Raw genomic sequence first — 55,697 nt, 5'->3', positions numbered from 1 at the left:
ACTGTCCGAAAAAATTCGACCATAACCAAAGACACCAAAAACTGGCATCAAAAAACATCCACCCCTAAACGGGAAAAGAGGCAGACAAAAAAACAACAAACAAAAACCACCAAACACACTATTGAGTTCTCAAACAACACACCCGCACGGCCGCGCCACTAGCCCGCGGCATTTAAGCCGCGTACTCGTAGTGCGGACGTTCAGGAGCCCACCGAAGTGGGACTTCCCTCTGGGAGTCGCCGCGCTCTTCGGGCTTGGCCCGTGTCGCAGCGACGAGTCCATAAGTTACGTGAGGGAAAAGTAGGAGTCAAATGGCCTGATAGAACGGGTTTTTCGGATCGACACCCGTCACGCGCACCGGAGTGCGTTGACTGCTACCGGTTGCTTCAACGCTCCACGCGCCCAAGTTGTTCCCGTGACGCTCGGGCGCTCAGGCGACCCGTTCGATGCCGGCGATGTTGCGCTTGCCGCGCCGCAACACCAGCCACCGCTCGTGCAAGAAGTCGGCCGGCTGAGGAACCCAGTCCTCGGTGTCGATTCGGGCGTTGTTGACGTAGACGCCGCCCTCGGCGACGGTGCGCCTGGCCGCGCCCTTGCTCGGCGACAGCCCGCTGGCCACCAGCAGGTCGACGATGGTGTCGGGCCCGCCGGGCTTCAATTCGGCGACGGCGGCCTCGCGTAGCGCCGCACCCAGCGTCGGCTCGTCGAGTTCGCCAAGTTCGCCGCGGCCGAACAGCGCCTGGCTGGCGTGTTCGACGGACCGCGTCGCGGCCTCGCCGTGCACCAAAGTGGTCAGCTCGCGCGCCAGTCGCCGCTGGGCCGCGCGCTCATGGGCGCGCTCCGCGGTCGCCTGTTCCAACTCGGCCAACTCCTCGGGCGAGAGGAACGTGAACCAGCGCAGGTAGCGGATGACGTCCGCGTCGGCGGTGTTGATGAAGTACTGGTACCAGGCGTACGGACTGGTCATCTCCGGGTCGAGCCACAGGCTGCCGCCACCGGTCGACTTCCCGAACTTCTTCCCCTCCGAGTCGGTCACCAGCGGTGTGGTCAGGGCGTGCACCGCGGCGCCGTCCTTCTGACGCACCAGCCTGACCCCGGCGATGATGTTGCCCCACTGATCGGAACCGCCGATCTGCAGCGAGCAGTCGTATCGACGGTGCAGCTCAACGTAGTCGTTGGCCTGCAGCAGCATGTAGCTGAACTCGGTGTAGGAAATGCCCTCGCCTTCGAGCCGACGCCGGACGGTGTCGCGGTCGAGCATGACGTTGACCGAGAAGTACTTGCCGACATCGCGCAGGAACTCGATCGCCGACAGCGGGCCGGTCCACGACAGGTTGTTCTCGATGACGGCCCCGGTCGGCGAGTCGTTGAACTCGACGAACCGCTCGAGCTGCCCGCGGATCCGGTCCGCCCACTCCGCCACGGTGTCGGCGGTGTTCAGCGTGCGCTCCCCGGTGTCGCGCGGGTCGCCGATCATGCCGGTCGCCCCGCCCGCGAGCACGATCGGTCGATGGCCGGCCTGTTGGAAGCGGCGCAGCGTCAACAGCGGGATGAGGTGACCCGCATGCAGGCTGGGTGCGGTCGGGTCGAATCCCGAGTAGACGGTGACGGGCCCGGCCGCCAGGGCCTCGGCCAGCGCATCGCGGTCGGTGGACTGCGCGATCAGTCCACGCCACTCCAATTCGTCGAGGATCGACGTACCCATGCGTGCGATCTTTCCGTACTAGTCGCTTCCTCCGGGAGCCGGTGCCCGTGGGCTGCGCCGATAGGCCGATACCTCGGGCCGCCCGGCCAGCCAGAATCGCCACGGACGGTCGGCCGCCTTGCTCACCCCCACCCGCGGCCCCTCGGTGGCCACATGCCGCTCCCCGAGCGTCAGCTGGACCGGGCTGTCGGGATCGAACAGGTCGATCCCGTTGTCCTCCATGATGATTCCCAACGCCGAGCACAGATTGCCAGGCCCTCGGGCCAGGGCGGCTGGACGGACCGACTCACCGCGGCGGGCGTGTGCGGTGCTCAGCCCGCCCTCGATGGCGGCCGCCCGCAGCAGCACCGCGCCGGCCACGCCGTCGGTCGCGCAGACGACGTTCGCGCACACATGGATGCCGTGGCTGCGATACGTGTACAGCCGCCCGGGTGGACCGAACATCACCCGGTTACGCACGCCCGGACCTCGGTACGAATGTGCGGCAGCGTCCGGCCACGGGCCGTCCGGCGGGCCGCCGTATGCCTCCACCTCGACGATCATCGCGCTGACCCCGCGCCCGGTGAGGTCGGCGCCGAGCAGGAGGCGGGCGGCAGTCAACGGGTCGGCCGACAGGACTTCAGCGGTCATCGCTGGCGATCCTACGAAAGGACCTTGACACGGCCCGCGCCGCGGAGAATATTTCATCACATGATGACTTCATCGAGTGATGAATTTCTTCGCCGAGGCGCCGTCCCCGCCGTCGAAATCGAGAATCTGCGGGTCATCCGCGGTAAGCGCGTGGCCATCGACGACGTCTCGGTGAAGATCGACCCCGGCACGATCACCGGGCTTCTGGGCCCGTCCGGCTGCGGCAAGACCACGCTGATGCGAAGCATCGTCGGCACCCAGATCGTCAGTTCCGGCACGGTGACGGTGCTCGGGAAGCCGGCCGGCTCGGCGGAACTGCGTCACCGAGTCGGCTATGTCACCCAGGACCCGACGATCTACAGCGACCTGCGGGTCATCGACAACGTCCGCTACTTCGCCTCGCTGTACGGCACGGGACCCGACTCCGCTGATGACGCCGTGGCCGCCGTGGGCCTCGCAGACTATCGAACCGCGTTGTGTGCCAACCTATCCGGAGGCCAACGCACACGCGCTTCGCTCGCCTGCGCCCTGGTCTCGCATCCGGACCTGCTGGTGCTTGACGAACCCACCGTCGGGCTCGATCCCGTGCTGCGCGTTGACCTCTGGGAGCAATTCAACCGACTGGCGGAACAAGGCACCACGCTCCTGGTCTCCAGCCACGTCATGGACGAAGCCGACCATTGCGGAGACCTGCTGCTCATGCGCGACGGTCGAATCCTCGCCCACACCACGCCCACGAAACTACGAGAGGACACCGGATGTCAGTCACTGGAGGAAGCGTTTCTCTCCGTCATCACGCACAACATCGGAGCCCCCAAGGCCGAGGCCGGCTGAGTGTCGAGGCGTACCTCGCCACCACCGGACGCATCCTTCGCCAGTTGGCGGCCGACCACCGCAGCGTCGCGATGATTCTCCTCGTACCGAGCCTGATCATCACTCTGCTCTACTTCATGTTCCAGAACGCGCCACATCCGCCCAATGCGCCGTCACCGTTCAACAATGCTTGCCTGATCATGCTCGGCGTGTTCCCCCTCATCGTGATGTTTCTGATCACATCGATAACCATGCAGAGAGAACGGGTTTCGGGCACATTGGAGCGGATCCTGACCACTCCCCTACGTCGGCTGGACCTGCTCGCCGCGTACGGTACCGCCTTCTCGATCGCAGCCGCCGCACAGGCGACGCTCGCATGCCTGGTCTCGTATGCGTTTCTCGGCCTGCACACCGAAGGCAGCCCGGTGTGGGTGTTCGCGATCGCGATCATCAACGCAGTGCTCGGTGTCGGCCTCGGCCTGCTCTGTAGCGCGTTCGCGCGCACTGAGTTTCAGGCCGTGCAGTTCATGCCGGTGGTGATCGCCCCGCAGCTCCTGCTGTGCGGGATCATTGTGCCGCGCGACGTGCTGCCGGACTGGTTGCAGTGGATCAGCAATGTGCTGCCCGCAAGCTACGCTCTGGAGGCGCTGCAACAGGTCGGTGCGTACGCCGAACCGACGTTCACCGTGGTGCGCGACACCGCGGTGGTCATCGGCTTCGCGATCGTCGCTCTCTGCCTGGCGGCGGCCACGCTACGACGAAGGACACCGTGACGACGTTGACCACCAACGCTGAACGCAAGCGACCGGGCCGGCCACCCGGTCCGTCGGACACCCGCGACCGGATTCTGACCAGCGCTCGAGAGTTGTTCGCCCGCAACGGCATCGACAAGACATCAATCCGCGCGATAGCCGCGGCCGCGGGCGTCGACCCCGCGCTGGTCCACCACTACTTCGGCACCAAGACCCAGTTGTTCGCCGCGGCGATCCACATTCCGATCGATCCCATGCAGGTCATCGGTCCGCTCCAGCAGGTCCCGGTCGAAGAGATCGGCCGCACCCTGCCGTCTCTTCTTCTGCCGCTGTGGGATTCGGAAATGGGCAAGGGCTTCATCGCGACGCTGCGCTCGATCATCGCGGGCAACGACACCTCGTTGGTGCGGTCGTTCCTGCAGGAGGTGATCGCGAGGGAAGTCGGTTCGCGTGTCGACGATCCGCCCGGCAGCGGGCCCGTGCGGGTCCAGTTCGTCGCCTCGCAGTTGGTGGGCGTGGTGATGGCGCGCTACATCCTCGAATTGGAGCCGTTCAAATCCCTGCCGGTGGAGCAGATAGCCGAGACCATCGCGCCGAACCTGCAGCGTTACCTCACCGGTGAGCTACCCGGCTTCACCTGACGCACGGTCGAGCATCCGCTGGTGCTCGGCATCGTCGGTGATGTCGACGGCCTCGTCGATCAGCAGCACCGGGATGCCGTCGTCGATGCGATACGCCCGGCGCAGCCGCGGGTTGTAGAGGTATTCGTCGCCGACCAGCAGCAGCGGGCCGCGGTCCTGCGGGCAGACCAGGATGTCGAGCAGCTTCTCGTCGAGTGCCACGGTCGATCAGCCCGCCGGGACCGGCATGGCCGGAGCTTGCGTCACCGGGATCCCGGCGATGGAGCCGCCGCTGGCGGCGGCCTGCTGCGCGGCGCGCGCCTGCAGCTTGCGCTGGTAGGCGATCGTCTCCTTGAGTGCCTCGACGAGCGGCGTCTGATTCGGCCGGCGTTGGAGGGCATCCGCCAGCGCCATCGCGTTCGAGTTCGACGGGCGGAAGCCGAGCTTGCGCAGCTTCACGGCGTCGTCGATCAGCACGGAGACCTGACCACCGCCGTCTCCTTGGCGGTACTCCTCGTGGATCGCCTGGAGGACCTGGTCCGCGTTGATCTTGGGCGCGTCCGGCTGGCCCTTCTTGCAGTCGTCACCGGTGCACGGCGTCTTCGGGCCCTCGGCCTGCGGCTCGGGCGCCTCGGTCTGCGCGCTCGGATCGGCGGGCTGCGCCAGCGCCACCGGGGATGCCACACCGACCAGCAGTCCGGCGGTCAAGGCGCCACCGGCGATGCCGCCCGCGACGACGCGACGCCAGATGTCGCGATGGGTACCGGTTCGCGATGTCATCAATCCTCCAGCTCGGTCGGCGGTGGTCCCAGCCCGGCGACGTACCGCAAGGCGGAGCCTAACAGCGCTCGGCTCCGGCGGCAGGTCGTCGGCTACTGGCCCTCAGCGATCTCGGCACGCACCGCCACGGTCAGCCGCTTGTACCGTTTCGTATCGGGGTCGAGATACCAGGCGTTACGCGACGGCTTCGGGATGCCCTCGGCGCGTAGCGGGCTGACCAGCGGCCGGTACGACGCGCTGAGCGACATGTTCGACACCACGTGAACGATGTCGGGTGGCTCACCGACCGCCAGATCCGCCAAGGCCTCCGACAGATCGGCCGACGGGATGCTGCCGCCGGGCCGCAACTCCAGCGCGGTGACGGCCAGTCGGCGTCCGTTGGCCTCCACCCCGTAGGTCACCGCGAGGTCCACCGATCCCAGGCAGCCCACCGCATCGTTGACGGTCGACGCGTAGACGCATCCCCGATCGGTGTGGATGACCGATCCGCGGCCGTCGACGAGCCAGTAATCGCCGTCGTCGTCGCGGCGGAACAGGTACTCCGTCGACACCCACGTGTCGGCCGGAGCGAACACGCCTCGCTTGATCGGTGCGGTGGGGTCGATCGGGCCGCGCGGACGGGCGAGCAGCAGACCGACCTCGTTGGTCTCGGCGCGACGCACGAAGCCCCGCTCGTCCTCGAGGATCAGGTCCTCGGCCGGGTCGTAGGCCGCCAGTGCCAATTCCCGCCCGCCCGGCAGCGGGCGGCCCTTGCTGCCGATCTTCGCGCCGGACACGTTGGCCAGCACCGCTTGTCCGTCGGTGGTCGCGAAGAACTCGACGACGTGGGCGGGTTCGAAGATCTCCACCACCCGCTTCCACAGCCCGGTCGGCATGCCGGATCCGATGAACAGCCGCACCGGATGGCTGCCGTGCAGCGCGAACGACGGGTCGTCGATGACGTCGCGCAGCATCGCCCACGTGTAGCTGACGACGGTCACGCCGTACTGGCGGATCTCGTTGAGGAACCGGTCGGGTTTCAGGCCGCGGGACAACGCGATTCGCGATCCGCCCACCGCGGCGCCGCCAATCGCGACCAGCAGGCCGGACTGATGGTGCAGCGGCGTCAGGCAGTAGACGGTGTCGCTACGGCTCAGGTTGGCCGCCGACGCGGTGCCGAAGGCCGAGATCGCCCATCGCGCATTGGTGATCTGCCGGGCGACGAGTTGGCCTCCGGCCGAGTTGAATCCGATGAAGGCCAGATCGCGGGCCAAGCCCGGGTTCGGCCGGTACCACCCGGGCAGTTCGACCGCATCCGGGTCGATCTTCTCCATGTCGACGACGTCGCTGTCCTCGGGGACGTCGAGGTCACGGGCCTCGCCGCCGCCGAGCACCAGGACACGCATCTCGAGTCGCCGGGCGGCTTCCAGATTGCTGGGGTCGGCGATGATCTCCGTCACCGATCCGAGGCGGGCGGCGGTGGGCAGGTCAGCGTCGGGCGGCATCAGCACCGCGACCGCACCCAGCCGCGACAGCGCGGCGATCGCAACCAGCGCGCTGGGGCGGGTCTCCATCAGGACACCGACGCGCGCACCCTGGCGAACACCGACGTCGATGAGGCCGCGCACGACATTGTTGATGCGCCGGTCGACGGCTTCGTAGGTGTGCACGCGGCCGTCGAACAGCAGGCAATCGCCGCGGGGGAAGTCGCGGGCCTGCTCGGACATGATGCGGCCGAACGAGATCCGGGTATGCTCGTTGATCTGGCCGAGGCGGGCCAGGCGCGGCAGCGTTCGCGCCGTCTCGACGGCCAGCGCTCGCGCGGATTTGTTGGCGCTGACGACGGCGTCGGCGGCCGAGCGGGCGAACGTCCACGCCATCTCTGTCGCCGCGGCGGTGCCGTGCGCCAGACGTGAGCTGAGCGAGACACCGGTCTCGTTGGGGTCGGAGTACTGCAGCGCCATGGGGTCGACCCCCTCGGGCCGTTCCCCGGTGCCGTCGAGCCATTTGACCCACTGCGCCACGGCCGGCCACGTCTGACTCGAGGCCTTCGACCCCACCACGAGTCCGAAATGTCCTGCGCGGATGAGGAACTCATAGACATCGGCCTTCGGGGCGGCACGTTTGATGCCCCGCACGGACGCGGGCTGGCCGATGTCGTCGACCTCGCCGACCACGGCCAGCACCGGGCATTCGATGTCCGAGAGCGTGACCAGCTCCCCGTGGATGGAGAAGCCGCCGCTCATCATCCGGTTGTGCGCGATGAACTGTTTGAGCAGTTCGGCGATGGCGGGCCCGGACCACGCGATCCAGCCCTCGGAGGCGAGGAACCGGCGCTGCTGCTCGCGCGGCAGCAGGGCCTCGCGGTCGTGCAGCTGACGCAGGAAGTCGATGCGCGACTGCGCGGTCTTGATCGGGTCGAGCATCTGGAAGCCGGTGCGGGCCAGCCAGCCGGGAATGTCGATGCGGCTGAACACGTGATCGGCCATGAAGTCCGCGGCGGCGGGCGCGATGGAGGCGGGCAGGTTCATCGGCAGCGCGGCCAGGGTGTCGACCGGTGAGCCGAACGCGATGATGCTCGCGAGGTCCTTCGACCGCCGGTATGCCGCGACCTGGTAGGCGAACATGCCGCCCTGCGAGTAGCCGGCAAGGTGCACGTCGCGCCCGGTGACCTCTTTGACCGTGTCGATGGCCTCGCTCAACGCGACGACGTGGTCGGCCAGCGTGCGCTCCATGCCCCCTTCGACCTTGTCGGGCGAACCGAAGTCGATGACCCACGGGTCGATGCCGGCCCGGTGCAGGATGCCGACCGCGCCGTCGTCGCGGGTGACGTCCCACATGTCGGCCGACATCATCATCGGATGCACCATCAGCACGGGTGGCCCGGGCGGCTTGGATCCGGGCCGGGTGTCGGGCGGGAAATAGCGCCGCAGGCGGTACATCGGGACGCTCTGGATGATCTGGAACGGCGAGGGAACGGCGCCGGTCTCCAGGCCGCCGTACCGCAGCACCTCAAGCCCGTTCTGGGCGGTGGCCACCAGCCGTCCGACCGGGTTCGTTATCGCCGACAGATCCACCGCACGCTCCCCTTCAAGCCGACGTGAAACCCCCGAAATCGCCGAGGTCATCATGGCACAGCGACCTGCGCGCCAGGGCCGACCTATCATCGGCGGCTGATGGCGAACCTGATCAACGTCGAGCGCGCGACGGTGGGCTACGGCACGCGCACCCTTCTCGACGCGGTCAGCCTGGGCATTGACGAAGGCGATGCGATCGGTGTGGTCGGTCGCAACGGCGAGGGTAAGACCACGCTGCTGCAGATCCTGACGCTCACCCGCGAGCCGGATTCGGGCCGTGTCACCCACACCTCGGGTCTGTCGGTGGGTTACCTGCGCCAGAGCGACGACTTCGCCGCCGAGAGCACCGTGCGCGACGTGATCGTCGGCGGCCGGCCCGACCATGTGTGGGCCGCCGAGCCCGAGACCCGCGACGTGGTCTCGCACCTGCTGGCCGACGTCTCCCTCGACAGTGCGGTCGAGCGGTTGTCGGGCGGCGAGCGACGCCGGGTGGCGCTGGCGGCGGTGCTGATAGTCGGTCACGACGTCCTCGTGCTCGACGAGCCGACCAACCATCTCGATGTCGAGGTGATCGGGTGGCTGGCCATGCACCTGAACCGGCGCAGGGCCAAGGCGCTGGTGGTGGTCAGCCACGACCGCTGGTTCCTCGACGCGGTGTGCACCAGGACGTGGGAGGTGCATGCCGGTAGCGGAAAAGGCAGAGTCGACGGCTACGACGGTGGCTACGCGGCGTATGTGCTCGCGCGGGCCGAGCGAATGCGGCTCGCGGCAGGTGCCGAGGCGCGCAGGCAGAACCTCATGCGCAAGGAACTGGCGTGGTTGCGGCGCGGCCCCCCGGCGCGGACGTCGAAGCCGAAGTTCCGGATTCAGGCGGCCAACGAGCTGATTGCGAACGAACCGCCGCCGCGCGACTCGCTCGTCCTGCAGCGCTTCGCCACGTCGCGGCTCGGCAAGGACGTGTTCGACCTGCACCGCGTGCGGCTCGAGGCCGGCGACACCGTGGTGCTCGACAAGGTCGACTGGTCGATCGGGCCCGGAGCGCGGATCGGGTTGGTCGGCGTGAACGGCACCGGCAAGACGACGGTGCTGAAGCTATTGGCCGGTGAGCTCGCGCCGACGGCCGGCACGATCAAGCGGGGCGCGACGCTGAAGATCGGCTACCTCAGCCAGGCGCTGGCCGAACTCGACGGGGCCGACCGGGTGCTCGACGCCGTCGAGAACCGGCGGCGCATCACGGAGTTGGCGGGTGGCGGCGAGATCAGTGCCGACACCTTGCTGCGGGACTTCGGGTTCACCGGCGACAAGCTGACCGCGCGGGTGTCGGAGCTGTCGGGTGGTGAACGACGCCGGCTGCAGTTTCTGCGGCTGCTGCTCGACGAGCCGAACGTGCTGCTGTTGGACGAACCCACCAACGACCTGGACATCGACACCTTGACCGTCATCGAGGACTACCTGGACGGCTGGCCCGGCACGCTGATCGCCGTGACCCACGATCGGTACTTCCTCGAGCGGGTCTCCGACGTCACCTACGCCCTGACCGGCGGCGGCCGTTGTGAGCTGTTGCCGGGCGGGATCGAGCAGTATCTGGCCGACCGGGCTGCGGCGGCCTCACCGCCGGCTCCTGCGTCGTCGACGGCTGGGCCCCAGGGCGAAACGGCGTCGGCTCGGGAACGGCGCACCGGCAAGGAGATGGCGCGCATCGAGGGACAGTTGGAGAGGCTCGAGACGCGAATCGCCGAACTTCACGAGGCGATGGCCGAGGCCGCAGCGGATCATGTCCGGCTCGGTGAGTTGAACGTCGAGCTTCAGGAGTTGTTGAGCCGCAAGGAATCTCTCGAAGAGGCGTGGTTGGCGGCCGCGGACGGCTGAGTCAGCCCCGCAGCCGGATGCGCAACCGGTCGGCCGTCTCCCGCACGACGCCCAGCTGTTTGGCGACCTGGACCGGTGCGGTGCCTCCGCGGGCGTCGCGGGAGTTCACGGAGCCCTCGACGGTCAGGACCTCGCGCACCTGCGCCGTGAGTTCCGGGTGTATGGCGGCGAGTTCGGCGTCTTCGAGTTCCTCCAGCCCGACACCCCGCGCCTCCGCTGCTCTCACCGCGGCACCGGCCGCTTCGTGCGCGATCCGGAACGGCACTCCCCTGCGTACGAGCCATTCGGCGACGTCGGTGGCCAGGGTGTAGCCCAGCGGTGCCAGCGCGACCATCCGGTCGGTGTCGAAGCGCAGCGTCGCCACCAATCCCGCCATCGCCGGCAACAGCAGTTCCAGTTGTGCGACGGAGTCGAAGACCGGCTCTTTGTCCTCTTGCAGGTCGCGGTTGTAGGCCAGCGGTTGAGCCTTGAGCGTCGCCAGCAGCCCGGTCAGGTTGCCGATCAGCCGGCCGGATTTGCCGCGGGCGAGTTCGGCGATGTCCGGGTTCTTCTTCTGCGGCATGATCGAGCTGCCTGTCGACCAGGCGTCGTGCAGTCTGACGTACCCGAATTCGGTTGTGCTCCAGAGGATGATGTCCTCGGCCAGCCGAGATAGGTCGACGCCGATCATCGAGAACACGAACGCGGCCTCGGCGGCGAAGTCCCGCGAGGCGGTGGCGTCGACGGAGTTGTCGGCGGCCGCGTCGAACCCGAGGTCCTCGGCGATCGCATCCGGGTTGAGTCCCAGCGACGACCCGGCCAGGGCCCCGGATCCGTAGGGCGACACCGCCGCTCGCTTGTCGAAGTCGACCAGCCGGTCGACGTCGCGCAGCAGCGGATGCGCGTGGGCCAGCAGATGGTGCGCCAGGAGGATCGGCTGGGCGGACTGCAGGTGGGTCTTGCCCGGCATGATCGCGGTCGGATGGGCGGCGGCCTGGGTCGCCAAGGCGTCGACGACCTGCAGCGCGCCGTCGGCGACACGCCGCATCGCGTCGCGCAGCCACATCCGAAACAGCGTGGCCACCTGATCGTTTCGCGACCGGCCCGCCCGCAGGCGGCCTCCGAGTTCGGCGCCGACCCGGTCGATCAGGCCGCGTTCGAGCGCTCCGTGTACGTCCTCGTCGGTGACCAGCGGACCGAAGCTACCGTCCGCGACGTCGGCGGCCAGGCTGTCGAGGCCCGCAAGCAGACCGTCGCGCTGTTCGTCGGTGAGCAGGCCGGCGTCGTGCAGCACCTGCGCGTGCGCTTTCGATGCCCGGATGTCGTAGGGCGCCAGCACCCAGTCGAAGTGCGTCGACTTCGAAAGGGCGGCAAGCGCATCGGACGGCCCGTCGGAGAACCTTCCGCCCCACAGCGAACCTTCATTCGTGCTCACGCGACCATCACTTACCCAAGTCCCGGCGGGCGGAGATGCTCGACGACAGGCCGTGGATCTGCACGAAACCGCGGGCCGCGGACTGGTCGAAGGTATCGCCCTCGTCGTAGGTGGCGAGGTTGAAGTCGTAGAGCGACTCGGCGCTGCGGCGGCCGTTGACCGCGATGTGTCCGCCGTGCAACACCATCCGGATCTCCCCGGTCACGTGCTCCTGGGTCTTGGCGACGAACGACTCCAGCGCGGTCTTCAGCGGCGAGTACCACAACCCGTCATAGACCAGCTCGCCCCACTTCTGGTCGGTGTGGCGCTTGAACCGGCCGAGCTCGCGCTCGAGCGTGACGTGTTCGAGTTCGGTGTGCGCGGTGATCAACACCATCGCGCCGGGCGCCTCGTAGATTTCGCGGCTCTTGATGCCGACCAACCGGTCCTCGACCACATCGAGCCTGCCGACACCCTGCTCGCCGGCGCGCCGGTTCAGCTCCTCGATAGCCTGCAGCACGGTCACCGGACGCCCGTCGATCGACACCGGGACACCGCGTTCGAATCCGATGACGACCTCGTCGGGGGTGCTCCAGTTGACCGTCGGATCCTCGGTGTAGTCGTAGACGTCCTTGGTGGGGGCGTTCCACAGATGCTCGAGGAAGCCGGTCTCGACGGCGCGACCCCACACGTTCTGGTCGATCGAGAACGGCGAGCGCTTGGTGACGTTGATCGGGATTGCGTTCTCCTCGGCGAACGCGATGGCCTTCTCCCGCGTCCACGCGTAGTCACGGACCGGGGCGAGCACCTTGAGATCCGGTGCCAGCGAGGCGAATCCGACCTCGAAGCGCACCTGGTCGTTGCCCTTACCGGTGCAGCCGTGTGCGACCGTGCTGCCGCCGTGTTCACGCGCCGCGTCCACCAGGTGCTTGACGATCAGCGGTCGGCTGAGCGCCGACACCAGCGGATAGCGGTCCATGTACAGCGCGTTCGACTGGATCGCGGGCAGGCAGTACTCGTCGGCGAACTCGTCCTTGGCGTCGACGACCACGGCCTCCACGGCGCCGCAGTCGAGTGCGCGCTTGCGGACGACCTCCATGTCCTCGCCGCCCTGCCCGAGGTCGATCGCGACGGCGACCACCTCGCGCCCGGTCTCCTTGCCGATCCAGCTGATCGCCACCGAGGTGTCCAGGCCACCGGAATAGGCCAGGATGACGCGTTCGGACATCAGCAAGTCTCCTTTTGTCTAATGCTTTCGAGTTTCGTTGCCAGTTCGGCGCCGGTCATCGGTTCGCGGGCGACGACCAGGATGGTGTCATCACCGGCCACGGTGCCGACGACGAACGGGAGTGCCGCGCGGTCCATCGCGGCGGCGAGGTAGTGCGCCGCCCCCGGCGGAGTGCGCAGGATGGCGAGGTTGCCGCTGGCGTCGGTCGAGACCAGCAGCTCGGCCAGCAGCCGCGACATCCGTTCGGTCCCACCGGAGACGCCGCGCACCGGGCTGCCGTCCTCGGGGACGATGTACACGCCGACGCCGCCGTCGGCGCCGCGCAGTTTGACCGCGCCCAGTTCTTCCAGGTCGCGCGACAGCGTGGCCTGGGTGACCTCGATGCCCTCCTCAGCCAGCAGCGTGGCCAATTCGGTTTGGCTGTGCACCGACTGCGACGACAGGATCGCCACGATGCGGGCCTGTCGTCCGGCACGTGTCGTCGCTGAAGTCATTGCTCGACTCCTGCTCGCTCCGGTCCTCGCTTCGCTGCGATCCTCACTCGCACTCGTCTTCGCGAAGTCATCGCTCGACTCCTGCTCGCTCCAGCAGCCACACCAGCAGCGCCTTCTGGGCGTGCAGGCGGTTCTCGGCTTCGTCCCACACCGCGCTCTGCGGACCGTCGATCACCTCGTCGGTGATCTCCTCCCCGCGGTGGGCCGGAAGGCAGTGCAGCACAACCGCATCCGCAGCCGCCCGGCCGAGCAGCCCGTCGTTGACCTGGAACGGCCGGAACGGCCCCACCCGGTCCAACCCGTCGTTCTCCTGCCCCATCGACGTCCAGGTGTCGGTGACGAGCACATCGGCACCGTCGGCCGCCGCGTCGGGGTTCTCGGTCACGGTGACGGTCGCACCGGTCTCCGACGCCCGCTTCTTCGCGGCGTCGACGAAGTCCGGATGCGGCTGGAAGCCGGCCGGCCCCGCGATCGTCACATCCAGACCCGCGGTCACGCCGCCCACCATCAGCGAGTGCGCCATGTTGTTGGCGCCGTCGCCGAAATAGGACATCCGCAGCCCCGCCAGCTTGCCCTTGCGTTCGGCGAGCGTCTGCAGGTCGGCGAGCACCTGGCACGGGTGGAACTCATCGGAGAGCGCGTTCACGATCGGCACACTCGCACCCGCCGCCATCGCGGTCAGCCGGTCCTGGGCGAAGGTGCGCCACACGATCGCCTTGACATACCGCGAGAGCACCCGACCGGTGTCCTCCAGCGTCTCGTCGCGCCCCAGCTGTGTGCTGCGGCCGTCGACGACGACGGCGTGGCCGCCGAGTTGGGCGACGCCCAGCTCGAACGAGAACCGAGTCCGGGTGGAGTTCTTGTCGAAGATCACCGCCACCCCGCTCGGGCCCTCCAGCGGGCGCCGGCTGAACGGCTGGGCCTTCAACTCGGCAGCGAGGGTGAGCACCTCGGCCTGCTCCTCGGGGGTCAGGTCGTCGTCGCGCAGAAAGTGCCGGATTCCGGTCATGAGGCGGCGCCCTTGTCGAGGACCGCAGGAAGCGCGGTGAGGAAGTCGTCGATCTGGGCCTCGGTGATGACCAGCGGCGGGGCCAACCGGATCACGTCGGGCGCTGCGGCGTTCACCAGGAACCCGGCATCACGGGCCGCGGCCTCGACGGCCTTGGCGGCCTCGGCGGTCAGCACGACGCCGAGCAGCAGGCCGCGGCCGCGGACGTGATCGACCAACGGATGTCCCAGCGTCTCGATGCCCGCCGACAGCGTCTTGCCGAGCACGTCAGCGCGACCGACGAGGTCGTCGTCGGCCAGCACCCGCAGCACCGCGAGCGCCGCCGCGGTGCACACGGGATTGCCGCCGAAGGTGCTGCCGTGCAGACCGGGCGTCAACAGCTCGGCGGTCGCGCCTGTGGCGATGCACGCGCCGATGGGCAATCCGCCGCCGAGCCCCTTGGCCAGGGTCACGACGTCGGGGGTGATCCCGTCGTGTTGGTGGGCGAAAAACGCTCCGGTCCGCCCCATTCCGGTCTGCACCTCGTCGAGCACCAGCAGCGCGCCGTGCGCCGCGGTGATCTCGCGGGCAGCGACCAGGTAGCCCGCCGGCGGCACCACGACGCCGCCCTCGCCCATGATCGGCTCGAGGAACACCGCTGCGGTCTCGTCGTCGACGGCGGCCCGCAGCGCGTCGACATCGCCGTACGGCACGTGGGTCACGTCGCCGGGCAGCGGCGCGAACGGCGCCTGCTTCGACGGCTGACCGGTGAGCGCGAGCGACCCCATCGTGCGGCCGTGGAAAGCCCCCTGCGCCGCAACCAGTTTCGTGCGTCCGGTCAGTCGGGTGATCTTGAACGCGACCTCGTTGGCCTCGGTGCCGGAGTTGCAGAAGAACACCTTGGCGGGGTGGCCCAGGTGGCCGACGAGCGCTTCGGCCAGCGCGACACCGGGTTCGGTCGCGTACAGGTTCGAGGTGTGGCCCAGCGTGTTGAGCTGGCCGGTGACCGCCTCGATGACCGCCGGATTTCGATGGCCCAAGATGTTGACCGCGATGCCGCCGAGCAGGTCGACGTAGGACTTGCCGTCGACGTCGGTGACCACCGCACCGTCCCCGCTGGCCAACGCCAGCGGCGGGGTGCCGTAGTTGTTCATCATCACGGCCTGCCACCGCTCGAGCAGACTCATGACCGCACCACTTTCGTCCCCGTTCCCTCGTCGGTGAGCAGTTCGACCAGCACGCAGTGCTCCACGCGGCCGTCGATGACGTGTGCGCTCGGCACACCGCCGGCAACCGCACGCAGGCAGGCCTCGATCTTCGGGACCATGCCCGCCTCCAGCGTCGGTAGCATCTGGGTCAGTGCGGCCGAGTCGATCTCGCTGACCAGCGAGCCGCGGTCGGGCCAGTTGGTGTACAGACCCTCGACGTCGGTGAGCATCAGCAGTTTCTCCGCGCCCAGCGCCTCGGCCAGCGCGGCGGCCGCGGTATCGGCGTTGATGTTGTGCACGATTCCGTCGGCGTCGGGCGCGATGGTCGACACCACTGGAATTCGTCCTGCCGCAATGAGATCCAGCAGCGATCCGGCGTTGACCCTCTCGACGTCGCCGACGAGGCCGATGTCGGTGGCCACGCCGTCGACGGTCACGCTGCGCCGCACGGCGGTGAACAACTGGGCGTCCTCGCCGGTGACGCCGACGGCGTACGGGCCGTGGGCGTTGATCAGCCCGACCAGTTCCCGGCCGACCTGACCGAACAACACCATGCGCGCCACGTCGAGCACCTCGGGTGTGGTGACCCGGAAGCCGCCCTTGAAATCACCCGGGATGCCGAGGCGTTTGAGCATCGCGCTGATCTGCGGGCCGCCGCCGTGGACCACGACCGGATGAACACCGCAGTTACGCAGGAAGACCATGTCGGCGGCGAACGCGGCCTTGAGCACCTCGTCGGTCATCGCGTTGCCGCCGTACTTGATGACGACGATCTTGCCGTGCAGTTGTTTGAGCCACGGCAGCGCTTCCGCCAGAACCTTTGCCTTGACCGGGGTTTCGACGCTCATGAGCTGTACGCCGAGTTCTCTTCGACGTATCCGTGCGACAGGTCGGTGGTGCGGATCGAGGCCTGCCCCGAACCGTCGGCGAGATCGATGGTGACATCGATGTCCGCACCGGACAGGTCGACGTCGCGCGAACCCGGCTGCGGCGCCCCGTCTTTCCAGACCGGAAAACTGTTGAACGCCACCGTGACCCGATCCGGGTCGACCTTGAACGGCGCCATTCCGATGGCCGCCAGCACCCGGCCCCAGTTCGGGTCCGACCCGAACAACGCCGTCTTGACCAGGCTGTCACGCGCGACCAGGCGGGCGCCGAGCAGGGCGTCGTCCTCGGACGCCGCACCCTTCACGGTGATGACGATCCGCTTCGTCACGCCCTCGGCGTCGGCCTGCAGCTGCTGGCACAGGTCGTCACACACCCGCAGTATCGCCTCGTCGAGCTCGTCCTGGCTGGGCTTGATCGCGCTGGCGCCCGACGACAGGAGCAGCACGGTGTCGTTGGTCGAACAGCTGCCGTCGACATCGAGGCGGTCGAAGGTGAGCGCGGCGGCCTTGCGTAACGCCTGATCGAGCGCGGCGGAGTCGGCGACGGCGTCGGTGGTGATCACGCACAGCATGGTGGCCAGCGACGGGGCAATCATGCCCGCGCCCTTGGCCATCCCGCCGACGGTCCAATTGCCCGCGTGATGCAAAGCGACCTGTTTGGGCACGGTGTCGGTGGTCATGATGGCCCGCGCGGCTTCCTCACCGCCGGTGAGGCCGCCGGCCAGTTCGTGCACGATCTCGGTGACGCCGGACAGCACCTTGTCCATGGGCAGCCGGTCGCCGATCAGTCCGGTGGAGCAGACCGCGACCTCGATGGCCCCGGTCTCGGTGCCCCAGTCGCTCAACGCGGCCGCGACCGCCTCGGCGGTGGCGTGCGTGTCCTGGAAGCCCTGGGGTCCGGTGCAGGCGTTAGCGCCGCCGGAGTTCAGGATCACCGCGCGCAGGCGCCCGGTGGTGAGTACCTGCCGGCTCCACAGCACCGGTGCCGCCTTGACCTGATTGCGGGTGAACGCGCCCGCGGCGGCGTAGTCGGGACCCTCGTTGAACACCAACGCCAGGTCCAGCGCCCCGGACGCCTTGATGCCGGCGGCGATCCCGGTCGCCCGGAAGCCCTCCGGTGCGGTGACCCCCTGCGTGCGCAGCAGCCGCGTGCCGGCGCTCTGCTCGGCGTCGGGCCCGGTCACGGTGCCACACCCACGATCGAGAGTCCTTCGGTCTCCGGCCAGCCCAGCGCCAGGTTCATCGACTGCACGGCCGCGCCGCCGGTGCCCTTGACGAGGTTGTCGATCGCCGCGATCGACACCAGCGTCTTCGCGTCGTCGTCCACGGCGACCGCCAGCTGCGCGGCGTTGCTGCCGATCACGGCACCGGTCTTGGGCAGTTGGCCCTCCGGCAGCAGATGGATGAACGGCTCGGCGTCATAAGCCTTTTCGTAGGCGGCGCGGATCTCCGACAGCGGAGCGGCGGTGCGCGCGGTGCACGTCGCCAGGATCCCACGCGTCGTCGGGATGAGCACCGGGGTGAACGACACGGTGACGTCCTTGTCGGTCAGCGCGCGCAGCCCCTGGGCGATCTCCGGCGTGTGCCGGTGCTTACCACCGACGTTGTACGCCCGCGCGGACCCGATCACCTCAGCGCCGAGCAGGTCGGTCTTGGCCGCGCGGCCCGCACCCGATGTGCCGCTGACGGCCACCACGGTCACGACCGGCTCGATGAGGTCTGCGGCGACGGCGGGCCACAGCGCCAACAGCGCCGCGGTCGGGTAACAGCCCGGCACCGCGATCCGCTTCGCTTCGCGCAGACGCTCGCGCGCACCCGGGAGCTCCGGCAGCCCGTAGGGCCAGCTTCCGGCGTGCGCCGACCCGTAGAACCGCTCCCACGCCGCGGAGTCGGTGAGCCGGAAGTCGGCGCCGCAGTCGATGATCACGGTGTCGTCCCCGAGCTGCTCGGCCAGCTCCGCGGAGTGTCCGTGCGGCAAGCCGAGGAACACCACGTCGTGACCGCCGAGCACCTCTTTGTCGGTGGGCTCCAGCACCCGGCCGGCCAGCGGGAGCAGGTGCGGATGGTGCTCGGCCAGCGTCGTGCCGGCGCTTGCGGCGGCGGTCAGCGCGCCGATTGTCAGCCGCCCGTCGGCATAGGCGGGATGCCCGAGAAGAAGACGTAGGATCTCACCGCCGGCGTATCCGCTGGCGCCCGCTACCGCGACTGAAACCATGCAGACAATTCTGCATGTTTATGCAGAGCGATGCAAATTCATTACCATGAGCGGCGTTGTTCGGCGCCGACCCGTTCGGCCGCGGCTTCGACCGCCGCTTCGCGCGCGGCGCTGGCCTCGTCCTCGGTGAGGGTGCGGTCGGCGGCGCGGAAACGCAGCGCGAGCGCCAGCGACTTGCGGCCCTCGCCGATCTGCGGGCCGGTGTAGACGTCGAACAACCGCACATCTTCGAGCAACGGACCCGCCCCCGCCCGGACCGCGTCGATCACGGCGGCCGCGGCGACGTCCTCGTCCACGACGAGGCTGATGTCCTGGAACACCGCAGGGAACGGCGACACCCGCGGCGCCGGGAGCCGCTCGACGATCGGTAACGCGTCCAGATCGACTTCGACGGCACAGGTGCGCTTGGGCAGTCCGGCCCGCTCGACGACGGCGGGGTGCAGTTCGCCGGCGTAACCGACGACGGTGCCGCTGTCGCGGTCACCAAGCACCACCTCGGCGCAACGGCCGGGATGCCACGGCAGGTGCTGCGCGGGACGCAGGCTCAGCTCGACACCCGCGGCGCGCGCGATCACCTGGACCGCCTCGAACGCGTCGGCGGGTTGCACCTCGCGACCGGGACCCCACGGGCCCGCGGGCTCACGCAGCCCGGCCAACACCACGCCGACGTGTTGGGGTTGCCGCGGCAGCGACGCGTCCAGCGCCGCGATCTCTTCGTCGCTGGGTCGTCGGTCGGTCGGTATCCGTTCGAGCGCGCGGGTGTCAGGCGTGGGCACGACGACCTGCTGGATGGCGAACAGCCCGACATCGACGGCGCCGCGAGACACGTTGCGGGTCAACGCCTCCAGCAATCCCGGCAGCAGCGTGGTGGCCAGCTGCGGGCGGTCGGAGTCCAGCGGGTTGAGCACGTCGGTCGTCGCCCTGCGGTCGTCGTCGGCGGGCAGTCCCCACTGGTCGAACACGCCCGCAGGCAGGAACGGGGTGGGCAGGATCTCCACATACCCGTTGAGTCCCAACGATTTTCCGATGGCGCGCCGCCGCCTCTGCACGGAGGTCAGGCCGCGTCCGGCCGGGGCCAGCGGCAGCACCGACGGAATCTTCTCCAGGTCCTCGAGCCGCAGCACCTCCTCGACGAGGTCGGCCGGCTGGATGAGGTCGGGCCGCCAACTCGGCGGGGTGACCGTGAGCGTGCCGTCGGCGGAGACGACCCGCGCGCCGATCTGAGTGAGCCGCCGCTCGGCGGTGCCCGGCGCATAGTCGACACCCGCGGTCCGGTCGGGCAGGTCGACCGCCATGGTCACCGGCGACTGCGACCAGTCCTCGCGGGGCGGTTCACCGCGCCAGTCGGTGAGCGTGGGTTCGACCGTGCCGTCGGCGATCTCGGCCAGCAGCGTGGCGCAGCGGTCCAGCGCGGCGACCGAGATCGCCGGGTCGACGCTGCGCTCGTAGCGGCGTCCCGCCTCGCTATACAGGCGCAGCCGCCGCTGGGTGCGTGACACCGCGGCCGGATCCCACACCGCGGCCTCGAGCAGCACGTCGGTGGTGGTGTCGCGCACCTCGGTGGTGCCCGCGCCCATCACGCCGCCGATCGCCGCGGTCGCGACGTCGTCGACGATCAGCACGTCGGCGGGGTCCAGGCGGCGTTCGACGTCGTCGAGGGTCACCACGGTCTCCCCCGGTTCGGCGAACCGCACCCGGAATCCGCCGGTGACGAGGCTTCGGTCGTGGGCGTGCATCGGGTGCCCGAGCTCGAGCATGACGTAGTTGGTGACGTCGACCGCGGGTGAGATGGCCCGGATGCCGGACAACAGCAGCCGTCGCTGCATCCACCACGGTGAGACGGCGTCCGGATCGATGCCGGTCACCGGCCGCAGCCCGAAGCGCCGCACGCCGGTGCCCGGGTCGATCGACACAGGCAGCGCCTCGCCCTCGGCGGGTAGCGGCGCGACGTCGGCCGGATCGGCGTAGTCGAGGTCGTAGGCGGCGGCGATCTCGCGGGCCAGACCGCGCACCGACAGGCAGTAGCCGCGGTCCGGTGTGATCGCCAGGTGGAAGACGACATCGTCGAGGCCCAGCACGTCGGCGGCCGGGGTCCCCGGTTCGGCGGTGCCGGCAGGCAGCACCAGGATGCCCGAATGGTCGGTGCCCAGGTTCATTTCGGCCGTCGAGCAGATCATCCCGTCGGAGATCCGGCCGTAGGTCTTGCGGCTGGCGATCGTGAAGTCGCCCGGCAGTACTGTCCCGGGCAGCGCCACCACGACCAGGTCATCCACGGCGAAATTGGTTGCGCCGCAGACGATGTCACGGGGTTCGGCCTCGCCGACGTCGACCTTCACGGCGCGGATGGGCTTCTTGAACTCGGTGAGTTCCTCGATCGCGGCGACCCGACCCACCGTCAGCGGTCCGGTGACCGGACCGACGGGAATGACCTCCTCGACCTCGTGGCCGATGCGGATCAACGCCTGCTCGAGGTCGGAAGGGCTCACGTCCCAACCCGGTGCGCCGGCCTGCACGACGTCGCGCAGCCAGCTGTACGGTAGCCGCATCAGGCCCCTACCCCGAACGGCAGGGAGAACCGCACGTCACCCTCGACCATGTCGCGCATGTCCGGAATCCCGTTGCGGAACTGCAGCGTTCGTTCCAGACCCATACCGAACGCGAAGCCCGAGTAGGCGTCGGGGTCGATCCCGCAGGCGCGCAGCACGTTCGGGTTGACCATGCCGCAGCCGCCCCACTCCACCCATCCGGGTCCGCCCTTTTTGTTCTCGAACCAGATGTCGACCTCGGCCGACGGCTCGGTGAACGGGAAGAAGTGGGGCCGGAACCGGGTGCGGGCCTGCGGTCCGAATTCGGAGCGGGCGAACGCGTCGAGCGTGCCGCGCAGGTGTGCCATCGTCAGCCCCTTGTCGACGGCCAGCCCCTCGACCTGATGGAAGACCGGGGTGTGGGTGGCGTCGAGTTCGTCGGTGCGGAAGGTGCGCCCGATCGAGATTATGTAGACGGGCGGTTCGCGCTCGAGCAGCGTTCGGATCTGCACCGGCGAGGTGTGCGTGCGCAACACCTGGCGCGACCCCTCCGGCGCGATGTGGAAGGTGTCCTGCTCGCTGCGAGCGGGATGATCCGGCGGGAAGTTGAGCGCGTCGAAGTTGAACTGCTCGGTCTCGACCTCGGGCCCCTCGGCCAACTCCCAGCCCATGGCGACGAACGTGTCGGCGATGCGCTCGCCCAGGATCGTGATCGGGTGGCGCGCGCCGACCGGTTGCCGCGTCGACGGCAGCGTGACGTCAATGCGCTCCGCGACCAGCACCGCGGCGTCGCGCTCCGCGCGCAGCGCCGCCAACCGCTCGTCGTAGGCGCGCTGCGCCTCGCCGCGCGCCACATTGACGCGCTTACCCGCGTCGGCCCGGTCGGCCTTGGCTAGCGACCCAAGCGACTGGCGCGCCAACGCGATCGGCGACCGGTCGCCGAGGTGGTTGGTTTTCGCCCGCGCGAGCGCGTCGAGGTCGGCGGCCGCGTCGAAGGCGCGCCGAGCAGCGCTGACAGCCTCGGTCAGCGCTTCTTCGGACAGGTCTGCGGGCTGGTCAGCCACCCGGCGATCATAGGCGATGCGCCAGTTGGCCCTCGAACGCCCATCGGCGCCGTAGGCGGGCGACGACCAAACCCGATGCGGCGGCGACGAGCCCACACGCCGTCGCGATCGTGGCCGACGGACCGCTGGTCACCAACAGGGCGTAGCCGAACGCGACGGCGACACCCAGCAGCAGCCACCGCACCGTCGTCCAACGTCCCTCGCGGGCGAAGCGGGCGCTCGCCAGCATCCCGAGCGTCAAGGCCGCGACATGCCCGACGTCGCTGAACCCCCGCTCGATGGCGAGGGTGGCGAATCCGATCGCCAGCCACCAGCCGATCCAGGCCGGGCGCCACCGCGCCGGCAGCGCCGCGGTGAGCGAGCCCAGGACTGCGGCGGCCCCGTAGCTCATTCCGACATCCGGCGCGCGGGCCACCGAACCCGGCACCCACGCCTGCGCGACACCGGCGCCCAGAGCGGCCGCCACGAGCAGGGTGGCCCCGACATGTCCGACCGCGAACACCACCAGCAACCGGACGCTGCCCCACTGCAACTCGGCCAACGCCAGCAGGCAGATCAGCCCTGGCAGCCACACGTAGATCGGTCCCGCGTCGACCACGAACGCGCTGCCCACCAAGGTGCCGAGGCGCCCGTGGGACAGGTTGTGCAGGTTCGTGCTGGCATGGCAGACGACCCGGTCCTTGAACTCGGGTCCCTGCCACAACAGCACCGACGTCACCGACGTGAGAATGACCGCGTACGCCAGGGTCACCCGAACCGGCCCGAGACGCCCGATCACCACGAGAATCCACTATTCCCCCGCGGGGTGCTCCTCGTTGTTTCCGCCACCTGGCAAGTGCCTGAGGGTTTTCAGCCGGTACATGACGAAGTCGTTCGGCACCCCGTCCTGTTTGTGCGCGAAGACCTGGCGGCGCAGGCGTTTGGCCTCCACGCCCAGCGACGCGAACTCTTCGGCGGGGATACGGTCGAGCGTGGTCGCCGAGACCACCAATTCCCCGCGGGTCGCGCGGCTCATCACCCGCGCCGCGATGTTGACATCGACGCCCAGCCAATCCGATCCGATGCGCTGCGGGTGGCCGGTGTGCACGCCGACCCGCATGCGTGGGGTAAACCCGTCGATGTCAACGGCTTTGACCGCCTCGCGTGCGGAGATCGCCGCGCGTACGGCCGTCGTCGGGTCGGAGAACACCGCCATCAGGCCGTCGCCCATGCGCTTGACGATCTGTCCGCCCGCCTCCAGCAGCGGCGGCTCGGCGACCTGCGACACGCGACGGAGCAGCTTCAACGTCGCATCGTCGCCGGAGTTCAACGCCCACGCCGAGAAGCCGACGAGGTCGGTGAAGACGAGCGTCGCCTCGCGGTTGGCCGGTTTCCCGGAGACCCGCTCGGTGAGTGCTTGCCACACCTGCAACGCGCCGAGGCTCACTTCGCGGGTGGCGGCATTGCGTTCGAGTATCCGGTCCGCGGCGCGGGCGGCCGCCCGCGGTCCGCCCACTCCGTCGGCCGACAGTGGATCTCCGAACTCCGGATCGCCCGGCAACGCGCGGCGGGTCCGCCGCAGGAAGGCGATGACGCTCTCGTTGCGGTTGGTGTTCTTCAGCCAGCCCAAAGGCCCGGTCGACCGCTCGAACGGCTCGACATCCACGGCGCCAGCCTAAGCGGGTCGCTCGACGCCGAGCAATCTCGTCAGACGAAGCCGTCATCCGAATCACGAAAGCACGGTCAGCGAAGCAGCTGGTCACAGCGATGTGGAGGCCCAGTAGCCAAGGAATAACGGTGCGAGACGACGCGCCCCGCAAATCGTAGACAACATTCGTTGTCAGGCATTATCGTCGAGTTTGACGCCGATTCAGCGAGGAATCAGATGACCGCGAACCACAGCACCGATCCCCTTGGTCCCGACTCGTTGACGTGGAAGTACTTCGGCGATCTGCGGACCGGGCTGCTCGGTGTGTGGATCGGTGCGGTGCAGAACATGTACCCCGAACTCGGTGCGGGCGTCGAAGACCATTCGATCCTGCTGCGCGAACCGCTGCAGCGCGTCGCGCGCTCGGTGTACCCGATCATGGGTGTCGTCTACGACGGCGAACGCGCTACCAGTACCGGCGAGCAGATCAAGAACTACCACACCACGATCAAGGGCGTCGACGCCGAAGGCCGTCGCTATCACGCGTTGAACCCCGAGACGTTCTACTGGGCGCACGCCACCTTCTTCATGCTGATCATCAAGACGGCCGAATACTTCTGCGGTGGGTTGACCGAGGCCGAGAAACGTCAGCTGTTCGACGAACACGTGCAGTGGTATCGCATGTACGGCATGAGCATGCGCCCGGTGCCTGAGAGCTGGGAGGAGTTCTGCGAGTACTGGGACCGCAAATGCCGCGAGGAGCTCGAGATCAACCGCGCCACGCTCGACATCTTCTCGATCCGCATCCCCAAACCGTGGTTCGTGTTGATGCCGACCGGGCTGTGGGATCAGCTCTTCAAGCCGATGGTAGGCGCGCAGCGCTGGATCGCGGCGGGCGTTTTCGACGAAGCGCTTCGCGAGAAGGCCAACATGCGGTGGACGCCGGGAGATGAGGTTCTACTGCGGCTGTTCGGCAAGTTGGTCGAGTTCGCATTCGTGGCGGTGCCCGACGAAATCCGTTTGCATCCACGGGCATTGACCGCATACCGGCGCGCCCAGGGGCGCCTGCCCGCGAACGCCCCGCTGGTCGAGGCGCCGGCGTTCATGGCGCCGCCCAGCGACCGGCGCGGGCTGCCGATGCACTACGTCCCGCCGCGCAAGTCCCTGCTCGACCGGGCGGGCTCGCTGGTGCACACCACGTTCTCTTTGGCGGGGCTGCGTCCGGCGCGCGGACGCCATAAGGCAGCCTGAGTGCATGCTCGAATGGTCTGATGTCGATCTCGCCGTGCGCGATGCCGTGCGCGAGTTCGTCGACAAGGAAATCCGCCCGCACGTCGACGCGCTGGAAAGCGGCGAGATGGAGCCCTACCCCATCATCCGCAAGCTGTTCGCGACGTTCGGCATCGCCGACATGGCTCGCGAGTCGCTGAACAAGCGGCTCGCCCGGCTGCGCGACGGTGGCGGCGCGTCCGAGAAATCCTCGGGCGGCGGCGGCATGTTCGGCGAGGGTTCCGGCGGCATGGGGTTCGTCGTGATCAGCGAGTTGTGCCGGGTTTCGATGGGCGTGGTCACCGGCATGGGCGTCAGCCTCGGGCTGACGGTGCCGACGATCATGAGCCGGGGCACGCTGGCGCAGCAGGAGCGCTGGCTGCCGGACCTGGTCACCTACGACAAGGTGGGCGCCTGGGCGATCACCGAGCCCGACTCGGGATCTGACGCGTTCGGCGGCATGAAGTCCTACGTCGTGCGCGACGGCTCAGGAAATGGGGACTACATCCTCAACGGCCAGAAGACGTTCATCACCAACGGACCCGACGCCGACGTCGTGGTGGTCTACGCCAAGTTGGACGAAGGCGACCCGAGCGTCGACAAGCGGGACCGCAAGGTGCTGACCTTTGTGCTCGACCGCGGCATGGAGGGCTTCGTGCAGTCGAAGCCGTTCCGCAAGATGGGAATTCACAGCTCCCGCACCGGCGAGTTGTTCTTCAACAACGTGCGTCTGGGCCGCGACCGGCTGCTCGGCGAGACCGAGGAGAATTCCGCCGGCGACGGCCGCGCCAGCGCGCGCTCGAGCTTCAGCACCGAACGTATCGGCGTTGCCGCGATGTCGCTCGGTGTCATCGAGGAGTGCCTGCGGCTGTGCGTCGACTACGCCAAGAGTCGCACGCTGTGGGGTCAGGAGATCGGCCAGTTCCAGCTGATCCAGCTCAAGCTGGCGAACATGGAGGTGGCGCGGATGAACGTGCGCAACATCCTGTTTCGTGTGATCGAAGCGGCGCAGGCCGGCGTGCCGATTTCGCTGCCCGAGGCCTCGGCGATCAAGTGGTACTGCTCGCAGGCGGCCACCGACGTCGCGATGGACGCGGTGCAGTTGTTCGGCGGCAACGGCTACATGACCGAGTACCGAGTCGAACAACTGGCGCGCGACGCCAAGTCGCTGATGATCTACGCCGGAAGCAACGAGGTGCAGATCACGCACGTGGCGCGGGGTCTGCTCGGCTCCTGACGGGTCAGCGGTCCTCGACGATGAACTGCGCGGCGCGCGCGGCCATCGCCATCACCGGCCCGTTCAGGTTGCCCGCCAACATGATTGGCATCGCCGAGCAGTCGACGATGCGCAGACTGTCGATACCGCGCACGCGCAGCCGGCCGTCGACGATGTCGTCGTCGCTGGGACCCATGGCGCAGCTGCCGATGGCGTGGTAACCGCAATAGCCGCCGTCCAACGCGGAGTCGACCAGTTCGTCATCGCTGCGCGCCTGTGGGCCGGGGAACGTCTCGTGGTCGATGTGCTCGGCGATCGGTGAGTGCTCGAACAGCTCGCGAGCCCGGCGCAGCAGGTTGGCGGTGGTGCTGCGGTCGTAGTCGCTGGTGAGGTAGCTCGGGTCCAGCAGCAACGGCGCCGCCGGGTCCGCCGCGGTGATCTCGACGCTGCCCTCGGATGTGGGGCGAAGGGTGAAGCCCAGACACGACACCCCTGGCTCCCGTTCGAGGGCCACCGGCTCACCGTCGTTGTACGCCGGGATCGTGAAGGGGCCCAACAACAGTTGTCCGTCGACGCGCGGCGCGTCCGGGGTGGTCTTCATGAACGCGAGCACATCGAAGGTCGGTGTCGCCAGCGAGCCCCGGCGCCTTGCCAGATAGCGTGCGGCGCTTCTGGCCTGCCCGGATCGGCTGGACAGCTGCCGGTTGTATCCGAGCTCGGCGTTGAGGCGGTACTTCAGCGCAAAGCAGCGGTGTTCACGCATCCGCCTGCCCACGTTCTCGCGTTCGAGCACCAGCGGGACCCCGGCCCGGTCGAGCACTTCGCGCGGGCCGATGCCCGACAGTTGCAGCAGCTTCGGGCTGCCCATGCTGCCGAGGGCGAGGATCGTCTCACGGTCGGCCCGAAACTGTGAGCGCGCGCCGTCCGGCGTTCGGACGGTGATGCCGGTGGCTCGGTCGTTGTCGATGTCGATGCGGCACACCTCGGCTCGCGTGATCACGGTGAGGTTCGGCCGTCGCATCGCCGGGCGCAGGAACGCGTCGGCGGCGCTCACCCGGCGGCCCCGGCGAATGGTGGCGGGGGTGAACCCGATACGGGGTTCGTCGCTCTCGTTGATGTCGTCGAGGGGCCGGAGCCCGAGGTTCGCGCCCGACTGCACCAACTCGTGGCTCACGACGTCTTGTTCGGCCGCCACCGAGATGTGCAGCGGTCCGCCCGCGCCGCGGGTGGGTGAGGCGCCGAACGCGTTGTCCTCCATGGCTTTGAAGACAGGCAGGATCTCGTCCCAGCCCCACCCCTTGTTGCCCAGCTCCTCGAGCTCGTCGTAGTCGGCCCGGTTGCCCCGGTTGTAGACCATGCCATTGATGGAACTCGAGCCCCCGATCACCTTGCCGCGGGTCCAGAACTCGGGGCGTTGCCTGGGCCCGAACGGCGTTGTCGCGTAGCGCCAGACGTACTTCTCGTTCTCGAACAACATGCCCGAGCCCTTGGGCACGTGCAGCATCGGATGCCTGTCGAGGCCGCCGGCCTCGACCAGCAGCACCGTCGTCGCCGGGTCGGCGGACAACCGGTTCGCCAATACGCAGCCGGCCGAACCGGCGCCCGCGATGATGTAGTCGAAGCGACGCATCGCCGCACAATACTTCGCCGAGCTAAGTCTGTGGGGAGTTTAGGCGCTGATGTGACGCAGCGCGCTTCGGCGCTAGGTGCGTTGTGCCCGCGCGCTCTGATAGAGGCAGATCGCCGCGGCCGCGGCCACGTTGAGGCTCTCGGTGCTGCCCGGCATCGGGATGTGGACCCGGTGCGTCGCCGACGCCGCGAGCTCTGCCGGTAGACCGTGCGCCTCCGGCCCGAACATCCACGCCGTCGGTCCCGCAAGGTCGGCTCCCAGATCGGGGCTGTCGAGCGAGATTTCGCCGTCCACCGTGGTCGCCAGCACCCGCAGGCCGGCGCCGGCGAGTTGCGACACCGCCGCCGCAGCGTCGTTTTCGGTGACGACGGGGATGGAGAAGATGCTGCCGGTCGAGGCGCGCAGGCACTTAGCGTTGTACGGGTCGACACTGTGTCCGGCGAAAACCACGGCGTCGGCCCCCATCGCGTCGGCGATCCGGATCAACGTGCCCGCGTTGCCCGGCTCGGAGATCTCGACGGCGACCGCCACCAGTCGCGGCGACGCGGCCAGCACGTCGCCAATCGAGGTCTGCGGTGTCGTGCACACCGCGACCAGTCCGACCGGAGTCACCGTCTCCGACAGCGCCTTTGCGGCGCGTTCCGTCACCACGTGCACGGGGGCGTCGGCCAGCAGGGAACCGAACCGGTTCAGCGCGTCCTCGGTGGCGAAGACCTCGGATACGAGACCGCGCCGCAACGCCGCCTCGACGAGGTTGGGTCCCTCGGCGAGGAAGCGCGCGGCGCGGCGTCGCCCGACGTGGCGGTGCAGCTTGGCCGCAGCGACCACCCGGGCGGATCGTTCGGTGAGCGTCAGGCAGCCTCGCCCGACGGCGCGTTGACGTCCTCGGGCAGTGCGCCCTTGGCGACCTCCACCAGCGCGGTGAACGCGGCCGGATCGCTGACGGCGATCTCGGCGAGGTTCTTGCGGTCGACCTCGACCCCGGCGGCCTTGAGCCCCTGGATCAGGCGGTTGTAGGTGATGTCGTTGGCGCGGGCGGCGGCGTTGATGCGCGAGATCCACAGCTTGCGGAACTCGCCCTTGCGGGCGCGCCGGTCACGATAGGCGTAGTTGAGCGAATGCAGCTGCTGCTCTTTGGCCTTGCGGTACAGCCGCGACCGCTGGCCCCGGTAGCCCTTGGAGGCCTTGAGTATTGTCCGCCGCTTCTTCTGGGCGTTGACTGCGCGCTTGACGCGTGCCATGGGAATGTCCTTCGTTCAGGTCGTACGTATTGAGTCGGTCAGCCGTTGAGCATCTTCTTGATGCGGGCGGTGTCGTTGGCCGACACAACGGTGCGGCCGTCGAGTCGCCGGGTGCGCTTGCTCGGCTTGTGCTCGAGCAAGTGGCGGCGGTTGGCCTTCTGGCGCACGATCTTTCCGGTTCCGGTGCGACGGAACCGCTTGGAAGCGCCGCTGTGGGTCTTCGCCTTGGGCATGGGTCCTCTGCTCTGTTGTTCTAGCTGTTTCTGTCGGGTGCTGGGGTCGGCTCTGCGGAGCCTTCGGCCTGCTGCGCCGCCTTGGCGCGAGTCTTCGCGCCGCGGTGCGGGGCCAGCACCATCGTCATGTTGCGCCCGTCCTGCTTGGCGGACGTCTCGACGAAGCCGTAATCGGCGACGTCGGCGCCCAGCCGCTGCAGGAGCCGGAAACCCAATTCGGGTCGCGACTGCTCGCGGCCGCGGAACATGATCGTCACCTTCACCTTGGACCCGGCCTCGAGGAAGCGGATCACGTGACCCTTCTTGGTCTCGTAGTCGTGCGGGTCGATCTTGGGACGGAGCTTCTGTTCCTTGACGACGGTCTGCTGCTGGTTCTTGCGAGACTCGCGTGCCTTCTGAGCCGTCTCGTATTTGAACTTTCCGTAGTCCATGATCTTGCAGACCGGGGGTTTGGCATCCGGCGCTACTTCGACGAGATCGAGATCGGCATCCGCGGCGACGCGGAGAGCATCTTCGATGCGCACGATGCCTACCTGTTCACCGCCCGGTCCGATCAGGCGGACTTCAGGTACGCGGATGCGCTCGTTGACGCGGGTCTCAGTGCTGATGGGGCCTCCTACTGTTGTCTTCTAGGAGCCCACTCCATCAGCGCTCTGCTCTACCGAACAGAAAAGCCCTGCTCAAAGCAGGGCCCACAGCCGACCAGGACAGGCATTGATGCCTGTGACCGGACCGCTGAGCCGGTGTGGCCAGCGGTGGGAGGGGGACTCCACTTGCTGTCCCTGGCGTTTGCCGGGACGGTCGCGCATGCCAGTCTAGCAGGCATGACCGATGACTCGAACTCAGCTGACCTCGACAGCGCCGGCGGCTCGGCCGGCTCAGGTGATCTGAACGGCTCGGCCGTTCGTGAGCTCGCCGATATCCCCGCCGTCGAGGTGATCACCCGGTCGGCGGTGATGCTGATGAGCGCCGCGGCCGAGAAGCTCGGGCTGTCGGCCGAGAACCCGGACGACAGCCCCCATCGCGATCTGGACGAGGCGCGCCGGCTGATCACCGCGCTGGCCGGGTTGGTCACCGCGTCGGTGGAGTATCTCGGACCGCATGCCGGGCCGGTGCGGGACGGCCTGAAAACACTGCAGTTGGCCTTCCGCGAGGCCAGCGCATCACCGGACGAACCGGGCCAGGGTCCCGGCGAGAAGTACACCGGTCCCGTCTGGTCGTGAGTCGCCGCCCATTTGGCGTTCTAACCGAATAATGTCGCGGCCTATGACCGTCGCTAACGTGCCTGTGACCCGCCGCAGGTCGAGGCACTGGTGGGTGCCCGCCGCGGCCGGCTGGACGGTCGGCGTCATCGCCACGCTCTCGTTGATGGCGAGCGTCTCGCCGTTCGTGCGGTCGGTCATCCGGGTGCCGCGCGAGTTCGTCAACGACTACATCTTCAACTTCCCGGACACCAGCTTCGCGTGGGCGTTCGTGCTGGCGCTGCTCGCCGCGGCGCTGGCCGCGCGCAAGCGCATCGCCTGGTGGATCCTCGTCGCCTACATGGTGGGCGCGATCGTGTTCAACGTCGCCGGCCTGGTGTCCGGTGAAGAGTCGGTGATCGAAGACATCGGCGAGGTCATCGGGCTGGCCTTCCACATCGCCGCGATCCTGTTCCTGCTGCTGGCCCGCCGCGAGTTCTGGGCGAAGGTGCGCCGGGGCGCACTGCTGAAGGCGGCGGCCGTGCTGGTCGCCGCAATGGCGATCGGCACCGCGGTCGGCTGGGGTCTTCTCGAACTGTTCCCCGGCAGCCTGGCCCGCAGCGACCGGTTCTGGTACGCGCTGAACCGGGTGAGCGCCTTCGCGGGCGCGGACTCCTCGAACTTCAGCGGCCACCCGCACGTGCTGATCAACGCGCTGCTCGGACTCTTCGGCGCCGTCGCGCTGATGGTCGCGGCGATCGTGCTGTTCCAGTCCCAGCGTGCCGAGAACGCGCTGACCGGCGAGGACGAATCCGCGCTGCGCGGGTTGCTCGAGTTGTTCGGCAAGAACGACTCGCTCGGCTATTTCGCCACGCGCCGCGACAAGGCGGTGGTGTTCGCACCCAACGGCCGCGCCGCCATCACCTATCGCGTGGAAGTCGGCGTCTGCCTGGCCAGCGGGGACCCGGTGGGTGATCCCAAGGCATGGCCGGCGGCCATCGATGCGTGGCTTGCGCTATGTCTGGCCTACGGCTGGGCCCCGGGTGTGATGGGTGCCAGCTCGGCGGGCGCCGAGGCCTTCCGACAGGCCGGGCTCAACGCGTTGCAGCTCGGCGATGAGGCCATTCTCTATCCGGACAACTTCCGGCTCTCCGGTCCGGACATGCGCGCGGTTCGCCAGGCCGTGACCCGCGCGCGGCGCGCCGGTGCGAGTGTCCGCATACGCAGGCACCGCGATCTGGACGCCGAGGAGATGGCCGACGTCATCGCCCGCGCCGACGCCTGGCGCGACACGGATGACGAGCGCGGGTTCTCGATGGCGCTGGGCAGGCTCGGCGATCCGGCCGACGGCGACTGCCTCCTCGTGGAGGCGGTCCAGAACGCGGGTGGAAAAGATCAAGTGGTTGCGATGCTGTCGCTGGTGCCGTGGGGCACCAACGGCGTCTCGCTGGACCTGATGCGCCGCTCCCCCCAGTCGCCCAACGGCACCATCGAGCTGATGGTCAGCGAACTGTGCATGCAGGCCGAAGACATTGGCATCACCAGGATCTCGCTGAACTTCGCGATGTTCCGCTCGGCGTTCGAACACGGCGCCCAGCTCGGCGCGGGCCCGGTCGCGCGGCTGTGGCGCAGCCTGCTGGTGTTCTTCTCGCGGTGGTGGCAGCTCGAGACGCTGTACCGCTCGAACATGAAATACCAACCGGAATGGGTGCCGCGCTACGCGTGCTACGACGACGCCCGGCTCGTCCCCCGGGTCGGGGTGGCCTCGGTGATCGCAGAGGGTTTCCTGGTGCTGCCCTTCTCGCGGCGCCACGAACAGCCGCACACCGGTCACCACACCGCCGTGCCACAGAACTTGATGGCGACGGGGCTGCTGCACCACGACGGCTCGGCACCCGACGTCAGCGGCTTGGCGGCTGATCTGCCCGACGCCGAGGAAGCGCGGCTCCCGGAACAGGTGCGGGTACGCATGTCCAAACTGAAGGCGTTGCAGGACAACGGGATCGATGCGTATCCCGTCGGCACGCCACCGTCGCACACGGTTGCCGAGGCATTGGGAACCGATGTCGCGGACGACAAATCAATCACGGTGGCGGGCAGGGTGCTGCGTAGCCGCGACTACGGCGGTGTGCTGTTCGCCCAGTTGCGCGACTGGTCCGCCGAAGTTCAGCTGCTGCTGGACAATTCGTTGCTCGAGTCGACGACGACGGCCGACTTCACCCACGCCGTAGATCTCGGCGACCTGATCGAGGTGTCGGGCACGATGGGCTACAGCAAGAAGGGCACCCGCTCGTTGCTGGTGCGCGACTGGCGGATGATCGGCAAGTGCCTGCGGCCGCTGCCCGACAAGTGGAAGGGCCTGACCGACCAGGAAGCCCGGGTGCGCGCCCGCTACGTCGACCTGGCGATCAACACCGAGGCTCGCGACCTGATCCGGGCGCGAAGCGGTGTGCTGCACGCGATCCGGGAAACGTTGGTCGGCAAGGGTTTTCTCGAGGTCGAGACGCCCATCCTGCAGCAGATTCACGGCGGCGCGAACGCGCGGCCGTTCCTCACCCACATCAATGCCTACGACCTGGACCTGTACCTGCGCATCGCTCCCGAGCTCTACCTCAAGCGGCTCTGCGTGGGCGGGGTCGAGCGGGTCTTCGAGCTGGGCAGGGCTTTCCGCAACGAAGGCGTCGACTTCAGCCACAATCCCGAATTCACGCTGTTGGAGGCGTATCAGGCGCACGCGGACTACAACGTGTGGATAGACGGATGCCGCGAGCTGATCCAGAACGCCGCCGTCGCCGCCAACGGTGCGCAGGTGTTCTACCGGCCGAAGGAAGGCGGCGGGCTCGAGCCGGTGGACATCTCCGGTCAGTGGGCGGTCAAGACGGTGCACGATGCGGTGTCCGAAGCCCTCGGCGAGCAGGTCGGCCCGGAGACAGAGCTGCCGAAGCTACGCAAGCTGTGCGACGCCGCGAACATCCCGTACCTGATCCAATGGGACGCCGGCGCCGTGGTGCTGGAACTCTACGAGCGGCTGGTCGAGGACCACACCGAGGCGCCTACGTTCTACAAGGATTTCCCGACATCGGTGTCGCCGCTGACCCGCCCGCACCGCAGCATTCCCGGCGTCGCGGAGCGGTGGGACCTGGTGGCGTGGGGCGTCGAACTCGGCACCGCCTACAGCGAACTCACCGATCCGGTCGAACAGCGCCGCCGGCTGCAGGAGCAGTCGCTGCTGGCCGCCGGCGGCGACCCGGAGGCGATGGAACTCGACGAGGACTTCCTGCAGGCGATGGAATACGCGATGCCGCCCACCGGTGGCCTGGGTATGGGCGTGGACCGCGTCGTCATGCTGATCACGGGACGCAGCATCCGCGAGACGCTGCCGTTCCCGTTGGCCAAACCCCGTTGACAGCTTCTCCACAGCGCGTCACAAGGATTACCCCTCACCCTGTAGTCCGTGACACTGGTGACACTGGCGCATTCGCTGCGTGGGCACCTGTCGTTGATGCATGGGTGGATTCCCACCACGGTGCAGATCGTCGCGGCGCTCGTGCTGATCGCCGCCATCGGATGGCGAACGCGGCGGTGGCGGCTGCTGTGGGTTCCGTGGGCCGTGCTGTGCGGCGTCGCGCTCGCCGCGGCAACGTACGCCTACATCGCATCCGAGGGTCTCTCCGACAACCCTGCTCCGCGATCGCTGTGGGTGTGGGTGGCGCTGACGGGTGCGGCATGCGCCGTGCTGGTCGCGGGTTGGCGGGGTGCGCGTTGGTGGCGGCGCGGGATCTCGCTGATGTCGCTGCCGCTGTGCCTGCTGTCGGTCGCGCTGGCCGTGAACCTGTGGGTGGGCTACGTCCCGACTGTGGGGGCCGCGTGGAATCAGCTGACCGCGGGACCGCTCCCCGATCAGACCGACGCGGCGACCATGCTGGCGATGCAGCAGCGCCACCAGATCCCGGCCAGGGGCACGGTGCTGCCCGTCACCATCGGCGACAAGGCGTCCGGTTTCAAGCACCGCGGCGAACTCGTCTACCTGCCGCCCGCGTGGTACGCGACCGATCCCCCGCCGCCGCTTCCGACGGTGATGATGATCGGCGGCGAGTTCAACACTCCTGCGGACTGGGTCCGCGCGGGCAATGCGGTCGCCACGACCGACGACTTCGCCGCCGCGCACGGCGGCTATGCCCCGGTGCTCGTGTTCGTCGATGCCGGCGGGACGTTCCGCAACGACACCGAATGCGTGAACGGCAAACGAGGCAACGTCGCCGACCACCTCACCAAGGACGTCGTGCCGTTCATGGTGTCGACGTTCGATGTCAGTGCCAAACAGTCGAATTGGGGAATCGTCGGATGGTCGATGGGCGGCACCTGCGCGGTCGACTTGGCGGTGATGCATCCGGACATGTTCGGCGCCTTCGACGACATCGCCGGCGATCTGAGTCCCAACTCAGGCACGAAGGACCAGACGATCGAGCGCCTGTTCGGGGGTAACGCCGCGGCGTACGCGGCCTTCGATCCGGCGACGGTGATCGGCCGTCACGGCCGCTATTCGGGAGTGACGGGGCGCTTTGACGTCAATACCGTGGACGCGGCGCCACAGAGGAATGCGGCCGACGCGTTGTGCGGGCTCGCCGCACCGAACGGCATCAACTGCAGCGTCGTGGTTCAACCGGGTAAGCACGACTGGCCGTACGCCGCACACGCTTTTGCGACGGCCCTGCCATGGCTGGCGGCCCAACTCGGCACGCCGGGCCTCGCGGTGGCTCCGGCTCCGGCCGCGGTTCGCAGTGTCGCGATCCCACCGTCACCGCTGCGTGAGCCGCATTAGAACTTCCGGCCGTTCCGACGAATTAGGACGGGCAGTACGACTGGGTCGCGGCGCCGACGAAGAACCCGCTCTGCTCCACGGTCCAGTTCGCCGGCTCGCTGATCTCGACCGCAACCTGTTCGGGTTTCTGGCCCGCTTCCACGTAGTCACATACCGCGTGGGCGAGGCTGATTGCGTCTTTTGCGGTCGAGAACGGGATCCCTTCTTCCTTGATCACCGAAACGAAGATGTCGTCGGTGTCGTCGGCCAGGGCCGGTGCGGCGGTGCCGAGGGCCATGCCCGCACCGACGACCGCTGTGAGAATGAGGGCGCCGCGCATGGTGGCTCCTTTCGGCTGAGTAACGGCAGAACGCTACGCGCACCATGCCGCCGCCCGCGGTAGTTTCGTCAAAATTGTCACAACCGTCAGGACACGCGAACGGGTAGCGTGAGCGGCATGCCGGACGACACCACTCCGGAACCGGAGCAGGAAGCCGCGGTCGACGCCGAGGTCGTCGAGCCCACGCCTGAATCCACCGCACCGGTCGAACCGGTCGACAGCGGCTACACCCCGGGCGGCGTACCGACTTTCGACGCCGTACGGGAAAAGATCGAGACCCGTTACGGCACCGCGATCGGTGCCTCCGAACTCGCGGCTGAAACGCCCGAAGGACGCAGCGTCGCCGAACAGTACGACGAACGGCAGCGCGCTGCCGCCGAACGCCTGGAGCAGATTCGGGAGCAGATGCGCAAACAGTCCGACGAGTCTCAGTAATCCGATTCCGTGGCGAGGATCTCGGCCAGGAACGCATCCGGTCCGGGCCGGTGCAACCGCGACCGCGCGAAGGCACGCACCCGGTCGCGGGTCTGCGCCGACTCGTCGACGTCAGCACCCACCACCACCCTCGTGGTGGCCCAATCATGGTTCCACGCAACAGCTTCGGATATCGGCACGCCGTCGGTGTCGACGACGGGGAAGGATGCGTGTCCGTCCGCACCCAGCGCGCCTGCCCCGCCGGCGTTTCCCGACTCCAACCGCACCACGATGCCATGCGGGTTGCCCAGCCCCGTCAGCTCCACGTCGACCACCGCGTCCGCGCCTGTGACCCCCGGTTCGACGGACCACTCGACGGTGTCCTCGGCCGCATCGAAGACACCGGGCGGGACTGCCGCCCAGCTGATCGACGCGGTGCCGCGCGCGACGGTAGCCGCACTGTGCCCGCGTGAATCCGAGCCTGCCGCAAGGGCATAGTCGGCTCGCCAACTGCTGACCGGTTCGGCGTCGAGTGCGACACCGACGTCGTCGGCCACGTCGCGACACCGCTCTATGAGCGCGGCGACCCGCGGATCACCTTCGCGGGCCGCGGCATTGAGCGCCGCCGCATGCGGCGCGAGCAGATGGTTGATCTCCGAATCAAAGGTGTCGTCGCCGAAGTAGTCCTGAGCGGCCGCGGTCAGGAGCGCGACCTCGGCGTCGAGTAGGGCGGCGTCCAGTGTCGCGATCGCGTCGCGTTGACTCGCCGGCCACCAGCGTCGCAGCCAATGGCCGAGCGCGAGTCGGCGCAGCGGAGCCAGCGCATCGGGCGCCAAACTCACGTCGGCCACCTCCACACTGTCCTCGGGGGTGCGGCCGTCCAGCGCGGACGTCACTGCGTAGTGGCCGCTCTCGCCCACTACCCGCCACAACCAGTCGGCTCGCGCAGCGTCGGTGAACGCGATGTGCGCATCCGAGGCCTCATCGACGGTCCACGACAGAACCGCTCCGCTGACCTCCAGCACGGCCACCAATGGCGCCGGTGCGGCTGGCGATCCCGTTGTCCATAACCCCGAATCGGTCACGAGCCTCATCCGGCCACCTGCAATTCCAGCATCGTCTTGATCCGCTGGCGGTGGTCCAGGCTCACCGACCTGGCCACCCCTTCCAGCACCGCGCGCACGTCGTCGATGTCGTCGCACGGTTCCTGCCACACGTCGCGGCCGTGCAGCCGGGCCCACAACCGGCTCCGGTAGGGCCGCGCGAACGTCGCCAGGTCGTCGATCACCTGCTGCTGCCGGGGATGGATCGGCCCGCCCGCGGCGAGGTAGCGCCGGGCATGCAGCACGTAGGCCTCCTTGCGTAGCCGCGCCTGGATCTGCCGCGCCAGCTCGTAGTGCGGCTCGGCGGAATCGACCAGCGGCGCGAGACGGACCGCGACCTCGATGCCCGCGACCAGCGTCGCCTGCTTGTCCTCACCGATCAGACCCCAGGGAGCACATGCCCGGTCGACCTCTTCGGCACACAGCGTCGGCACGTCGGGAAGCTCGTCGCGGTCCATCGCCCGCCGCAGCGTCGCACGCACCCGGTCGATCACGCTCCGGTCCAGCGGGCGGTCGTGCTCCGGTCCACCGATGACGCGCGGAGGCTGCTGCGGCTCAACCGAACTCAGGCCCAGCTCGACGATCGACCAGGGCAGCTCCGCCGTAGCGCTGCGTGCCGTTGCTCCGAGGTTGTACGGCGCCGCGTCGGCGATCAGCGCCTGCCAGACCCGTTGTCGCGCAGCGGCGGCGGAGTGGCTGTCGGCGGGACCGAGCACGGTGCTCAGCCCTGCCATGAACGGACCGGTGATCTCGGTGCCCGGGTGCACGTCGCGCCAACTGCGGCTCAGTTGCCTCGTCAGTTCGGCGATGACTTTCTCGTCGGAGACGAACCGGTTCAGCACCTCGACGGCGGTGCGGTCGCGTTCGCCGTGAATGTCGCGCAGAATCTCCTCGGCTTCCGAACCGTGTTGTGCGGGAGGCCCTTTCGTCACAGCCATCTCGAAACACACAGGGAAGTAGAGCTCCTGGGCGTTTCCCGACGTGATGCGCAGCCGGCGCCGCTCGCGTTTGAGCACCTCGAACCACGCCGCGGTGTCGCGCAGCTGTGCACTGCGCCCCACGATCGCGTCGAACATCGCGTCGGCCACATCGGGTGCGACGAACGGCGCCGAGAACTCGGTGTTGGACCGGAGCCGCAGCACGAGCGGGTCGATGATCCGCTTCACGGTTCGCCGCAGTGGCCCACCGTCGTCGCTGCTGAGCACCTCCACACCGGGACCGATGGCGCGCCACGCGCGGTCGATGACCGCCCGGCGCGGATGGGCGACGGCGACGGTCGCCTCGGTGCTCATCAGGACAGGATAGAAGTAGGTCCCGCTTGTGGACAGCGAGAAAGTTGGGTTCGGTAGCGGCTCGGCCGTCCGACCCTGAAGACATGTTCACTGCGCTGTTCGCGTTCGTCTGCATCGTCTACATCGGCACCACGGCCGCTTCGTTACTGCCCAGCTGGAGGCTCTCGGTACCGGAGCCCGGCGAGGCCGACGAGCGGGTGGCCACGGCGGACGATATCCGCGCTGCGCGGGCGGAATTCGATCGGACGCTGGTGCGCAAGGGCCTGCTCACAGACGACCGGCTCGAGCTGATCCGCAGCGGGGTCCGGTCGCCGGCGGTCGTCACCGCCATGCGGCCCACGGGACAGGCCCTCGAGGACTGCCGGGAAGTCGAACTCGATGTGATGGTGAAAAAACCTGGCGGCGGGCAGTTTCCAGCTCACGAGACCACGCTGGTGCCCGCGTCCGCACTCGTCAAGGTCTCCCCCGGCAGCGTCATCGACACCTACTACCGTCCCGGCGACGAGTCCGCCGTAGCGATCTGCGTCGCGCCGGCGTGATCAGCGGGCGCCGTCGACGGCGAAACTGACCAGGGCCGCCCAATACAGCGGGCTGGCGCTGCGATCGCCGTCGCGCCAGTCCCGCATCCGCTGTCGCTGCCAGGCGTTCACCGCCCATCCGGCATCGTGGGATTCGTGAGCGCTGTCAACGGCGACGATCGCCTCGCTCATCGGATCCGCGTCGGATGCCGCGAACTGGCGGTAACCGGCCGTCGTGGGCAACGACCACAGGGTGGCGGTGACCAGTTGGGCGCCGCTCAGGATCATCGCGGCCACCAGCCCGCTGGCCTCATCGAACTGGTAGTCGCCTCCGGAGGCGCACGCCAGCAGCGCCACCCGCGGAGGGAACGGCAACCGCGCCGTCATGAGTTCACCGGCCGTCAGCGGCCGCTCCTCGGCCAGATGCAGGGCCGCGCGGTCCGCGTGGCCGGCGTCGCCGTCGGCGGCGGTCGCGTGCCCGACGTACACCATCCGGCTGGGCCGCCTGCCGAGGTGGCCGGCGAGCCAGCCGCGGTCGGCGTCCGTGCGCCGGAACAACTCGACGACGCCTTCGGTGTCCGGTAACAGCGTGCGACGGGTCCGTAGATCGGCGAAATGACGGGCCAGGACCGTATCGGGCGACGGCCGGCCCAGCACCGATCCCAGCGCCGAGTCGGGCCGCTGGCCGGGGACCCGCGGATCGAGCACGACCAGGATCGGGTCGTCACACCTGTTGTTCCAATCCGTCGACGTCCGAGGCGAATTGACGATGTTCGGCGGTGCGGCCATCAGCACCTCGACCAGTTCCATCAGCCGGGTGCCCTCGCCGTTGGGTGCCGCGAGCAGACCCCACGGCATCCTGGCCAGTTTCGCGCTCGGCGACACGAAGAGCGTCGCGGGCGGTTCCGCGTGGTCGGCCAGCAGCTGCCAGGCCGACGCCGGGAGCAGGTGTGTGCCCAATGCTCGGGCGAGCTCGAATTCGGTTGTGGGCGAGGAGAACGCCCCTGTGGTGATCGCGCGGTTCAGCGCGTCGCGCCTGGTCTCGGAGCCGACGGGGTCGGGCAGCGCCTCGGCCAGCCGCTGCATGGCCCCGGCGAGGTCTTGCTGTTCGACTACCCAGGTGACCGTCTTGGCGGGATCGCCGACGACCCGCAGGCTGGCGTAGGTCGCCACACCGACGTCGGCGAACCGCAGGACCAGGGTCTCGGTCAGGGCCACGTGGACCACGCGGGCTCGTCCGCGGTCACGTCGCGGCCGTAGCGCTCGGCCGCCAGCGCGCGGTAGCGACCGATGATCGGCGCGGTGGTCGGATCCATCACCAGCGGCGGCAACGGTCCGAGCCGCGTCAGCGACGCACCGCCGGTGATGACCGGCCCGGCAGCGACCAGCGCGTACTCCTCGGCCGACTCGACGGGCACCGCCGCGGTGGCGGTGTCGGCCCAGGCCAGGGCGTCCGCCGACCCCGGCTCGGCCGTGAACGTGCCGCGCGCGCTGTGGTATTCGATGAGTTCGCTGACGAGCTCGGTGTTGCCCCACTCCCAGGCGACCGCGAAGGCGCCCGCGAGGATCGGCGCGGACACGTGGGTGGCCCACCGCATGCGGGCGTCGGCGTCGGGAATCGCGTGCCGCACCGAGTCGACGGCCAGCGCCGCGGGCAGTTTGAGTTCGGCGGCCTTCTCGAGCTTTTCCGCGGCGTTGGCCGGATCGGCCAGCGCGTCAGCCCGCCAGATGTTGCCGAGTTGGTCGTCGAGCCGCGCGTACTGCAGCCAGCTGTGTCGCGGCCACGCGTCGAGCAGCTCGCGGGCCTGTGTGACACGCTCTTTCGCCGCGGTGAAGTCTTGACGGAAGATGTCGACCCAGCTGCGTTGCAACAGGATTCGGTGGATGTGCAGCGGCTTCTCGATCTCACGCCAGTGCCGTTCGGCGTGCCCGAGTCGCTCGTCGGCGTCGTCGAGTGCGTTCACGGAGATGCTGATCAACCCGAAGTAGAGCCAGCACCGCGAGACATCGTGTGCGCGAAGATGTTCGGCGATCGCCGGATACGCCTCGTGCACCAACGCCTGGGCTTGCGGCCGGTCCCCCGCCGACCACGCCGCCGTCGCACGTTCGAGGTGTGTACGCGCGACCGCAAGCCGCCACCCCCGCGCCTCGCCCCGCGCCCCCGCCCGCCGCAGCCAGGGTTCGGCCTCCGAGAGGCGACCCGTCTCGACGCAGAACCTGCCGTAGCCGGTGGCCCCGAGGACGAGGAGGTGGTCGTCGAACTCGTCCGGAGACGCCCCGCGGCGCTGGATGACGTCGATGACCCGTTCCCACAACGGAATCGACTTCACGTGCAGGTCGTCATCGCAGAGCGCGACCGCGCACAGGATCTCCGCGTAGGTGATCAGGAAGTGGTGTTCGGCGGCGAGTTCGGCCACGGGCTCGTCGTCGGTCAGCGCGATGAGCGTGGCCTCGGCCGTCTCGTGGTCGCCGTGCGCGGCGGCCAACCCGGTCTGCAGGAACCGGGCCCGCCGCGAGTACCGACGCACCGTCAGCTCGATCTCGGCCGGCGACATCGTCACCTGGGCGGCGGCCTCGGAATCGGTACCGGCAAGGATCCCCGAGTAGACGGCGAGGCATTCGCGCATGCGGTGCAGGCACTCCTCGGTGCCGTTGTAGGCGGTGCGAACGAGGTAGATCTCGCCGAGCAACGCGTACACCTCGAGCATCCAGTCGTCGCGGTCGGCCTGCTCGATCTGCGGGACCAGTGACAGCAACAGGTCCTTGGCCGCCTCCTCGTTGGCGGCGAACGCCAGGGAACGCGCGCGCTCGAGGTCCGCGGGGATCGCCACGGCTGAATCATAGAAAGCGGCGGGCATGCCTGGCATGCCCGCCGCTTCGGGAGGTGGATCGCTCAACTGCAGTTGACCGTGACGGTGAACGGCTTGGTGATCGACCCTGCCATCGGGTTCGAGATGTCGGCGCCGGTGGCTTCGCCGGTGATGGTGTACGTGTCGCCATCGACCTTCACCTCGGCCGACCCGACCTTGGCGCCCATGGTGTTGGTGACCGCGAGGGCATTGCCGTCGACGACCATACCCAGCGACTCGACGGTCGGCGTCGCTTCGTCGGTCATCACGATGCCCAACCCCTGCTGCCCGCCGATCGCGCCGCTGGCGACGTTGATCTTGCCGCCCTGCTTGACGCACGTGACCGTGTTGAGGTCCAGGCCCTCGAGGTCGTTGCCGTCGACCTTCACCTGCGTGCTGCCGCCGTTGCTCACACCCGCGGCGCTGGCCGCAGGGGCGCTGCCTTTGTCGTCCGAACAGCCGACCAGCACGGTGGCGCCGGCGACCAGTCCGATCAGACCCACTACAACCCGATTCATCGCTCTTCCCTTCGTTTGAACGTCGCCCCGATGGCGCCCGTCATGGAGGAAGTCAAAGCCGCGCCGGTGGCTACCGATCCCAAACTTTGTCGGCGCCCGACGGTACGGTTCGCAGGCGATGCGCAGGTTCACGGTCGACGAGCGGCGGACACGGCTGGCCCATCGGCACTTCGTGTGTGCGCCCGCCAACTCCGTCGGCGCCGTGGTCGATGGCGTGCTCGGCCTGCACGCCACCGATCCGGCCACCCCGTACCTGTCCCTGTGGGCACGGCTCCCAGTGTTCGCCGCGGCCGATCTGGACGCCGACCTCTACGAGCGGCGGACGCTGGTCAAACACCTGGCGATGCGCAGAACGCTGTGGACGGTGCGCATCGGCGACCTGCCGTTGATTCAGTCCGCGGCCAGCGACCGCGTCGCCGACAACGAACGTCGCCGGCTCATCGCCGATGCGCAGAAGGCGGGGCTCTGCGCCGACGGCGACGCCTGGCTCGAGGCGGCCGGTATGGCGGTCTTGCGGTATCTGACCGAGCACGGGCCGACGAGCGCGAAAGACCTGCGGGCGGCCCTGCCCGAGTTGGCGGGCACCTGGGATCCGGCGCCCGGTAAGCGGTGGGGTGGCGAAACGCCGCTGGCGCCGCGGATCCTGACGGTGTTGTCGGTGCGCGGCGACATCGTGCGGGGGCCCAACGACGGAAAGTGGACGACGTCGCGACCGCGCTGGGTTGTCAGCAGCGATTGGATCGGATCCGCCGACGCCGTCGACCCCCAGACGGCGCGCGCGGCGCTCGTGCGGCGGTGGCTGGCGGGCTTCGGCCCGGCCACCGTCACCGACATCAAGTGGTGGTTCGGCAACACGTTGACTTGGGCGCGGCAGGCGTTGAAGGACATCGGCGCCGTCGAGGTCGACCTCGACGGCACACCGGGATTCGCGCTAGCCGATGACCTCGACGTCGAACCCGCGCCGGAGCCGTGGTGCGCGTTGCTGCCCGGGCTAGACGTCACGACGATGGGCTGGTTCGACCGCGACTGGTACCTCGGGTCGCATCGTGAGCAGGTGTTCGACAGGAACGGCAACGGCGGACCCACCGCGTGGTGCGACGGCAGGATCGTCGGCGCGTGGGGTCAGGACGACGCCGGACGGGTCGAGCTGCGGCTGCTCGAGGACGTGGGCCGTTCGGCACGCGCCCGATTGCAGAAGCGCGCCGACGAATTGACCGAATGGCTCGACGGCGTGCGGATCAGCCCGCGGTTCCCATCGCCCCTGTCTAAGCGCTGACCTTCCTGCGTTTGCCGTTGCGCGCCTTGGGTTTCGGCCGGTCGACACCCAGGCACTCGGCGAGGAAGTGTCCGGTGTAGCTGTCCGGATTGGCCGCGACGTCCTCGGGCGTTCCCGATGCGACGAGCGTGCCGCCGCCGGCCCCGCCCTCGGGCCCCATGTCGATGATCCAGTCCGAGGTCTTGATCACGTCGAGATTGTGCTCGATGACGATCACCGTATTGCCCTTGTCGACCAGGCCGTTGATCACCTTGAGCAGCTTGCGGATGTCCTCGAAGTGCAGGCCGGTGGTCGGCTCGTCGAGGATGTACACCGTGCGCCCGGTCGACCGCTTCTGCAGTTCGGAGGCCAGCTTGACGCGCTGCGCTTCACCGCCGGACAGCGTCGGCGCCGGCTGGCCGAGCCGTACGTAACCCAGGCCGACGTCGACGAGCGTCTTGAGGTACCGATGGATCGAGGTGATCGGCGCGAAGAACTCGGACGCCTCCTCGATCGACATGTCGAGGACCTCGGCGATGGTCTTGCCCTTGTAGTGCACCTCGAGGGTTTCGCGGTTGTACCGGGCGCCCTGGCACACCTCGCACGGTACGTACACGTCGGGCAGGAAGTTCATCTCGATCTTGATGGTGCCGTCGCCGGAGCACGCCTCGCAGCGGCCGCCCTTGACGTTGAACGAGAACCGGCCCGGTTGATAGCCGCGCACTTTCGCCTCGGTGGTGGCCGCGAACAGCGTGCGGATCTTGTCGAAGACGCCGGTGTAAGTGGCGGGGTTCGAGCGCGGTGTGCGGCCGATCGGCGACTGGTCGACGCGCACCAGCTTGTCGAGCTTGTCCAGGCCCGTCACCCGCGTGTGCCGACCGGGCACCTGCCGCGCGCCGTTGAGCTTGTTCGCCAACACGGACGCCAGGATGTCGTTGACCAACGTCGACTTACCCGACCCCGACACCCCGGTCACCGAGGTCAGCACGCCGAGGGGGAACGACACGTCGATCTCGCGCAGGTTGTGCTCGCGGGCGCCGACGACCGTCAGCTGCCGCTTCCTGTCGACCGGCCGCCGGATGGCGGGCACCTCGATCTCTTCCTTACCCGAAAGATACGCTCCGGTAAGCGATTCCGGGTTCTTCAGCAGCTCCTCGTACGGACCGCTGTGCACGATCTGACCGCCGTGCTCGCCGGCCGCCGGACCGATGTCGACCACCCAGTCGGCATGGGCGATGGTGTCGAGGTCGTGCTCGACGACGATCAGCGTGTTGCCCAGGTCGCGCAGCCGGACCAGGGTGTCGATCAGCCGGCGGTTGTCGCGCTGGTGCAGGCCGATCGACGGTTCGTCGAGGACGTAGAGCACCCCGACGAGGCCCGACCCGATCTGGGTGGCGAGCCGGATGCGCTGCGCCTCACCGCCGGACAGCGTCGCGGCGGCCCGCGACAGCGACAGGTAGTCCAGGCCGACGTCGAGCAGGAACCCCAGCCGTGACTGGATCTCCTTGAGCACCTGCCCCGCGATCGCCTGCTCGCGTGCGCCCAGCGTCAGCGCGTTGAGGAACTCCGAGCAATCCGCGATCGACAGCTCGGCGACCTCGGCGATGGACTTCGCGCCGAACTGCCCCGCCGTCAGCGACACCGCGAGGATCTCGGGCTTGAGCCGTGTGCCCTCACATTCCGGACACGGCACATCGCGCATGAAGCCTTCGTAGCGCTCCTTCATCTGCTCGGAGTCGGTCTGCTCCATCCGACGCTGCAGGAACGCCATCACGCCCTCGAAATCGGCGTAGTACGAACGTGTTCGGCCGTAACGGTTCTTGTACCGCACGTGCACCTGTTCGTCGCAGCCCTCGAGGATCGCCTTGCGCGCCTTGGCAGGCAGCTTCTTCCACGGCGTGTTCACGTCGAAACCGAGCGCGTCGCCGAGACCGGCCAGCATCCGGGTGAAGTACTCCGCCGTCTGCCCCATCGACCACGGTGCGATCGCGCCCTCGGCCAGGGTCAGGTCCGGGTCGGGCACGACCAGCTCGGGATCGACCTCCTTGCGGATGCCGAGCCCGGTGCACTCCGGGCACGCCCCGTAGGGCGAGTTGAACGAGAAGGAGCGCGGTTCGAGGTCGTCGACGGCCAGCGGGTGGCCGTTGGGGCAGGCCAGCTTCTCGGAGAACCGCTGTTCGCGGTGGGGGTGGTCGTCTTCGCGGTCGACGAACTCCAGCACGACGATTCCGTCGGCCAGGTTGAGCGCCGTCTCCACCGAGTCGGTCAACCGCTGCTTGGCGCCGGCCTTGACCGTCAGGCGGTCGACGACCACCTCGATGTCGTGTTTCTCCTGCTTCTTGAGCTTCGGCGGATCGGTGAGCGGATACACCACGCCGTCCACCCGCACGCGGCTGTAGCCCTGGGTGTTCAGCTTGTCGAACAAGTCGACGAACTCGCCCTTACGGGTGCGCACCACCGGCGCGAGCACCTGGAACCGCAGGCCCTCGTCCATCGCGAGCACCTGATCGACGATCTGCTGAGGGGTCTGGCGGGCGATGCGCTCACCGCAGATCGGGCAGTGCGGCGTACCCGCGCGGGCGTACAGCAGACGCAGGTAGTCGTAGACCTCGGTGATGGTGCCGACGGTCGACCGGGGGTTGCGGTTGGTCGACTTCTGGTCGATGGACACCGCGGGCGACAGGCCCTCGATGAAGTCGACGTCGGGTTTGTCCATCTGCCCGAGGAACTGGCGCGCATAGGCGGACAACGACTCGACGTAGCGCCGCTGGCCCTCGGCGAAGATCGTGTCGAATGCCAGCGACGACTTCCCCGAACCCGACAGCCCCGTGAAGACGATCAGCGCGTCGCGTGGTAAATCAAGATCGACGCTTCGCAGGTTGTGCTCGCGCGCACCCTTGACGACAAGGCGGTCAGCCACCCGGTTCCCTCCCGAAGAGATAGTTCAAAGCCACTCTATGTGGACCCACCGACAAGCCCCAGACAAGCCGGATACCGTGAGGACATGACCGTCGTCGACGACAACTACACCGGCCACGTCGAACCGGGGACCGGCGCCCGGCGCACCCTTCCCGGCGCTTCGATCGTGAAGGTCTCGGTCGGCCCGATGGATAACAACGCGTACCTGATCACGTGTTCCCGAACCGGGGAGACACTGCTGATCGACGCCGCGAACGATGCGCCGGTCCTGCTCGAGGTGATCGAGCAACACGCGCCGAAACTGTCGCTGATCGTCACCAGCCACCAGCACTTTGACCACTGGCAGGCGCTGGAGGAAGTGGCCAAGGTCACCGGCGCCCCCACGGCGGCGCACCAGCTCGATGCCGAACCGCTGCCGGTCCGCCCCGACCGGATCCTCGCCCACGGCGACACCGTCGAGATCGGCGACCTGTCCTTCGACGTCATCCACCTGCAGGGCCACACCCCCGGTTCGGTGGCGCTCGCGCTCGACGGCGCCGACGAGGCGACCCACCTGTTCACCGGCGACTGCCTGTTTCCCGGCGGTGTCGGCAAGACGTGGGAGGACGGTGCCTTCGACCAGTTGCTTGGCGACGTGACCCGCCGTGTCTTCGACGTCTACGGCGATTCGACCGTCATCTACCCGGGCCACGGCGACGACACCACGCTCGGCACGGAACGCCCGCACCTGGCCGAGTGGAAAGAACGCGGTTGGTAGAGGCGCCGATCGCGGTCGTCACCGGCGCCAGTCGCGGTGCCGGGCGCGGGATCGCTCACGCGCTGGGCAGCCACGGCTGCACGGTGTTTGTGACGGCGCGGTCCGAGTCGATCCACGAGACCGCCGAGCAGGTGACGGCGGCCGGGGGCACCGGGATCGCCGTCCGCGTCGACCATGCCGACGACGAGCAGACCAAAGCGCTGTTCGAACGGGTCGGGCGGGAACACGGCCGGCTGGACATTCTGGTGAACAACGCGGTGACCCTCCGCGAGGAGATGATGGGCCGCACCCGGTTCTGGGACGAACCCGTCAACGTCATCGACACCCTCGACGTGGGCCTGCGCAGCAGCTACGTCGCGACCGTCTACGCGGCCCCGCTGATGCTGCCGCAGCGCCGCGGATTGGTGGCTTTCACCTCCGCGCCCGGATCGGCCCACTACGTGTTCGGCCCGGCTTACGGCGTGCACAAGGCGGGAACCGACAAGATGGCTGCCGACATGGCCGTCGATTTCAGGGACTTCGGCATCGCGACGGCGTCGATCTGGATGGGTGTCCTGCTGACCGAACGCTTCAAGCAGCTGGTCGCGGCCGCGCCCGACAAGCTCGCCCATCTGCTCGACAACACGGAGACACCGGAGTTCACCGGCCATCTGATCTGGGCCTTGTTCAACGACCCCCGGCTGATGGACAAGAGCGGCCAGACCTTCATCGGGGCGGAGCTGGCGGCCGACTACGGGGTCAAAGACGCCGGCGGCCGCGAGCCGCCGTCGTACCGCGACCTGCACGGAATTCATCCGATCAGGCAATTCGACCGCGTATTGCGGTGACACTGATGGTGTGGACGGCGCGCGGTGCCCGTCGTGTGGCACCGAAGTGGGGACGCGGGCCAAGTTCTGCAGCGAGTGCGGAACACCGCTGAGCCGTGCCGCCGGGTCGGCCGAGTACAAGCAGGTGACGGTCCTGTTCGCCGATGTCGTGCATTCGATGGACATCGCCAGAGCCGTCGGCCCAGAGCGGCTGCGCGAGATCATGGCCGACCTCGTGGACGTGGCCAGCGCAGTCGTCGCACGATACGGCGGCACGGTGGACAAGTTCACCGGCGACGGCATCATGGCGGTCTTCGGCGCGCCGCTCGCGCTCGAGGACCACGCGGTGCGCGCGTGCCTGGCCGCGCTGGGCATTCAGGCCGAGATGCACGCCGTCGCCGCCGACATCGCCAAGCGCGACGGCGTCGACCTACAACTGCGCATCGGACTCAACTCCGGGCAGGTGATCGCCGGCGAAATAGGTTCCGGCGCTTTGGGTTACACCGCGGTCGGGGAACATGTCGGGCTGGCTCAACGGATGGAGTCGACAGCCCCGCCGGGCGGGGTGATGCTCAGCGCGTCGACGGCGCGGCTGGTGGAGTCGGTGGCCACGCTCGCTGCGCCGGAGTCGGTGCACGTCAAGGGCGGCGGCGGACCCGTACCCGCCCGTCGGTTGCTGAGCATCGGCCGCGAGCAGGTCACGCTGCGATCCGAGGCGGCACTGGTCGGGCGGCGGTGGGAGAAGTCGGCGCTCGAAGGCTTGCTGGACAGGGCGATCGCCGGTCAGGGCGCCGTGGTCGGCATATCCGGACCACCCGGTATCGGCAAGAGCAGGCTGACACGCGAGCTCGCGGCGACCGCGGTCGGCCGAGGAGTGCCGGTGTACACCACGGCATGCGAGTCACACACCACCCAGGTGCCGTTCCACGTGGTGGCCCGGCTGCTGCGGGCGGCGACCGGCGTCGAGAACGTAGATGCGGCGTCCGCCCGTGCCCTGATCGAAGCGGGGACCTTCCCCGACGCCGGCCGCGACGACGTAGCGCTCCTCGAGGACATGCTGGGCATCGCCGATCCCTCCGCCGAACCGCCGCGGATCGACGCTGACAGCCGTCGGCAACGCCTGATCGCACTGGTGAATTCGGCCACCCTGGCCACACCGGCGCCTGCGCTCTACATCATCGAAGACGCCCACTGGATCGACGAGTCCAGCGAGTCCATGCTCGCCGCGTTCCTCACCGTCATCCCCCAGACACCGCTGCTGACGGTGATCACGTACCGACCCGAATATCGCGGATCGCTGACCCAGGTGCCGGGGACACAGACCATCGCGCTCGGCCCATTGAACGACGCAGAGACCGCCGACCTGGTCTCCGCCCTGCTCGGACCGGACCCGTCCGTGCGTCAGCTCACGCAGACGGTCGTCCAAAAGGCGGTGGGTACACCGTTTTTCGCCGAGGAGATCATTCGCGACTTCGTGGAACGCGGCGTTCTGCAGGGGCGCCGAGGGTCGTATGCGTCGACGGCGGAAGCCGCCGATGTCAGCGTGCCCGCCACGCTGCAAGCGACGATCGCGGCCCGCATCGACCGACTCGATCCCGCCGCGAAACGCACCCTCAGTGCGGCGTCGGTCGTCGGATCACGTTTCGGCACAGAGCTGTTGAGGGCGCTCGACATCGAACCGCGCCCGGCCGAACTGCTGACGGCTCAGCTCATCGACCAGGTCACGTTCACCGACGAACCAGAGTTCGTGTTTCACCATCCCCTCATTCGCGCGGTCGCTTACGAGGCGCAGCTCAAGTCCGAACAGGGCCGAATTGCACCGCCGGGTGGCCGCCGCGATCGAACGACGAAGCGCAGACAATCTCGACGAGAACGCGGCCCTGATCGCCGAACATGCCGAGGCCGCAGGCGATCTGCACGCCGCATTCGGCTGGCATATGCGCGCGGGCGGGTGGTCGAACAATCGCGACGTCTCGGCCGCGTTAGTCAGTTGGGAGCGCGCGTGCCGGGTCGCCGACGCTCTGCCCGAGGACGATCCGGAACGCAATACGATGCGCATCACGCCCCGCACCTTCCTCTGCGCGACCGGCTGGAGGGTGGCCCGCGAGTGCGGCGCACGCTTCGAGGAACTGCGCCAGCTCTGCGACTTGACGGGAGACAAGGCCTCGTTGGCGTTCGCCATGATGGGACCGATGTCGGACTTTCACTTCCGAGGCGAGACACGGGAGTCGTCGCGGATGGCCACCGAACAGATGGCGCTCCTCGAATCGATCGGCGATCCCGGCCTGACGGCGCAGGCCGCCTTCGGCGCCATCGGGATCAAGATCCAAAACGGTGACTTGGCAGACGGATTGCGGTGGGCGGAGAACACCATCGAGTGGGCCGCCGGCGACCTCACCAAGGGCAGCCTCGTGGTGGGCTCGCCGCTCGCGCTCGCCACGGCGTTGCGGGGGTTGGCCGGGTGGTGGTTCGGCCTTCGAGGATGGCGGGATGACGTCGATGCCGCGTTCGCCTTGGCGGAGGAAAGCAACGAACCGCTCACCATCGCGCTCACGACCTCGTGGAACCTGGGGCTCGGTGTGGCCTTCGGTGCGGTCGCGTGCGACGGATCGGCGGTCGCGAAGGCCGAAACGACATTGAGAACCGCGGAGGCGTTCTCCTACGGCTACGCCGGAGAGATCGCGAGGTATGTACTCGGTGGACAACTGTTGTATCAGGACGCCGTGGACGACTGGGACCGCGGACTTCAGATGGTTTCTGAGGTCAGGGAGGCGTGGACCAGCAACCGGACGATGTTGGTCGAGGTCACGTTCATGGACGCCCTGCTTGGGCTTGACCGGGCCAACCGTGGTGACTTCGACGCGGCGCTCCCTCTCATCCGAGAAACCGCCCAGACGATGCTGGCCCGGCGGCAATACACGTACTGGATTCCGGTGATCGGTTTCCTCGTGGACACATTGCTCAAGCGCGGAGCCGATGGAGACGCCGTGGAAGCCGCGGCTGCCGTCGCCGAGTTGGAGCGCGCGCCGCTCGAAGGATCGGCCATCCGCGACGTCTGGGTCCTGCGCTTGAAAACACTGCTGGCCCGGGCCTGCGGCGAGGAGACCGCGTATCGCCAACTCGGCCAACGTTATCGGGAGATGGCCGACGACCTCGGGTACGAGGGTCATCAGAAGTGGGCCGCGGCGCTGCCCTGATCAGGCGGGCACCGTCCAGGCGACGGGTAGTCGTTTGATGCCGTGCACGAAAGCCGAATGCTGGACGGCCGGTTCCTCTGCGGCGACGATGTCTGGAAGCCGGCGGTGGAGCTCTTCGAACAGCACCCGAATCTCGCGGCGCGCCAGGTTGGCGCCCAGACAGAAGTGCGCGCCTCCCGCCCCATATCCGATGTGCGGGTTGGGATCCCGGGACACATCGAACAGCCACGGATTGTCGAACTTGGTCTCGTCGCGGTTGCCCGAGTTGTACCACATCGAAATCTTGTCACCGGCGTGCATCGTGATGCCGCGCATCTCGATGTCCTGAGTCAGGTTGCGCCGCATGAAGATTACGGGCGAGGCCCACCGGACGATCTCCTCGACCGCGGTGGCGGCCAGACCGTCGAAGTCGGCCCACCATCTGGCTCTCTGCTCGGGATATCGGGTCAGTGCCACGAGACCGTGACTGATCGCATTGCGTGTCGTCTCGTTGCCCGCCGCCGACAGCAGGATGAAGAAGGATGCGATCTCGTCGGATGTCAGCCGTTCGCCGTCGACTTCCGCCTGTACCAGATTCGTGGTGAGGTCCTCTGTAGGGTTGGCGCGCCGTTCCTCGGCCAGCTGCACGCCGTAGTGGCCCAGTTCCGTTACCGCGCTGACGATCTCCTCGAATCCCCCGGCCACCACTTCGTCGTCGCCGGCGCCCAGGGTGACCGACGTCAGGTAGAAGATGCGCGCTTCGTCCTCTTCCGGGATGCCCATCATGTCGCAGATGATCTGCAGCGGCAGCAGCCTCGACACCTCGGCGACGAAGTCGGCTTGCCCGTCCGGATGGTCGGCGATCAGCTTGGTCACGATCCGCTGCGCCCGCTCACGCACGCTGTCCTCGATGCGCGCCACCACCTTGGGCGTGAAGGAGCGGTTGACGATCTTGCGGAGCCGGAGGTGACGCGGGTCGTCGAGGCTGATCATCGAACCCACGTACTCGGCGACCTCGGCGGGCACGTCCGTGAGCGCCGTGCTGGTCGGTACGGAGCTGAAGATCTCGGGGTGCCTGCTGGCGTGGTGGATGTCGTCGAGCGTCGTCAACGCCCAATGACCGGACCCCGCGGTGAAGCCCGGGAACTCCGGCGCGTCGAAGAAGGCGATCGGCGCTTCGCGACGCAGTGTCGCGAACGCGCCGTCGCGTGCGTCGTCGTCGCGCTCCCAGAACTCGAGGGAGCCGAGGTTGACGTCGGCGAGAGGTACGACCGGGGGCGGGACACCGTTCTCGCGCGGTGCGATTCCTGACCTGGCCACTGTTGCAGTCATAATTGGCCTCCCCGTCGAGCGCATTGTCCCACCCGGACAAGGCCTGCACCGGAAGTTGGGCGGCCATCTGACGATCGGCGATGTGAACTTCGCTAGATTGCCTGGTGAGGAAGAAAGGGCAGACATGAACACCGATCAGTTGAAGAAGGCGCAGAGCGGCGCCGGGTTCATCGCGGCGCTGGACCAGAGCGGCGGCAGCACCCCCAAGGCGCTGAAGCTCTACGGGATCTCCGAGGACGCCTACTCCGGCGACGACCAGATGTTCGACCTGGTGCACGAGATGCGCACCCGGATCATCACCAGCCCGGCCTTCGACGGAGACCGCATCATGGGCGCGATCCTCTTCGAGATGACGATGGACCGCGAGATCGAGGGCCGCCCGACGGCCGATTACCTGTGGAACGTCAAGAACATCGTGCCGTTCCTCAAGATCGACAAGGGTCTGGCCGAGGAGAAGGACGGCGCGCAGACGATGAAGCCGATGCCCGGCCTCGACGATCTGCTCGACCGCGCCGTCGAGAAGGGAATCTTCGGCACCAAGGAGCGTTCGGTCATCAAGCTGCCCGGCGCCGGACTGGACGCCGTGGTGGCGCAGCAGTTCGAGGTCGCCGAGCAGGTGCTCGCCAAGGGCCTGGTGCCGATCATCGAGCCCGAGGTCGACATCAAGAGCCCGAAGAAGGCCGAGGCCGAGGATCAGCTCAAGGCGGCTCTGCTCGACGGGGTCAACAAGCTCGGCGACAAGAAGGTCATGCTCAAGCTGACGCTCCCCGATACCGACAACCTGTACAAGGAGCTGGTCGATCACCCGAACGTGCTGCGGGTGGTCGCACTGTCCGGTGGCTACAGCCGCGATGAGGCCAACGAGAAACTGTCGCGCAACATCGGGGTCATCGCGAGCTTCTCGCGCGCACTGACCGAGGGTCTGACGGCTCAGCAGAGCGATGAGGAGTTCAACTCCACGCTCGATCAGGCGATCGCGAGCATCGCCAAGGCGTCGAGCACCTGATCTGATCTCGCTGCGGGGTCACGCGCCGGCGATCGTCGCCGGCGCGTTCCCCGCGCTCGCGTTTCCCGCCCCCGCTCTGTGGTGGCTGGCCTGGTTCGCGCTGGTCCCGCTGTTGCTCGTGTGCCGCGCCGCCCCCACGACCGGGCAGTCCGCGGTCCGGGCGTGGTTGGCGATGGCGGTGTTCGTCGGCGTCACCCAGTACTGGCTGTGGCCGAGCGCCGGTCCGCTGCTGCTCGTGCTCGCGGCCGGATTCGGTTCGCTGTGGCTGCCGTTCGGGTGGGCGGCACGCCGCCTGCTCGCCGGCGAACTCACCACTGCCAGGGCCTTGGTTGCCGTGGTGGTGCTGCCCAGCATGTGGGTGCTCGCGGAGGCGGTCCGGTCGTGGGACCGCCTCGGCGGGCCCTGGGCTGTCCTCGGCGCATCGCAATGGAATCAGCCGGCCACCCTTGCTACCGCCTCCCTCGGCGGCGTGTGGCTCGTCAGCTTCCTCGTCGTCGCGGTCAACACCGCACTCGCCTCGGCCCTGGTACGGCGCTCCGCGGTGCCCGCGGCACTCGCGCTGGCTCTGTTGGCCGCCGGCCCCGCGTGGTTCTGGTGGGGACCGGCACCCACGCCGGGCTCCACGGTCCGCGTCGCGCTCGTACAGCCGGGTGACATCGACGAATCGAGCGCGCGCCAGGCGGCGAGCGAAGCGTTGACCCAGGAGCTTGTGGGTCGACGGCCGGACCTGGTCGTGTGGGGCGAGAGCAGTGTCGGCGTGGATCTCGCCACCCACCCCGACGTCATCTCGCGCCTGGCCGACCTGTCCCGGCGGGTGGGTGCGGACCTGCTGGTCAACGTCGACGCCCGGGCGGCGTCGGGCGGCATCTACAAGACGTCGGTGCTCATCGACTCCGGAGGCGTGCGCGGCTCGTACGCCAAAACCCGTCTGGTGCCGTTCGGTGAGTATGTGCCGTTGCGGCCGTTGATCGGCTGGGCCACCTCGAACAGCGGAGCCGCCGGCGAGGACCGGCGTCGCGGCGACGGACCCGTCGTGCTGCACACCCACACCGTCGCGATCGGACCGCTGATCAGCTTCGAGACGTTGTTCTCCGACCTCGCGCGGTCACAGGCGCGACAGGGCGCCGAGCTGCTCGTCTACCAGAGTTCGACGTCGTCGTACCAAGGCAGTTGGGCCCAACCGCAATTGACGGCGATGCCCGCCGTTCACGCGGTCGAGGTGGGCCGTCCCGCGGTTCATGCGGCGCTGTCTGGGGTCAGCTCGGCGTTCGACGCGCAGGGACGCAGGTTGGCGTGGTTGCCGGCCGCCGAGCGCGGGGTCGCCGTCGTCGACATCCCGCTGGATGCGCGGACCACCCTCTATCAGCGATGGGGTGCGTGGCCGATCGCGGCTGCCCTGGCGGTGGCTACGGCGTGGTGTGCACGATCAGCACGTCGGTCTTGGACCGGCGTGCGACGTTGGCTGGGACGGAACCGAGCAGCCTGCCCGCGATGGTGGAGAGGCCGACGTTTCCGACGACCAGGAGGTCGGCCTTGACCTCCTCGGCGAGTTCGACCAGCGCATCGACGGGGGCGCCGACAACGGCCTTCTCCTCGACGTTCTGGGCGCCCGCCTGGTGGGCACGTTCCTTGGCCTCGCGCAGGATCGCGTAGATGGGCGCGTTGCCGGACATCTTGTAGCCCTCGTCCTTGAGCACGTCGGCCGCTCGCTGGTCTTCGTTCTGGGGGAAATACGCCGTGGCGACGATCAGCCTGGCATCGGCTCCGGCGATATGGCCGGCCTTCTCCACCGCCCGCAGCGACGAGTCGGACCCGTCCGTGCCTACCAAGACGGTCTGATACGCGCTCATCCATATCCTCCCAGTGTCAGTTCCGTTGCCACCCGGAACAGTAGCCGCTCGAGTGGCAGTTTCCTGCGATTTCGTCCTACTTCGGTCTCAAGGTCACCCTGGACTATCCCAGGTGACGCCGCCTACACCTACCCGCG

The 55,697-nt window shown here is 68.3% G+C and carries 48 protein-coding genes and 1 pseudogene; 18 read left to right on the top strand and 31 right to left on the bottom strand.

Features of this window, described 5'->3' with window-relative positions:
- Window positions 1-430: 430 nt before the first annotated feature.
- Window positions 431-1,705 carry a tyrosine--tRNA ligase gene (gene tyrS / locus A5752_RS12525; protein ID WP_067085550.1) on the bottom strand — a complete coding sequence of 425 codons (1,275 nt, stop codon included), beginning with the start codon at window positions 1,703-1,705 and terminating at the stop codon, window positions 431-433.
- Window positions 1,706-1,723: 18 nt separating this feature from the next.
- Window positions 1,724-2,335 (bottom strand): DNA-3-methyladenine glycosylase, encoded by a 612-nt coding sequence (locus A5752_RS12520; protein ID WP_067085548.1) that lies wholly within the window; start codon window positions 2,333-2,335, stop codon window positions 1,724-1,726.
- Window positions 2,336-2,395: 60 nt separating this feature from the next.
- On the opposite strand from A5752_RS12520, the gene A5752_RS12515 reads away from it, so the two are divergent.
- The 3 genes from A5752_RS12515 to A5752_RS12505 are packed head-to-tail and all read left to right on the top strand — an operon-like array spanning window position 2,396 to window position 4,541.
- Window positions 2,396-3,169 carry an ABC transporter ATP-binding protein gene (locus A5752_RS12515; protein WP_067085546.1) on the top strand — a complete coding sequence of 258 codons (774 nt, stop codon included), beginning with the start codon at window positions 2,396-2,398 and terminating at the stop codon, window positions 3,167-3,169.
- Entirely contained in the window at window positions 3,094-3,921 is an 828-nt protein-coding gene (locus A5752_RS12510) for an ABC transporter permease (RefSeq protein ID WP_082963856.1), read from the top strand. The genes A5752_RS12515 and A5752_RS12510 overlap by 76 nt, the downstream gene beginning before the upstream one ends.
- Window positions 3,922-3,926: 5 nt before the next feature.
- Window positions 3,927-4,541: a TetR/AcrR family transcriptional regulator gene (locus tag A5752_RS12505; RefSeq protein ID WP_067085567.1), complete on the top strand. Its 615-nt coding sequence runs from the start codon at window positions 3,927-3,929 to the stop codon at window positions 4,539-4,541.
- On the opposite strand, the gene A5752_RS12500 is transcribed toward A5752_RS12505, so the two are convergent.
- The 3 genes from A5752_RS12500 to A5752_RS12490 all read right to left on the bottom strand — a co-directional run bounded on the left by A5752_RS12500 (window position 4,524) and on the right by A5752_RS12490 (window position 8,356).
- Complete coding sequence (locus A5752_RS12500; protein WP_067085544.1) at window positions 4,524-4,742, bottom strand: Trm112 family protein; 219 nt, start codon at window positions 4,740-4,742, stop codon at window positions 4,524-4,526. The two genes, A5752_RS12505 and A5752_RS12500, sit on opposite strands and share 18 nt — an antisense overlap.
- Before the next feature lie 6 nt (window positions 4,743-4,748).
- On the bottom strand, window positions 4,749-5,300 hold the full coding sequence (locus A5752_RS12495) for a hypothetical protein (protein WP_067085542.1): 552 nt from the start codon (window positions 5,298-5,300) through the stop codon (window positions 4,749-4,751).
- A 92-nt stretch (window positions 5,301-5,392) separates the two neighbouring features.
- Window positions 5,393-8,356 carry an acyl-CoA synthetase gene (locus A5752_RS12490; RefSeq protein WP_067085540.1) on the bottom strand — a complete coding sequence of 988 codons (2,964 nt, stop codon included), beginning with the start codon at window positions 8,354-8,356 and terminating at the stop codon, window positions 5,393-5,395.
- A gap of 99 nt (window positions 8,357-8,455) precedes the next feature.
- On the opposite strand from A5752_RS12490, the gene A5752_RS12485 reads away from it, so the two are divergent.
- Window positions 8,456-10,225, top strand: a complete 1,770-nt coding sequence (locus A5752_RS12485; protein ID WP_067085538.1) for an ABC-F family ATP-binding cassette domain-containing protein — start codon at window positions 8,456-8,458, stop codon at window positions 10,223-10,225.
- A gap of 1 nt (window position 10,226) precedes the next feature.
- Here the strand turns inward: A5752_RS12485 and argH are convergent, their stop codons facing one another.
- From argH to A5752_RS12425, 12 genes are all read right to left on the bottom strand, one after another.
- Window positions 10,227-11,639, bottom strand: coding sequence for an argininosuccinate lyase (gene argH / locus A5752_RS12480; protein ID WP_067085536.1), 1,413 nt, complete (start codon window positions 11,637-11,639; stop codon window positions 10,227-10,229).
- A gap of 7 nt (window positions 11,640-11,646) precedes the next feature.
- Window positions 11,647-12,846: an argininosuccinate synthase gene (locus A5752_RS12475; protein ID WP_067085534.1), complete on the bottom strand. Its 1,200-nt coding sequence runs from the start codon at window positions 12,844-12,846 to the stop codon at window positions 11,647-11,649.
- Entirely contained in the window at window positions 12,846-13,340 is a 495-nt protein-coding gene (locus tag A5752_RS12470; RefSeq protein ID WP_067085532.1) for an arginine repressor, read from the bottom strand. Before A5752_RS12470 ends, A5752_RS12475 begins: the two co-directional genes overlap by 1 nt.
- Before the next feature lie 67 nt (window positions 13,341-13,407).
- Complete coding sequence (gene argF / locus A5752_RS12465) at window positions 13,408-14,349, bottom strand: ornithine carbamoyltransferase (protein ID WP_067085530.1); 942 nt, start codon at window positions 14,347-14,349, stop codon at window positions 13,408-13,410.
- The gene (locus A5752_RS12460; protein ID WP_067085528.1) at window positions 14,346-15,515 is read right to left on the bottom strand and encodes an acetylornithine transaminase; all 1,170 of its coding nucleotides are present in this window, start codon (window positions 15,513-15,515) and stop codon (window positions 14,346-14,348) included. The genes argF and A5752_RS12460 overlap by 4 nt, the downstream gene beginning before the upstream one ends.
- Window positions 15,512-16,384, bottom strand: a complete 873-nt coding sequence (argB, locus tag A5752_RS12455) for an acetylglutamate kinase (RefSeq protein WP_067085526.1) — start codon at window positions 16,382-16,384, stop codon at window positions 15,512-15,514. The genes A5752_RS12460 and argB overlap by 4 nt, the downstream gene beginning before the upstream one ends.
- The gene (argJ, locus tag A5752_RS12450) at window positions 16,381-17,607 is read right to left on the bottom strand and encodes a bifunctional glutamate N-acetyltransferase/amino-acid acetyltransferase ArgJ (protein ID WP_067085524.1); all 1,227 of its coding nucleotides are present in this window, start codon (window positions 17,605-17,607) and stop codon (window positions 16,381-16,383) included. The genes argB and argJ overlap by 4 nt, the downstream gene beginning before the upstream one ends.
- Window positions 17,604-18,638: an N-acetyl-gamma-glutamyl-phosphate reductase gene (gene argC, locus A5752_RS12445; protein ID WP_067085522.1), complete on the bottom strand. Its 1,035-nt coding sequence runs from the start codon at window positions 18,636-18,638 to the stop codon at window positions 17,604-17,606. The genes argJ and argC overlap by 4 nt, the downstream gene beginning before the upstream one ends.
- Before the next feature lie 41 nt (window positions 18,639-18,679).
- Window positions 18,680-21,184, bottom strand: a complete 2,505-nt coding sequence (gene pheT, locus A5752_RS12440) for a phenylalanine--tRNA ligase subunit beta (protein WP_067085520.1) — start codon at window positions 21,182-21,184, stop codon at window positions 18,680-18,682.
- Window positions 21,184-22,227 carry a phenylalanine--tRNA ligase subunit alpha gene (pheS, locus tag A5752_RS12435; protein ID WP_067085518.1) on the bottom strand — a complete coding sequence of 348 codons (1,044 nt, stop codon included), beginning with the start codon at window positions 22,225-22,227 and terminating at the stop codon, window positions 21,184-21,186. The genes pheT and pheS overlap by 1 nt, the downstream gene beginning before the upstream one ends.
- A gap of 7 nt (window positions 22,228-22,234) precedes the next feature.
- On the bottom strand, window positions 22,235-23,008 hold the full coding sequence (locus A5752_RS12430; protein WP_156613798.1) for a rhomboid-like protein: 774 nt from the start codon (window positions 23,006-23,008) through the stop codon (window positions 22,235-22,237).
- A 9-nt stretch (window positions 23,009-23,017) separates the two neighbouring features.
- The gene (locus A5752_RS12425) at window positions 23,018-23,872 is read right to left on the bottom strand and encodes an adenylate/guanylate cyclase domain-containing protein (RefSeq protein WP_156670575.1); all 855 of its coding nucleotides are present in this window, start codon (window positions 23,870-23,872) and stop codon (window positions 23,018-23,020) included.
- 219 nt (window positions 23,873-24,091) lie between these two features.
- On the opposite strand from A5752_RS12425, the gene A5752_RS12420 reads away from it, so the two are divergent.
- Both A5752_RS12420 and A5752_RS12415 read left to right on the top strand, forming a co-directional pair.
- A complete protein-coding gene (locus A5752_RS12420) occupies window positions 24,092-25,105 on the top strand; it encodes an oxygenase MpaB family protein (protein WP_067085514.1) in 1,014 nt (337 codons plus the stop codon).
- 4 nt (window positions 25,106-25,109) lie between these two features.
- A complete protein-coding gene (locus A5752_RS12415) occupies window positions 25,110-26,360 on the top strand; it encodes an acyl-CoA dehydrogenase family protein (RefSeq protein ID WP_067085512.1) in 1,251 nt (416 codons plus the stop codon).
- Between the two features lie 4 nt (window positions 26,361-26,364).
- On the opposite strand, the gene A5752_RS12410 is transcribed toward A5752_RS12415, so the two are convergent.
- The 5 genes from A5752_RS12410 to infC all read right to left on the bottom strand — a co-directional run bounded on the left by A5752_RS12410 (window position 26,365) and on the right by infC (window position 30,051).
- Window positions 26,365-27,969: a GMC family oxidoreductase gene (locus A5752_RS12410; RefSeq protein WP_067085510.1), complete on the bottom strand. Its 1,605-nt coding sequence runs from the start codon at window positions 27,967-27,969 to the stop codon at window positions 26,365-26,367.
- A 72-nt stretch (window positions 27,970-28,041) separates the two neighbouring features.
- A complete protein-coding gene (locus tag A5752_RS12405; protein WP_067085508.1) occupies window positions 28,042-28,797 on the bottom strand; it encodes a TrmH family RNA methyltransferase in 756 nt (251 codons plus the stop codon).
- Window positions 28,798-28,820: 23 nt separating this feature from the next.
- Window positions 28,821-29,210: a 50S ribosomal protein L20 gene (rplT, locus tag A5752_RS12400; RefSeq protein ID WP_064346258.1), complete on the bottom strand. Its 390-nt coding sequence runs from the start codon at window positions 29,208-29,210 to the stop codon at window positions 28,821-28,823.
- A gap of 38 nt (window positions 29,211-29,248) precedes the next feature.
- Window positions 29,249-29,443 (bottom strand): 50S ribosomal protein L35, encoded by a 195-nt coding sequence (gene rpmI / locus A5752_RS12395; protein WP_067085506.1) that lies wholly within the window; start codon window positions 29,441-29,443, stop codon window positions 29,249-29,251.
- Window positions 29,444-29,463: 20 nt separating this feature from the next.
- Window positions 29,464-30,051 (bottom strand): translation initiation factor IF-3, encoded by a 588-nt coding sequence (infC, locus tag A5752_RS12390; protein ID WP_082950741.1) that lies wholly within the window; start codon window positions 30,049-30,051, stop codon window positions 29,464-29,466.
- Window positions 30,052-30,267: 216 nt separating this feature from the next.
- Here infC and A5752_RS12385 point away from each other — a divergent pair, with 216 nt between their 5' ends.
- From A5752_RS12385 to A5752_RS12375, 3 genes are read left to right on the top strand one after another with little or no spacing between them, the layout of a single operon-like run.
- Window positions 30,268-30,666, top strand: coding sequence for a DUF1844 domain-containing protein (locus A5752_RS12385; RefSeq protein WP_197500601.1), 399 nt, complete (start codon window positions 30,268-30,270; stop codon window positions 30,664-30,666).
- Window positions 30,667-30,709: 43 nt separating this feature from the next.
- Window positions 30,710-34,030, top strand: coding sequence for a bifunctional lysylphosphatidylglycerol synthetase/lysine--tRNA ligase LysX (gene lysX, locus A5752_RS12380; protein ID WP_067085502.1), 3,321 nt, complete (start codon window positions 30,710-30,712; stop codon window positions 34,028-34,030).
- Window positions 34,031-34,087: 57 nt separating this feature from the next.
- Complete coding sequence (locus A5752_RS12375; protein WP_502686721.1) at window positions 34,088-35,446, top strand: alpha/beta hydrolase; 1,359 nt, start codon at window positions 34,088-34,090, stop codon at window positions 35,444-35,446.
- 22 nt (window positions 35,447-35,468) lie between these two features.
- Here A5752_RS12375 and A5752_RS12370 read toward each other — a convergent pair whose 3' ends face one another.
- Complete coding sequence (locus tag A5752_RS12370) at window positions 35,469-35,765, bottom strand: DUF732 domain-containing protein (RefSeq protein WP_067085500.1); 297 nt, start codon at window positions 35,763-35,765, stop codon at window positions 35,469-35,471.
- Between the two features lie 117 nt (window positions 35,766-35,882).
- On the opposite strand from A5752_RS12370, the gene A5752_RS12365 reads away from it, so the two are divergent.
- Complete coding sequence (locus A5752_RS12365; protein ID WP_067085559.1) at window positions 35,883-36,200, top strand: hypothetical protein; 318 nt, start codon at window positions 35,883-35,885, stop codon at window positions 36,198-36,200.
- Here the strand turns inward: A5752_RS12365 and A5752_RS12360 are convergent.
- Window positions 36,194-37,273 carry a hypothetical protein gene (locus A5752_RS12360; RefSeq protein ID WP_067085498.1) on the bottom strand — a complete coding sequence of 360 codons (1,080 nt, stop codon included), beginning with the start codon at window positions 37,271-37,273 and terminating at the stop codon, window positions 36,194-36,196. The genes A5752_RS12365 and A5752_RS12360 overlap by 7 nt on opposite strands.
- Entirely contained in the window at window positions 37,270-38,574 is a 1,305-nt protein-coding gene (locus A5752_RS12355; RefSeq protein WP_067085496.1) for a hypothetical protein, read from the bottom strand. The genes A5752_RS12360 and A5752_RS12355 overlap by 4 nt, the downstream gene beginning before the upstream one ends.
- 83 nt (window positions 38,575-38,657) lie before the next feature.
- Between A5752_RS12355 and A5752_RS12350 the strand changes: the two genes are divergently transcribed.
- On the top strand, window positions 38,658-39,113 hold the full coding sequence (locus tag A5752_RS12350; RefSeq protein WP_067085494.1) for a hypothetical protein: 456 nt from the start codon (window positions 38,658-38,660) through the stop codon (window positions 39,111-39,113).
- Here A5752_RS12350 and A5752_RS12345 read toward each other — a convergent pair whose 3' ends face one another.
- From A5752_RS12345 to A5752_RS12335, 3 genes are read right to left on the bottom strand one after another with little or no spacing between them, the layout of a single operon-like run.
- Window positions 39,114-40,319, bottom strand: coding sequence for a CHAT domain-containing protein (locus A5752_RS12345; protein ID WP_197500600.1), 1,206 nt, complete (start codon window positions 40,317-40,319; stop codon window positions 39,114-39,116).
- On the bottom strand, window positions 40,301-41,959 hold the full coding sequence (locus tag A5752_RS12340; protein ID WP_156613804.1) for an ATP-binding protein: 1,659 nt from the start codon (window positions 41,957-41,959) through the stop codon (window positions 40,301-40,303). Before A5752_RS12340 ends, A5752_RS12345 begins: the two co-directional genes overlap by 19 nt.
- 26 nt (window positions 41,960-41,985) lie before the next feature.
- On the bottom strand, window positions 41,986-42,459 hold the full coding sequence (locus A5752_RS12335; protein WP_067085492.1) for a lipoprotein LpqH: 474 nt from the start codon (window positions 42,457-42,459) through the stop codon (window positions 41,986-41,988).
- 118 nt (window positions 42,460-42,577) lie between these two features.
- Here A5752_RS12335 and A5752_RS12330 point away from each other — a divergent pair, with 118 nt between their 5' ends.
- Entirely contained in the window at window positions 42,578-43,735 is a 1,158-nt protein-coding gene (locus A5752_RS12330) for a winged helix DNA-binding domain-containing protein (RefSeq protein ID WP_067085490.1), read from the top strand.
- On the opposite strand, the gene uvrA is transcribed toward A5752_RS12330, so the two are convergent.
- Window positions 43,725-46,634, bottom strand: a complete 2,910-nt coding sequence (gene uvrA, locus A5752_RS12325) for an excinuclease ABC subunit UvrA (protein ID WP_067085488.1) — start codon at window positions 46,632-46,634, stop codon at window positions 43,725-43,727. The two genes, A5752_RS12330 and uvrA, sit on opposite strands and share 11 nt — an antisense overlap.
- Window positions 46,635-46,718: 84 nt before the next feature.
- On the opposite strand from uvrA, the gene A5752_RS12320 reads away from it, so the two are divergent.
- Genes A5752_RS12320 through A5752_RS28215 form a run of 4 tightly spaced genes read left to right on the top strand, consistent with a single transcriptional unit; the run spans window position 46,719 to window position 51,393 of the window.
- A complete protein-coding gene (locus A5752_RS12320; protein WP_067085486.1) occupies window positions 46,719-47,390 on the top strand; it encodes an MBL fold metallo-hydrolase in 672 nt (223 codons plus the stop codon).
- On the top strand, window positions 47,384-48,217 hold the full coding sequence (locus tag A5752_RS12315; RefSeq protein WP_156613802.1) for an SDR family NAD(P)-dependent oxidoreductase: 834 nt from the start codon (window positions 47,384-47,386) through the stop codon (window positions 48,215-48,217). The genes A5752_RS12320 and A5752_RS12315 overlap by 7 nt, the downstream gene beginning before the upstream one ends.
- Window positions 48,218-48,227: 10 nt before the next feature.
- Window positions 48,228-50,534: an AAA family ATPase gene (locus tag A5752_RS12310; protein WP_353612399.1), complete on the top strand. Its 2,307-nt coding sequence runs from the start codon at window positions 48,228-48,230 to the stop codon at window positions 50,532-50,534.
- On the top strand, window positions 50,434-51,393 hold the full coding sequence (locus A5752_RS28215) for a hypothetical protein (RefSeq protein WP_353612398.1): 960 nt from the start codon (window positions 50,434-50,436) through the stop codon (window positions 51,391-51,393). The genes A5752_RS12310 and A5752_RS28215 overlap by 101 nt, the downstream gene beginning before the upstream one ends.
- On the opposite strand, the gene A5752_RS12305 is transcribed toward A5752_RS28215, so the two are convergent.
- Entirely contained in the window at window positions 51,394-52,704 is a 1,311-nt protein-coding gene (locus tag A5752_RS12305) for a cytochrome P450 (protein ID WP_067085485.1), read from the bottom strand.
- A gap of 124 nt (window positions 52,705-52,828) precedes the next feature.
- On the opposite strand from A5752_RS12305, the gene A5752_RS12300 reads away from it, so the two are divergent.
- Both A5752_RS12300 and lnt read left to right on the top strand, forming a co-directional pair.
- The gene (locus A5752_RS12300) at window positions 52,829-53,710 is read left to right on the top strand and encodes a fructose bisphosphate aldolase (RefSeq protein ID WP_067085483.1); all 882 of its coding nucleotides are present in this window, start codon (window positions 52,829-52,831) and stop codon (window positions 53,708-53,710) included.
- A pseudogene (gene lnt, locus A5752_RS12295) lies at window positions 53,646-55,151 on the top strand (apolipoprotein N-acyltransferase); the annotation flags it as partial. The gene A5752_RS12300 and the pseudogene lnt, both read left to right, overlap by 65 nt.
- On the opposite strand, the gene A5752_RS27995 reads toward lnt, so the two are convergent.
- A complete protein-coding gene (locus A5752_RS27995; RefSeq protein ID WP_067085481.1) occupies window positions 55,117-55,560 on the bottom strand; it encodes a universal stress protein in 444 nt (147 codons plus the stop codon). The pseudogene lnt and the gene A5752_RS27995 overlap by 35 nt on opposite strands.
- Between the last annotated feature and the right edge of the window lie 137 nt (window positions 55,561-55,697).

Origin of the sequence: Mycobacterium sp. 852002-51961_SCH5331710 (assembly GCF_001665535.1) — a bacterium.
GTDB lineage: Bacteria > Actinomycetota > Actinomycetes > Mycobacteriales > Mycobacteriaceae > Mycobacterium.
The sequence above is the reverse complement of the archived record's forward strand: the minus strand, read 5'-3'. Positions and strand labels throughout refer to the sequence as shown.

What these genes read in the sequence shown, in the direction of transcription:
- rplT (WP_064346258.1), bottom strand. Translation starts at nt 29,210, where the DNA reads ATGGCACGCGTCAAGCGCGCAGTCAACGCCCAGAAGAAGCGGCGGACA.
- A5752_RS12305 (WP_067085485.1), bottom strand. Translation starts at nt 52,704, where the DNA reads ATGACTGCAACAGTGGCCAGGTCAGGAATCGCACCGCGCGAGAACGGT.
- A5752_RS12350 (WP_067085494.1), top strand. Translation starts at nt 38,658, where the DNA reads ATGTTCACTGCGCTGTTCGCGTTCGTCTGCATCGTCTACATCGGCACC.
- rpmI (WP_067085506.1), bottom strand. Translation starts at nt 29,443, where the DNA reads ATGCCCAAGGCGAAGACCCACAGCGGCGCTTCCAAGCGGTTCCGTCGC.
- argC (WP_067085522.1), bottom strand. Translation starts at nt 18,638, where the DNA reads ATGGTTTCAGTCGCGGTAGCGGGCGCCAGCGGATACGCCGGCGGTGAG.
- A5752_RS12410 (WP_067085510.1), bottom strand. Translation starts at nt 27,969, where the DNA reads ATGCGTCGCTTCGACTACATCATCGCGGGCGCCGGTTCGGCCGGCTGC.
- A5752_RS12420 (WP_067085514.1), top strand. Translation starts at nt 24,092, where the DNA reads ATGACCGCGAACCACAGCACCGATCCCCTTGGTCCCGACTCGTTGACG.
- pheT (WP_067085520.1), bottom strand. Translation starts at nt 21,184, where the DNA reads ATGCGGCTACCGTACAGCTGGCTGCGCGACGTCGTGCAGGCCGGCGCA.
- A5752_RS12370 (WP_067085500.1), bottom strand. Translation starts at nt 35,765, where the DNA reads ATGCGCGGCGCCCTCATTCTCACAGCGGTCGTCGGTGCGGGCATGGCC.
- A5752_RS12330 (WP_067085490.1), top strand. Translation starts at nt 42,578, where the DNA reads ATGCGCAGGTTCACGGTCGACGAGCGGCGGACACGGCTGGCCCATCGG.
- A5752_RS12460 (WP_067085528.1), bottom strand. Translation starts at nt 15,515, where the DNA reads ATGAGTCTGCTCGAGCGGTGGCAGGCCGTGATGATGAACAACTACGGC.
- A5752_RS12360 (WP_067085498.1), bottom strand. Translation starts at nt 37,273, where the DNA reads ATGAGGCTCGTGACCGATTCGGGGTTATGGACAACGGGATCGCCAGCC.
- A5752_RS12510 (WP_082963856.1), top strand. Translation starts at nt 3,094, where the DNA reads ATGTCAGTCACTGGAGGAAGCGTTTCTCTCCGTCATCACGCACAACAT.
- A5752_RS12485 (WP_067085538.1), top strand. Translation starts at nt 8,456, where the DNA reads ATGGCGAACCTGATCAACGTCGAGCGCGCGACGGTGGGCTACGGCACG.
- A5752_RS12495 (WP_067085542.1), bottom strand. Translation starts at nt 5,300, where the DNA reads ATGACATCGCGAACCGGTACCCATCGCGACATCTGGCGTCGCGTCGTC.
- A5752_RS12365 (WP_067085559.1), top strand. Translation starts at nt 35,883, where the DNA reads ATGCCGGACGACACCACTCCGGAACCGGAGCAGGAAGCCGCGGTCGAC.
- lysX (WP_067085502.1), top strand. Translation starts at nt 30,710, where the DNA reads ATGACCGTCGCTAACGTGCCTGTGACCCGCCGCAGGTCGAGGCACTGG.
- A5752_RS12320 (WP_067085486.1), top strand. Translation starts at nt 46,719, where the DNA reads ATGACCGTCGTCGACGACAACTACACCGGCCACGTCGAACCGGGGACC.
- A5752_RS12335 (WP_067085492.1), bottom strand. Translation starts at nt 42,459, where the DNA reads ATGAATCGGGTTGTAGTGGGTCTGATCGGACTGGTCGCCGGCGCCACC.
- A5752_RS12385 (WP_197500601.1), top strand. Translation starts at nt 30,268, where the DNA reads ATGACCGATGACTCGAACTCAGCTGACCTCGACAGCGCCGGCGGCTCG.
- A5752_RS12300 (WP_067085483.1), top strand. Translation starts at nt 52,829, where the DNA reads ATGAACACCGATCAGTTGAAGAAGGCGCAGAGCGGCGCCGGGTTCATC.
- A5752_RS12520 (WP_067085548.1), bottom strand. Translation starts at nt 2,335, where the DNA reads ATGACCGCTGAAGTCCTGTCGGCCGACCCGTTGACTGCCGCCCGCCTC.
- A5752_RS12340 (WP_156613804.1), bottom strand. Translation starts at nt 41,959, where the DNA reads ATGCCAGGCATGCCCGCCGCTTTCTATGATTCAGCCGTGGCGATCCCC.
- A5752_RS27995 (WP_067085481.1), bottom strand. Translation starts at nt 55,560, where the DNA reads ATGAGCGCGTATCAGACCGTCTTGGTAGGCACGGACGGGTCCGACTCG.
- argB (WP_067085526.1), bottom strand. Translation starts at nt 16,384, where the DNA reads ATGAGCGTCGAAACCCCGGTCAAGGCAAAGGTTCTGGCGGAAGCGCTG.
- argF (WP_067085530.1), bottom strand. Translation starts at nt 14,349, where the DNA reads ATGACCGGAATCCGGCACTTTCTGCGCGACGACGACCTGACCCCCGAG.
- A5752_RS12475 (WP_067085534.1), bottom strand. Translation starts at nt 12,846, where the DNA reads ATGTCCGAACGCGTCATCCTGGCCTATTCCGGTGGCCTGGACACCTCG.
- A5752_RS28215 (WP_353612398.1), top strand. Translation starts at nt 50,434, where the DNA reads ATGGCCACCGAACAGATGGCGCTCCTCGAATCGATCGGCGATCCCGGC.
- A5752_RS12470 (WP_067085532.1), bottom strand. Translation starts at nt 13,340, where the DNA reads ATGACTTCAGCGACGACACGTGCCGGACGACAGGCCCGCATCGTGGCG.
- A5752_RS12415 (WP_067085512.1), top strand. Translation starts at nt 25,110, where the DNA reads ATGCTCGAATGGTCTGATGTCGATCTCGCCGTGCGCGATGCCGTGCGC.
- tyrS (WP_067085550.1), bottom strand. Translation starts at nt 1,705, where the DNA reads ATGGGTACGTCGATCCTCGACGAATTGGAGTGGCGTGGACTGATCGCG.
- A5752_RS12515 (WP_067085546.1), top strand. Translation starts at nt 2,396, where the DNA reads ATGATGACTTCATCGAGTGATGAATTTCTTCGCCGAGGCGCCGTCCCC.
- A5752_RS12355 (WP_067085496.1), bottom strand. Translation starts at nt 38,574, where the DNA reads ATGAGCACCGAGGCGACCGTCGCCGTCGCCCATCCGCGCCGGGCGGTC.